The organism is Cupriavidus sp. 05L411, assembly GCF_056398045.1.
In genome coordinates this window covers 1-45,590 of sequence record NZ_JBFTOQ010000052.1, presented here as the reverse complement: position 1 = coordinate 45,590, position 45,590 = coordinate 1, and the positions used below count along the sequence as shown (strand labels likewise).

Annotated in this window: 46 protein-coding genes, 1 other RNA gene and 1 riboswitch; of the genes, 16 read left to right on the top strand and 31 right to left on the bottom strand. The window is 64.3% G+C overall.

The window, feature by feature from the left end:
• Positions 1–296: 296 nt before the first annotated feature.
• The 7 genes from cobC to AC1DQR_RS34985 are packed head-to-tail and all read right to left on the bottom strand — an operon-like array spanning position 297 to position 7,198.
• Positions 297–872: an alpha-ribazole phosphatase family protein gene (gene cobC / locus AC1DQR_RS35015; RefSeq protein WP_416049470.1), complete on the bottom strand. Its 576-nt coding sequence runs from the start codon at positions 870–872 to the stop codon at positions 297–299.
• Positions 857–1,621 (bottom strand): adenosylcobinamide-GDP ribazoletransferase, encoded by a 765-nt coding sequence (locus tag AC1DQR_RS35010; protein ID WP_416049471.1) that lies wholly within the window; start codon positions 1,619–1,621, stop codon positions 857–859. Before AC1DQR_RS35010 ends, cobC begins: the two co-directional genes overlap by 16 nt.
• Before the next feature lie 41 nt (positions 1,622–1,662).
• Positions 1,663–2,703 (bottom strand): nicotinate-nucleotide--dimethylbenzimidazole phosphoribosyltransferase, encoded by a 1,041-nt coding sequence (gene cobT / locus AC1DQR_RS35005; RefSeq protein ID WP_416049472.1) that lies wholly within the window; start codon positions 2,701–2,703, stop codon positions 1,663–1,665.
• A gap of 57 nt (positions 2,704–2,760) precedes the next feature.
• Positions 2,761–3,402 carry a cob(I)yrinic acid a,c-diamide adenosyltransferase gene (cobO, locus tag AC1DQR_RS35000; RefSeq protein ID WP_416049473.1) on the bottom strand — a complete coding sequence of 214 codons (642 nt, stop codon included), beginning with the start codon at positions 3,400–3,402 and terminating at the stop codon, positions 2,761–2,763.
• The gene (locus tag AC1DQR_RS34995) at positions 3,395–4,231 is read right to left on the bottom strand and encodes an ABC transporter ATP-binding protein (protein ID WP_416049474.1); all 837 of its coding nucleotides are present in this window, start codon (positions 4,229–4,231) and stop codon (positions 3,395–3,397) included. Before AC1DQR_RS34995 ends, cobO begins: the two co-directional genes overlap by 8 nt.
• 5 nt (positions 4,232–4,236) lie before the next feature.
• Positions 4,237–5,244 (bottom strand): FecCD family ABC transporter permease, encoded by a 1,008-nt coding sequence (locus AC1DQR_RS34990; RefSeq protein ID WP_477134702.1) that lies wholly within the window; start codon positions 5,242–5,244, stop codon positions 4,237–4,239.
• Between the two features lie 13 nt (positions 5,245–5,257).
• The gene (locus AC1DQR_RS34985) at positions 5,258–7,198 is read right to left on the bottom strand and encodes a TonB-dependent receptor plug domain-containing protein (protein ID WP_477134701.1); all 1,941 of its coding nucleotides are present in this window, start codon (positions 7,196–7,198) and stop codon (positions 5,258–5,260) included.
• Positions 7,199–7,296: 98 nt separating this feature from the next.
• A riboswitch (cobalamin riboswitch) is annotated at positions 7,297–7,541 on the bottom strand.
• 208 nt (positions 7,542–7,749) lie between these two features.
• On the opposite strand from AC1DQR_RS34985, the gene AC1DQR_RS34980 reads away from it, so the two are divergent.
• The 6 genes from AC1DQR_RS34980 to AC1DQR_RS34955 all read left to right on the top strand — a co-directional run bounded on the left by AC1DQR_RS34980 (position 7,750) and on the right by AC1DQR_RS34955 (position 11,326).
• Entirely contained in the window at positions 7,750–8,067 is a 318-nt protein-coding gene (locus tag AC1DQR_RS34980; RefSeq protein ID WP_174427972.1) for a hypothetical protein, read from the top strand.
• Positions 8,064–8,405, top strand: coding sequence for a cell division protein ZapA (locus tag AC1DQR_RS34975; protein WP_416049477.1), 342 nt, complete (start codon positions 8,064–8,066; stop codon positions 8,403–8,405). Before AC1DQR_RS34980 ends, AC1DQR_RS34975 begins: the two co-directional genes overlap by 4 nt.
• Positions 8,406–8,718: 313 nt before the next feature.
• Positions 8,719–8,929: non-coding RNA, 6S RNA (gene ssrS, locus AC1DQR_RS34970), on the top strand.
• Positions 8,930–9,112: 183 nt separating this feature from the next.
• Positions 9,113–9,607: an EVE domain-containing protein gene (locus AC1DQR_RS34965; RefSeq protein ID WP_174427959.1), complete on the top strand. Its 495-nt coding sequence runs from the start codon at positions 9,113–9,115 to the stop codon at positions 9,605–9,607.
• 84 nt (positions 9,608–9,691) lie between these two features.
• Positions 9,692–10,504, top strand: coding sequence for a sulfite exporter TauE/SafE family protein (locus AC1DQR_RS34960; RefSeq protein WP_416049478.1), 813 nt, complete (start codon positions 9,692–9,694; stop codon positions 10,502–10,504).
• Positions 10,505–10,624: 120 nt separating this feature from the next.
• Complete coding sequence (locus AC1DQR_RS34955) at positions 10,625–11,326, top strand: SIMPL domain-containing protein (RefSeq protein WP_477134700.1); 702 nt, start codon at positions 10,625–10,627, stop codon at positions 11,324–11,326.
• A gap of 123 nt (positions 11,327–11,449) precedes the next feature.
• Here AC1DQR_RS34955 and AC1DQR_RS34950 read toward each other — a convergent pair whose 3' ends face one another.
• The 8 genes from AC1DQR_RS34950 to AC1DQR_RS34915 form a co-directional block, all read right to left on the bottom strand.
• Positions 11,450–13,003 carry a malonate--CoA ligase gene (locus AC1DQR_RS34950; protein WP_416050373.1) on the bottom strand — a complete coding sequence of 518 codons (1,554 nt, stop codon included), beginning with the start codon at positions 13,001–13,003 and terminating at the stop codon, positions 11,450–11,452.
• Between the two features lie 110 nt (positions 13,004–13,113).
• Positions 13,114–13,896 (bottom strand): enoyl-CoA hydratase/isomerase family protein, encoded by a 783-nt coding sequence (locus AC1DQR_RS34945; protein WP_477134699.1) that lies wholly within the window; start codon positions 13,894–13,896, stop codon positions 13,114–13,116.
• Between the two features lie 52 nt (positions 13,897–13,948).
• Positions 13,949–14,935 (bottom strand): Bug family tripartite tricarboxylate transporter substrate binding protein, encoded by a 987-nt coding sequence (locus tag AC1DQR_RS34940; RefSeq protein WP_477134698.1) that lies wholly within the window; start codon positions 14,933–14,935, stop codon positions 13,949–13,951.
• 101 nt (positions 14,936–15,036) lie between these two features.
• A complete protein-coding gene (locus AC1DQR_RS34935; RefSeq protein ID WP_477134697.1) occupies positions 15,037–16,485 on the bottom strand; it encodes a malonyl-CoA decarboxylase domain-containing protein in 1,449 nt (482 codons plus the stop codon).
• A gap of 69 nt (positions 16,486–16,554) precedes the next feature.
• Positions 16,555–17,295 (bottom strand): GntR family transcriptional regulator, encoded by a 741-nt coding sequence (locus AC1DQR_RS34930; protein WP_416049483.1) that lies wholly within the window; start codon positions 17,293–17,295, stop codon positions 16,555–16,557.
• 273 nt (positions 17,296–17,568) lie between these two features.
• Positions 17,569–18,282, bottom strand: a complete 714-nt coding sequence (locus AC1DQR_RS34925; RefSeq protein WP_416049484.1) for an HAD family hydrolase — start codon at positions 18,280–18,282, stop codon at positions 17,569–17,571.
• An 11-nt stretch (positions 18,283–18,293) separates the two neighbouring features.
• Entirely contained in the window at positions 18,294–19,106 is an 813-nt protein-coding gene (gene lgt, locus AC1DQR_RS34920; RefSeq protein WP_309404696.1) for a prolipoprotein diacylglyceryl transferase, read from the bottom strand.
• Positions 19,107–19,178: 72 nt separating this feature from the next.
• Complete coding sequence (locus AC1DQR_RS34915; protein WP_477134696.1) at positions 19,179–20,201, bottom strand: LysR family transcriptional regulator; 1,023 nt, start codon at positions 20,199–20,201, stop codon at positions 19,179–19,181.
• Between the two features lie 164 nt (positions 20,202–20,365).
• Between AC1DQR_RS34915 and ilvD the strand changes: the two genes are divergently transcribed.
• Positions 20,366–22,039 carry a dihydroxy-acid dehydratase gene (gene ilvD / locus AC1DQR_RS34910; protein WP_043348892.1) on the top strand — a complete coding sequence of 558 codons (1,674 nt, stop codon included), beginning with the start codon at positions 20,366–20,368 and terminating at the stop codon, positions 22,037–22,039.
• A gap of 98 nt (positions 22,040–22,137) precedes the next feature.
• Here the strand turns inward: ilvD and AC1DQR_RS34905 are convergent, their stop codons facing one another.
• The 3 genes from AC1DQR_RS34905 to AC1DQR_RS34895 all read right to left on the bottom strand — a co-directional run bounded on the left by AC1DQR_RS34905 (position 22,138) and on the right by AC1DQR_RS34895 (position 24,848).
• On the bottom strand, positions 22,138–22,731 hold the full coding sequence (locus AC1DQR_RS34905; RefSeq protein WP_416049486.1) for a hypothetical protein: 594 nt from the start codon (positions 22,729–22,731) through the stop codon (positions 22,138–22,140).
• On the bottom strand, positions 22,728–23,180 hold the full coding sequence (locus AC1DQR_RS34900) for a DNA polymerase III subunit chi (RefSeq protein WP_477134695.1): 453 nt from the start codon (positions 23,178–23,180) through the stop codon (positions 22,728–22,730). The genes AC1DQR_RS34905 and AC1DQR_RS34900 overlap by 4 nt, the downstream gene beginning before the upstream one ends.
• Before the next feature lie 105 nt (positions 23,181–23,285).
• Positions 23,286–24,848 (bottom strand): leucyl aminopeptidase, encoded by a 1,563-nt coding sequence (locus AC1DQR_RS34895; RefSeq protein ID WP_477134694.1) that lies wholly within the window; start codon positions 24,846–24,848, stop codon positions 23,286–23,288.
• 139 nt (positions 24,849–24,987) lie between these two features.
• Here AC1DQR_RS34895 and lptF point away from each other — a divergent pair, with 139 nt between their 5' ends.
• From lptF to AC1DQR_RS34880, 3 genes are read left to right on the top strand one after another with little or no spacing between them, the layout of a single operon-like run.
• Positions 24,988–26,112 carry an LPS export ABC transporter permease LptF gene (gene lptF, locus AC1DQR_RS34890; RefSeq protein WP_150983982.1) on the top strand — a complete coding sequence of 375 codons (1,125 nt, stop codon included), beginning with the start codon at positions 24,988–24,990 and terminating at the stop codon, positions 26,110–26,112.
• Entirely contained in the window at positions 26,109–27,263 is a 1,155-nt protein-coding gene (lptG, locus tag AC1DQR_RS34885; RefSeq protein WP_477134693.1) for an LPS export ABC transporter permease LptG, read from the top strand. Before lptF ends, lptG begins: the two co-directional genes overlap by 4 nt.
• 33 nt (positions 27,264–27,296) lie before the next feature.
• Positions 27,297–27,701 carry a sirohydrochlorin chelatase gene (locus AC1DQR_RS34880; protein ID WP_416049490.1) on the top strand — a complete coding sequence of 135 codons (405 nt, stop codon included), beginning with the start codon at positions 27,297–27,299 and terminating at the stop codon, positions 27,699–27,701.
• A 314-nt stretch (positions 27,702–28,015) separates the two neighbouring features.
• On the opposite strand, the gene cobA is transcribed toward AC1DQR_RS34880, so the two are convergent.
• The 7 genes from cobA to AC1DQR_RS34845 all read right to left on the bottom strand — a co-directional run bounded on the left by cobA (position 28,016) and on the right by AC1DQR_RS34845 (position 35,119).
• The gene (cobA, locus tag AC1DQR_RS34875) at positions 28,016–28,786 is read right to left on the bottom strand and encodes a uroporphyrinogen-III C-methyltransferase (protein ID WP_477134692.1); all 771 of its coding nucleotides are present in this window, start codon (positions 28,784–28,786) and stop codon (positions 28,016–28,018) included.
• A gap of 47 nt (positions 28,787–28,833) precedes the next feature.
• Positions 28,834–30,138: a sulfate adenylyltransferase subunit 1 gene (locus AC1DQR_RS34870; RefSeq protein ID WP_174427935.1), complete on the bottom strand. Its 1,305-nt coding sequence runs from the start codon at positions 30,136–30,138 to the stop codon at positions 28,834–28,836.
• 140 nt (positions 30,139–30,278) lie between these two features.
• On the bottom strand, positions 30,279–31,241 hold the full coding sequence (gene cysD, locus AC1DQR_RS34865) for a sulfate adenylyltransferase subunit CysD (protein ID WP_416049492.1): 963 nt from the start codon (positions 31,239–31,241) through the stop codon (positions 30,279–30,281).
• A gap of 11 nt (positions 31,242–31,252) precedes the next feature.
• The gene (locus AC1DQR_RS34860; protein ID WP_416049493.1) at positions 31,253–32,041 is read right to left on the bottom strand and encodes a phosphoadenylyl-sulfate reductase; all 789 of its coding nucleotides are present in this window, start codon (positions 32,039–32,041) and stop codon (positions 31,253–31,255) included.
• Positions 32,038–32,619 carry a DUF934 domain-containing protein gene (locus AC1DQR_RS34855; RefSeq protein WP_416049494.1) on the bottom strand — a complete coding sequence of 194 codons (582 nt, stop codon included), beginning with the start codon at positions 32,617–32,619 and terminating at the stop codon, positions 32,038–32,040. The genes AC1DQR_RS34860 and AC1DQR_RS34855 overlap by 4 nt, the downstream gene beginning before the upstream one ends.
• 17 nt (positions 32,620–32,636) lie before the next feature.
• Positions 32,637–34,316: a nitrite/sulfite reductase gene (locus tag AC1DQR_RS34850; RefSeq protein ID WP_441633205.1), complete on the bottom strand. Its 1,680-nt coding sequence runs from the start codon at positions 34,314–34,316 to the stop codon at positions 32,637–32,639.
• Positions 34,317–34,345: 29 nt separating this feature from the next.
• Positions 34,346–35,119: a sulfite exporter TauE/SafE family protein gene (locus AC1DQR_RS34845; protein WP_416049496.1), complete on the bottom strand. Its 774-nt coding sequence runs from the start codon at positions 35,117–35,119 to the stop codon at positions 34,346–34,348.
• 156 nt (positions 35,120–35,275) lie between these two features.
• On the opposite strand from AC1DQR_RS34845, the gene AC1DQR_RS34840 reads away from it, so the two are divergent.
• The gene (locus AC1DQR_RS34840) at positions 35,276–36,217 is read left to right on the top strand and encodes a CysB family HTH-type transcriptional regulator (RefSeq protein ID WP_183036660.1); all 942 of its coding nucleotides are present in this window, start codon (positions 35,276–35,278) and stop codon (positions 36,215–36,217) included.
• A gap of 210 nt (positions 36,218–36,427) precedes the next feature.
• Positions 36,428–37,579 carry a 50S ribosomal protein L11 methyltransferase gene (locus AC1DQR_RS34835; protein WP_183036661.1) on the top strand — a complete coding sequence of 384 codons (1,152 nt, stop codon included), beginning with the start codon at positions 36,428–36,430 and terminating at the stop codon, positions 37,577–37,579.
• A gap of 189 nt (positions 37,580–37,768) precedes the next feature.
• Here AC1DQR_RS34835 and AC1DQR_RS34830 read toward each other — a convergent pair whose 3' ends face one another.
• From AC1DQR_RS34830 to AC1DQR_RS34820, 3 genes are read right to left on the bottom strand one after another with little or no spacing between them, the layout of a single operon-like run.
• On the bottom strand, positions 37,769–38,068 hold the full coding sequence (locus AC1DQR_RS34830) for a hypothetical protein (RefSeq protein ID WP_477134691.1): 300 nt from the start codon (positions 38,066–38,068) through the stop codon (positions 37,769–37,771).
• Positions 38,069–38,076: 8 nt separating this feature from the next.
• Positions 38,077–38,640: a hypothetical protein gene (locus AC1DQR_RS34825; RefSeq protein ID WP_477134690.1), complete on the bottom strand. Its 564-nt coding sequence runs from the start codon at positions 38,638–38,640 to the stop codon at positions 38,077–38,079.
• Positions 38,641–38,643: 3 nt separating this feature from the next.
• The gene (locus AC1DQR_RS34820) at positions 38,644–39,084 is read right to left on the bottom strand and encodes a PAAR domain-containing protein (protein WP_477134703.1); all 441 of its coding nucleotides are present in this window, start codon (positions 39,082–39,084) and stop codon (positions 38,644–38,646) included.
• Positions 39,085–39,877: 793 nt separating this feature from the next.
• On the opposite strand from AC1DQR_RS34820, the gene AC1DQR_RS34815 reads away from it, so the two are divergent.
• A complete protein-coding gene (locus AC1DQR_RS34815) occupies positions 39,878–40,393 on the top strand; it encodes a transposase (RefSeq protein ID WP_477134689.1) in 516 nt (171 codons plus the stop codon).
• 63 nt (positions 40,394–40,456) lie between these two features.
• On the opposite strand, the gene AC1DQR_RS34810 is transcribed toward AC1DQR_RS34815, so the two are convergent.
• On the bottom strand, positions 40,457–40,825 hold the full coding sequence (locus AC1DQR_RS34810) for a hypothetical protein (protein WP_477134688.1): 369 nt from the start codon (positions 40,823–40,825) through the stop codon (positions 40,457–40,459).
• A gap of 622 nt (positions 40,826–41,447) precedes the next feature.
• Between AC1DQR_RS34810 and AC1DQR_RS34805 the strand changes: the two genes are divergently transcribed.
• On the top strand, positions 41,448–41,846 hold the full coding sequence (locus AC1DQR_RS34805) for a hypothetical protein (RefSeq protein WP_477134687.1): 399 nt from the start codon (positions 41,448–41,450) through the stop codon (positions 41,844–41,846).
• Positions 41,847–41,957: 111 nt separating this feature from the next.
• Here the strand turns inward: AC1DQR_RS34805 and AC1DQR_RS34800 are convergent, their stop codons facing one another.
• Positions 41,958–42,326: a DUF1484 family protein gene (locus AC1DQR_RS34800; protein WP_477134686.1), complete on the bottom strand. Its 369-nt coding sequence runs from the start codon at positions 42,324–42,326 to the stop codon at positions 41,958–41,960.
• Between the two features lie 229 nt (positions 42,327–42,555).
• The gene (locus tag AC1DQR_RS34795; RefSeq protein WP_477134685.1) at positions 42,556–42,810 is read right to left on the bottom strand and encodes a hypothetical protein; all 255 of its coding nucleotides are present in this window, start codon (positions 42,808–42,810) and stop codon (positions 42,556–42,558) included.
• Between the two features lie 88 nt (positions 42,811–42,898).
• Here AC1DQR_RS34795 and AC1DQR_RS34790 point away from each other — a divergent pair, with 88 nt between their 5' ends.
• Positions 42,899–44,722, top strand: a complete 1,824-nt coding sequence (locus AC1DQR_RS34790) for an ATP-binding protein (RefSeq protein ID WP_477134684.1) — start codon at positions 42,899–42,901, stop codon at positions 44,720–44,722.
• 108 nt (positions 44,723–44,830) lie between these two features.
• Complete coding sequence (locus AC1DQR_RS34785; RefSeq protein ID WP_477134683.1) at positions 44,831–45,256, top strand: tetratricopeptide repeat protein; 426 nt, start codon at positions 44,831–44,833, stop codon at positions 45,254–45,256.
• The last annotated feature ends 334 nt before the right edge of the window (positions 45,257–45,590 follow it).

Genomic DNA, 45,590 nt, shown 5'->3' with positions numbered 1-45,590 from the left:
CGTGATCGACCACAAACAAAATTCGTTGGTCCATGGGTTTCAGCTCGCTCCAGGGCATGGGCATCTCCTTTCAGGGTCGCCCATGCAGCGTAGAAAACTGTTACCTATGTGCTTGAACTCAAGTGTTACCTATGTGAGTGAGTCGTACCATGGCGCGCCTTTCTTGCCTACTTTATTGGCAAGACAAAAAAGTAGGTCGCCGCCCCGCAGGGGTGGTGAAACCGCAGTTGCTTTTGACGTTAGGCAGTCGCAGTTAAGCAGTTGCAGTTGCAGTTGCAATTGCCACCCCCACCAACTCAACCCCGATTCCACCACCGCAACCGCGCCACACCGCCACCCAGCGTAAACCGGCAACTCGCCCCATAACCAAGATCCCACCCCAGCGTAGTAGCCAGCGGCACCCCGAGCCAGTGCGCTGCCAGCATACGCATCGGCCCCGCATGAGCAACAACCCACAGCCGGTCCGGAGCATCCACCGGCAAGGCATCAGCCCAAGCCGCCACACGCGCCATCGCCTGTGCGACGGTCTCGCCCCCATGCGGCCGCGCATGCAGCAGATCCGCAGCCCACGCATCCAGCTCGGCGCGCGGCACGGCATCCCATGCGAGGCCTTCCCAACGGCCAAAATCGAGTTCGCGCAACTGCGCATCGGCTTGCGGCACCAACCCGAAATCCCGCGCAAGTAAATCAGCCGTAGCGCGAGCCCGCGCCATTGTGCTGCAAACAATGCGCTGCGGCGCAAGGCCATCGAGTGCCAGCAGCATGCGGGCAGGCTCGGGCAAAACGGGCTGAGCCAGCGGCAGGTCAAGCGCGCCGTAGCAGATCCCCTGCGCAACCTCGGGCGCCGCGTGGCGGATCAGGACCAGGTCCATGCCGCCGCCACCAGATAGATCAACAACTCGGCCAGCTGCTGCGCCATGCCGAGGCAATCGCCGGTGTAACCGCCAATGCGGCGAACAAAGTAGCGCCCCAGCAAAAAGCGCAGCACCACCAAGGCAACGATCACCACAGCAGCAAACAGCGGCGACACCAGCAGCAGCGGCAATGCACCGCAAAGCAGCGTGAAACCCAGCCCGATGCCGGACAGCCGCTGCGCCACCGGCTTGGCCTTGCCCTCGGCACGCACGTAGTCCAGCGTGGCAAGATAGCTCACCGCCATGGCGCGGCTGGCCGCATGCGCGGCCACCAGCACCAGCAGCAACTCCGCCATGCCGCTGCGCGCGGCAATCGCCACCAGCAGTTGCCACTTGAGCAGCAACGCCACCACCAGCGCGATGGCGCCAAATGCGCCAATGCGCGAGTCGTGCATGATGCGCAGCACGTCCTCGCGCCGGTAGCCGCCGCCAAAAGCATCCACGCAGTCGGCCAGGCCGTCCTCGTGAAAAGCGCCGGTGGCCAGCAGCGTCACAGCCATGCCCAGCAGCAAGGCCACGCCCGGCGGCCACCACTGCAGCGCGCCCCAGCTAGCCAGCGCGCCCAGCACGCCAACCAGCAACCCCACCAGCGGAAAGTAACGCGCCGCCGCGTTCAGGTAGTGCGGCGCAAAGCCGACCCAGCGCGGCACCGGCACCCGCGTGAAGTAGCCGATGGCGGTCAGGAAGTAGCGAAGTTCGTCGAGCATGGGCGGGTGCGTTGGGCCAGGTAGCGAAAGCGTGCCGCAGTCTACGCCGACGCGGTGCTGACGCCGGCCGCGCCGAAGGTGGCCATCTCGCGCAGGAAGGCCGCGGCAGATGCGACCAGCGGATAGGCCAGCGCGGCGCCGGTGCCCTCGCCCAGGCGCAGGTCCAGCGCCAGCAGCGGCTCGGCACCGAAATAATCCAGCAGGCGCCGGTGGCCATGCTCGTGCGAGCAATGCGAGAACACGCAATATTCCAGCACCTCAGGCGCGAGGCGCTGCGCCACCAGCAGCGCGGCCGAGGCGATAAAGCCATCGACCAGGATCACCATGCGGCTGGCGGCCGCGGCCAGGAAGGCACCGGTCATCATGGCGATCTCGAAGCCGCCGAAGGCGGCCAGTACGTCGAGCGGCTCCACCGCATCCGCATGCAGTGCCAGTGCCTGCGCCAGCACAGCGCGCTTGCGCGCGAGGCCCGCGTCGTCCAGGCCGGTGCCGCGGCCGATGCAGTCCTCAATCGGTGTATCGGTAAGCCGGCTCACCAGGCAAGCAGCCGACGAGGTATTGGCAATGCCCATCTCGCCAAAGCCAATCACGTTGCTGCCCTGCTGCGCGTGGCGCAGCACGCGCGCCATGCCGGCGGTGAGCGCCGCCTGCACCTGTTCCGCGCTCATGGCGCGCTCAAGGGCAAAATTGCGCGTGCCCGCGGCAATGCGGCAGTTGACCAGCCCGGGCGCGGACGGCAGCGGCGCGCGCACCCCCGCGTCCACCACTTCCAGCGCCAGCCCGTGCAGGCGCGAGAACACATTGATGGCGGCGCCCCCGGCCAGGAAGTTGAGCACCATCTGCGCCGTGACCTCGGCCGGATAGGCGCTCACGCCGGCATCGGCCACGCCGTGGTCCCCTGCGAACACGATCACCGCGGGACGCTTGAGCTCCGGCGTGCCACTGCCGGTAATCAGGCCGATCTGCAAGGCCAGATCCTCGAGCCGGCCGAGCGCGCCGAGCGGCTTGGTCTTGGCATCGATGGCGGCTTGCAGGGTCGGGCGCAGGGAGGCGTCGAGCGGGGTGATGGCGGGTAACTGCATGGTATTTCTTGGTGTAGCTGAGAAGAGATTCGATTCGCTGGAACAAGAATAGACGTTTTACATCTCGACGCCACGTTGAGCCTTGATGCCTTGCTGAAAGGCATGCTTGACCGGCGTCATGTCCGTCACGGTATCCGCCGCCTCGATCAGCGCGGGCGGCGCGCCGCGGCCGGTGATGACCACGTGCTGCATCGGCGGGCGGGCACGCAGGTCGGCGATAACGGTGTCGACATCCAGGTAGTGCAGCTTGAGCGCGATATTGAGCTCGTCCAGCAGCACCAGCCCTATCGACGGGTCGCGCAGCAGTGAGCGCGCCACCTCCCACGCAGCCTGGGCCTTGGCCACGTCGCGCGCGCGATCCTGCGTTTCCCAGGTGTAGCCTTCGCCCATCACATGGAAGGCGCACTGCTCCGGAAAGCGCCGCAGGAACAATTCCTCGCCGCTGGGAATCGCACCCTTGATGAATTGCACCACGCCGGCCTGCATGCCGTGGCCAAGCGCGCGCACCACCATGCCAAAGCCGGAGCTGGACTTGCCCTTGCCGTTGCCGGTGGTGATGACGATCACGCCGCGCTCGTCCTGTGCCGCGGCGATCTTGGCATCCACGACATCCTTCTTGCGCAGCATGCGCGCCTTGTGGCGCTCGTCGCGGGCGGCATCTTCCGACGTGGAAGTCTCAAAAGCTTTGGGTTCAGTCATGTTGGGTTTCGTCTGGTGCGGGAGAGTGCGCCCCGTCGGCAATCAGCGCGGTATGGCGGCCGTCGCTGACACTGACAATGGGCGTGCGCAGCGCGTGCGAGCAATGCGCGGGGGTCAGGACCTGCGCAGCGGGGCCATGCAGGCACAGGCCGTCTTCGGCCAGCAGCAAAGCATGGGTCGCGTAGCGCCGCGCCAGGTTAAGGTCGTGCAGGATCACCACGATGGCGTGGCGGCCGGCGCGGGCCAGCCGCGCCAAGGTTTCCAGCACCATGATCTGGTGGCGCAGGTCGAGGTGGGCGGCGGGTTCGTCCAGCATCAGCAGCGGCGCCTGTTGCGCCAGCGTGGCGGCCAGCGAAACGCGCTGGCGCTCGCCGCCGGACAGGGTCAGCACGTCGCGCCCGGCCAGCGCATCGAGATCCATCTCGCGCATCACGGCCGCGACCACCGCGTCATCCTCGCGGCCGGCCCAGCCCCAGCCGGAGAGATGCGGGTGACGGCCCACCGCCACGGCGTCGCGCACCGACATCGAGAAGGTGTCGTGCACGGCCTGAGGCAGGTAGGCGCGGCGCAATGCCAGGGCCGCGGGCGGCGTCTCCAGCGGCGCGCGGCCATCGAGCAGCACCACGCCGCCGTCAGGCTTGCGCAGCCCGGCCAGCACCGACATCAGCGTGGACTTGCCCACGCCGTTCGGGCCCACGATGCACCACAGCTCGCCCGCCTGCATGGACAGGCTCAGGCCATCGAGCAGCGCACGCGCGCCGGCGCGCAACTGCAAGGACTGCAGCACCAGCGGCGGACAAGCGCAGACGGGTTCGTTCCAGGTCGGCATGGTAGTCAGCGCGGCCTGCGCAACAGTAGAAAGAGGAAGGTCGGCACGCCCAGCAGCGCTGTGATCACGCCCACCGGCAACTGCGCCGGCGCAATCACCGTGCGCGCCACCAGGTCGGCGGCCATCAGCAACGTGCCGCCGAGCAAGGCCGAGGCAGGCAACATCAGGCGCTGGTCGTTGCCCCAGGCAAGGCGCACCAGGTGCGGCACCACCAGCCCGACAAAGCCGATCGAGCCGGCCGAGGTAATGGCCACCGCGATTGCCAGCGAGGCCAGCACGAACACCGACAGGCGCACCGCGCCGACGCGCACGCCCAGCGCCTGCGCCACGGTCTCGCCCATCAGCATGGCATTGAGCGAGCGCGCCATCGGCATGGCCAGCAGCACGGCCAGCGCCAGCGCACCCAGCGCAAGGCCGTAGCTGGCGGTGCCGCCCAGGTCGCCGGTCAGCCAGAACAGCATGCCGCGCAAACGGGCCTCGGGCGCCACGCTCAGAATCAGGGTAATCAGCGCGCCCCAGCCTGCGGCCAGGATCACGCCGGTCAGCAGCAGGCGSGMGCCSGCCTCATGRTGSCCGCCCTGCACCYGCGGRTGCAGCAGGTCGCGCCGCGCCAGCGTGGCCACCAGCACCATCGAGAACAGCGCGCCGCCGGCCGCGCCGGCCTGCACCGTCCACAGTGGCCACATCATCAGCATGGCGGTGAGCGCACCGGTGGCCGCGCCGCCCGATACGCCAAGCACATAGGGCTCGGCCAGCGGATTGCGCAGCAGCACCTGCATCAGCGCGCCAGTCAGCGCCAGCAGGCCGCCGCACGCGAACGCCGCGGCCGCACGCGGCAGCCGCAGCTCACGCACGATGGCGCCGGCGGTATCGTCGGCGCCGACGGACAGCGCGTGCCAGACCTGCGCACCCGACAACGGCACGCTGCCCACCGCCAGCGACAGCAGGAACACCGCCACGCCGGCGGCGGCAAGCATCAGCCAGACGGCTAGCGCGCGGCGCATGTCAGGCATGCCATCCTCATTGTCATTTCTGACGCCAGCCCAGCGTGACAAAGCCGGCGCGTCCCTGCGTGTTGAAGGGATAGGCGAGCTGGTAGTTCTTGTCGAACAGGTTTTCCACACGGGCGGCCACGAACCATTGCTTGTCGATGTTATAGCGGGCATTGAGGTTGACGATACCGTATCCGCCCAACGTGCGCGAGCCACTATCCATGCGCGTCGAGGAGATGATCCACTCGCCGCCCAGGCGGAAGTCGCCAAACTGGCGGCCCACGTCGAAGGCAGCATGGCGGCGTGCACGGCGCAGCAACTGCGTATTGCTCTGCTCATCCACCGGATTCTGGAAGGTGATGCTCGCGCCCACGTCGGTGCCCATCAGCTTGGCGCGCCAGGAGGCTTCGATGCCTTGCACCTTGGCCTTGTTGACATTCTGCGCCAGGTACAGGCCGTTGGGCTGCAGCGCCGAGGTGATCAGGTTGTCGTAGCGGGTCTCGAACGCGGTCACGCGCAGCAGGCCGGCGGCATCGGTGTTGTACTGCGCGCCCAGCTCGACCGACTTGGCGCGCTCGGGCTTGATGCCCGGCTGGCCGTAGCCAGGATAGTAGAGCTCGTTGAACGTCGGCGCGCGAAAGGCATTGCTGGCGTTGGCGATCAGCTTGAACGCATTGGTCAGGTTATAGCCATAGCCGGCGAAGTAGCTGGCCTGGCTGCCGAAGTCCGAGTAATGGTCGTTGCGCACATTGATCTGCAACTGATGCTTGCCCAGGCGTCCGTCGTAGCCGCCAAACACCGAGGCCACATTGCGGTTGGGCGCGGCATAGGTGCTGGAATCGAACTCCTGCTGCAGGTATTCGGTGCCGAACAGCAAGGTGTGCGTGGGCGCCAGCGCGTATTCGTTCTGCCAGGTGTACTGGCGGTTGCGTGTATTGAAGCGGCTGTCGAACAGGCCGTTCTTGGTGTTCTCGCTGCGATCCTCGCTCTGGGCCACCTTGAAGTGCGTGCTCCAGTCCCGGGTAATCTTGCCGTTGACAAAGGCGGATACCGTGTAAAGCTCGCTGTTCATCCACCAGACATCGGTAGGCTTGCCCGTCGTGCTGTCATAGGAGAGCTTGCTCTTCGAATAGTAGGCGGTGACGCCTGCGTCCCAGTCGCTGGTGAAGCGATGCTTGACCTGGCCCGATACGCTCTTGTTGTCGTAGGGGTTGTCGTTGGGGTTGGCCTTGGGCTGCTGCTTGCTGTTGATGGCCGAGAAGCCGTCGGTCTTGATGGCCGAGCCGGTGATATTGAACGACGTGTCGCCGATCTGGCCGCCGTAGCCCACCGTGCCCTGGCGCGTATTGTTGCTGCCGTACTCGATCTGCGCGTTGGCCGCCGGGGCCTGGCCCGCGCCGCTCTTGGTGAAGATCTGCACCACGCCGCCGATCGCATCAGAGCCATACAGCGCGGAGACGTTGCCACGCACGATCTCGATATGGTCGATCTGGTCGGGCAGGATGTTCGACAACTGGGCCGTGCCGCTGCTGGCCGACGAGACGCGCACGCCGTCGATCAGGATCAGCGTCTGGTTGCCGTTGGCCCCGCGCATGAACAGGGTGGTATTGGAACCCAGGCCGCCATTGGCGGCAAACTCCACGCCGGCCTGCGTGCGCAGCAGCGAGCGCAGATCGATCGCCTGCGAGTTGACGATGTCCTGCTGGGTCACCACGGTAGTGTGCGGCAGCGCTTCGGTGATCGGCTGGGGAGTGCGGTTGGCACTGACCACCACCGGCGTGAGCTGCGCGTCGGCGGCCGRCTGCACGGCGGCGGGCTCGCTGGCCTGGGCCATGGCGGCGCCGGGCGCGCACACGGCGAGCAGGGCCAGCAAGGCGACAGGCGTGGCGCAGACTTGTCGGGAGACAGAAACGGGGGCGGTCTTGTGGCGCGCCGGCAATGCCGGACGGCTCGACCTGTAAGACGATGAACGCATGATGCGGATTGTGGGAGAGAGCTGCCTGGTCCGTTCCCCCGCGGACCGTCTGGCGACGAAGCGCGCCGCTGGCTTGCGCGGCAAGAAGCAGCGGAGGGCGGCGCACTCTCGTTCAGGCCGGTATCCGGGCTGACGACACCAGTCCGACCGCCTTCCCGAACCTTGCGGTTCAGTGGCTGAGTGGTCGGCCTTGCGATCTTGCGATCACGGTCGCTTACCGTTGCGGGGGCAGCACAGGTTGGCTCGGCCCTGCCCTGGCGGCGGTGGCTGGCTCCCTGTTTCCCGTTGAACTGCAACCCTGTAGTGAATAGGATTACGAGCACCTGGAACGTGCGCGAGTGTAGGCAGTTTCGAGGCAAGCGTCAATGCCGCGGCAAAACAGGGCAAAAGCGCCTGGAAACAGGCATAAAGCCGTCGCCACGGATGCCGTTAAACGACGATGCATGCAACTTCGGCACGCAGGCCCGGTCACACACGTCTGCGTTCGCCGTCCGCACGATAGCGCTTGGGCTAAAATCCCAAAACCCGAGACCCTAGATATGACAGGCTCTATGCTCACCGAACTCGAACAACTCGCCGCCAAGATCGGGCGTGTGCTGCACCATGCCGATACCCTGGCGGCGGAGAACCAGCGGCTGCGGGAGGAGATCGAACGCCTGCAGGCCGACGCCAGCCAGCTGCGCGGCGACCGTGAAGCCATGGCCGCCGACCGCGAGCTGCTCAATATCAAGATCGAGGAAGCGCAGCTGCGCATCCAGTCGATCCTGGACAAGCTGCCCACCGCCAGCGACGCCCGCCAGCTCGACCTGCTGGGCGAAGGCGATGCGGCCAGCCGCGCCGAACAGAAGGCACCCGGAGAAAACGCATGAGCAATAAGCAAGTCGAAGTGAACATTGCCGGCCAGTCCTACCGGTTCGCCATTGCCGCCGACAACGAGGCCGCGCTGCTGGAGGCCGTGGCACTGGTAGACGGCCAGATGACCCGGCTCAAGGGCGGGGTATCCGCCAAGGGCGTGGAACGCGTTGCAGTGATGGCCGCGATCAGCATCGCCTCGGACCTGCTCTCGCTCAAGCGCAAGCAGCAAGAAGATGGCGCGATTCCCGTTGATGCCGTGCGTGCGCGCATTCGCGAGCTGAACGAGCGCGCGGACGAAGCCCTGCGCCAGTACGCGCATGTGGGCACCAATTCGCCCGTGCCGCGCAACTGATGCCCTGCCCTGCGCCGGCGGTGTACCGCACGGCACAGGCAGGCGGCAATACGCTCGTGATACTGCCCGATGTGCCCCACATGCCGCGCGCGTCAGCAAAATGTAACGACACGCAAAGACGGGCTTGGTATGGAAAGCCTCGCGGTGTATAGTGGAGCCAAGCCGCACCAAGCCACATAGTTGCGGCACCTTAGGTCGGGTTATCGCGCCTGACCGCCGTTTTCATCCCATCCAAGTTAGAAACGGCAAACGTCTGACAGCCATGCCAAAGCAGTATGCGTTTGGCAGTGCAAAAAAAGTCAGACGTTTGACAGTTTCCCTGCCTGGTTCGTCAGGATCATATTCCTTGAACCGATAAGCATTTGTTGGTGCGGGATTATGCCGTGTGGGCGAGCGCGTCGCATGGTTCATAGTTGCAGTCTGGACTCCCTGAATCGGTGATGTACCCGAAATGCGGCTTCCGCAGCCACTCTGAACCTCACTTGGGTTCAGGATGCCGATCCAGCGGCCGAGGCGGGGACCCCTCTAAAGGCGGTGGTTATTCAACCACCGCCTTTTCCTTTTGTGGCGCAGGTTGACCTGCGCTGCCTCTGCAGTGCCCTCCCTCTGTTTTTGCGCCACGGCCCACATTCGCCAGACGGTTTTCTTTTGGCCCTGCTTGCTGCACCATATCGCTGTCGCCAACGTCACGCACGCCCTGCCCGCCCATGAGCCGATCCACGCAAGCCAATGCCGCCGCGCGCGCCCGCCAGTACTGGCTGATGAAGTCGGAGCCCGACGAGGCCAGCATCGATACGCTAGCCGAACGCGGCACCTTGCCATGGACCGGCGTGCGCAACTACCAGGCCCGCAACTTCATGCGCGACGGCATGCAAATCGGCGACGGCGTGCTGTTCTATCACTCCTCCTGCCCGCAGCCCGGCATTGCTGGCCTGGCCGAGGTCAGCTCGCAGCCCTACCCCGATCCCACCCAGTTCGACCCGAAGAGCGATTACTACGACGCCGCCGCCAAGCCGGATGCACCGCGCTGGATGCTGGTTGACGTGCGCTTTGTCGGCAAGGGCCCGCTGATCTCGCTGGCCGACCTGCGCGCGCATGACGAACTGGCCGACATGGTCGTGCTACGCCGCGGCAACCGGTTGTCGATCACGCCGGTGACCCCGGCCGAATGGCGTTTCATCACCACGCGGCTGATGCGCTAGCCCGGCACCGGCGGTCACTGCAGCGGCATGACACAATGGCTGCCGACGACATAACTACAACGCCAACAAGGTCGATTCCGCGTCATGAGCTTTTCCCTGATTCCCGGGCTGCTGCTGCTCGGCGCCTTTACCGGCTTCTGCGCCGGCTTGCTTGGCGTAGGCGGCGGCATGATGATGGTGCCCTTTCTCACGCTGCTGTTCACCGCCCTGGCCTTCCCGCATGAGGCCATCGTCCATATGGCCATCGCCACCTCCATGGCGACCATCCTGTTCACCTCGCTGTCCTCGGTGCGCGCCCACCACAAGCGTGGCATGGTGCGATGGAAGCTGGTGCTGGCCCTGGCGCCCGGCATCCTGATTGGCGGCATGATCGGCGGCGGCAAGGTCTTTGCGGCGCTCAAGACCAGCTGGTTGTCGCTGCTGTTCGCTGTCTTCGTGGGCTTTTCGGCGTGGCAGATGCTGCGCAACCGCAAGCCCGCCCCGCACCGGCAACTGCCGGGCACGCCGGGCATGCTGGGCGCGGGCGGCATGATCGGCTTCCTGTCCAGCCTGGTGGGCGCGGGCGGCGGCTTTGTCTCGGTGCCGTTCATGACCTGGTGCAACGTGCCCATTCACAATGCCGTGGCCACCTCGGCCGCACTCGGGTTTCCCATCGCGGTGGCGAGCGTGATCGGCTATGTGTGGAGCGGGCTGGGCCAGACCGGGCTGCCGGCCGGCTCGCTCGGCTACATTTACCTGCCAGCGCTGGCGGTGATCGCGGTTGCCAGCGTGCTGACCGCGCCGCTGGGCGCGCGCACCGCGCACCGCATGGATGTCGCACAGTTGAAGAAAGTCTTCGCCTGCCTGCTGTTCAGCCTGTCGGCCTACATGATGTGGAAGGCCTGGCACGCATTCTGAGGCCGCAGGTGCCGGCGACGCATGCCGCGGATACAAGTAGATACAAGGTCGCACGCGACGTAGCGGAACGATCACCTGGGCGGCGCGTCTGATACCCATCGTCTGACAAGGGAGAATCCAATGAAACATCTGCTTGCCGCCACGCTGCTCGGTACTACCGCCATGGTTGCCTCCGCCCAGGGCGGCGGCCCGACCCACGAGCCGGCCCCTGCCGGCGTGCTGTCGCTGTCCGCCCAGGCCGCCACCGAAGTACCGACCGACGTGGTGCACCTGACGCTCGCCGCCGAGCAGGAAGGCGCGGAACCGGGCGCAATCTCCTCGGCGCTGTCGGCCAGGACGGCGGATGTGATCGCGCAGGCCAAGCGTACCAATGGCGTGCAGGCGCAATCGGGCGGCTTCACTATCTATCCGTCCAACGACAAGAACGGGCGCATCAGCACCTGGCGCGGCCGCGCCGAGGTGATTCTGGAATCGCGCGATTTCACCGCCGTGTCCAAGCTCGCGGGGCAGCTCGCCAGCCAGATGCAGGTGCAGAACATCAGTTTCTCGCTTTCGCGCGAAGCCCGCCAGGCGGCCGAGGCCAAGCTGACCGAGCAGGCCGTGGCCTCGTTCCGCGACAAGGCCCAGGCCACCACCAAGCTGTTCGGCTACGGCAGCTACACCATCCGTGAAGTGCAGGTGGGCGAGGTTGGCGCGGTGCAGCCGATGCCGCGCATGTACGCGGCCAAGGCCATGATGGCTGATTCCGCGCCGGTGCCGGTCGAGGGCGGCAAGGCCCAGGTCACCGTGACGGTGAACGGCTCGGTGCAGATGCTGAAATAAGCGCCCTCCAAAGCCACAGGCCAAGGGTCAAGGCAGAAGGCAGAAGGCACGGAACAAGGCCCCTGCCGCGCAAGCGGCAGGGGCCTTGTCTTTGATGCATGAGCCATCAAGGAGCGGCGGTGCTTACAGCGCCCCGAACTGCTGGCGCAGCACGTTCTTCTGCACCTTGCCCATGGTGTTGCGCGGCAACTCCTCCACCACGTGCACGCGCTTAGGCACCTTGAAATTGGCAATACGACCCTTGAGCCCGCCGATCAGGCTCAGCGCATCCAGCGAGGCACCTGGCTTGCCAACCACCACCGCCACCACCGCCTCGCCGAAGTCGGCATGCGGCACGCCAATCACGGCGCTTTCCGCCACGCCCGGCATCTCGTCGATAAAGCTCTCGATCTCCTTGGGGTAGACGTTGTAGCCACCGGAGATGATCAGGTCCTTGCTGCGGCCGACGATGGTCAGGTAGTCCTCAGGCACCTTGCGCTCGCCAGCCTGGCTGACGATGGCACCGCCAAAGCGGCCCACGTCGCCGGTCTTGAACCAGCCGTCGGCGGTGAACTCTTCCTGCGTCTTCTCCGGCATGCGCCAGTAGCCCTTGAACACATTCGGGCCACGCACTTCCACATTGCCGATCTCGCCCGCCGCGCAAGGCTTGCCGTCGCCATCCACCACGCGCACCGAAACACCCGGCAGCGCCTTGCCAACGGTGCCGCCGATACGCTCGCCGTCTTGCGCGTCGTACGGGTTGGAGACCAGCATCACCGTCTCGCTCATGCCGTAGCGCTCCAGGATGGTGTGGCCCGTGCGCTCGCGGAAGGCATCGAAGGTTTCCATCAGCAGCGGCGCGGAGCCAGACACGAACAGGCGCATGCGGCGGCAGGTATCGTCGTCAAAGCGCGGCTCCTGCACCATGCGCACGTAATACGTGGGCACGCCCATCATCACGGTGCAACGCGGCAGGAATTTGAGGATCTGCGCCATGTCGAGCTTGGGCGCCCAGATCATCTTGGCACCGGCCAAGAGCGCGCCGTGCGACGCGACGAACAGGCCATGCACGTGGAAGATCGGCAGCATGTGCAGCAGCACGTCGTCGCTGCGCCAGCCCCAATACGCATGCAGCGTCTTGGCGTTGGAGGCCAGGTTGCCGTGCGTGAGCATGGCGCCCTTGCTGCGGCCCGTGGTGCCCGAGGTGTAGAGAATGGCGGCGAGCTCGTCGGCGCCGCGCGCCACCGTGGCGAAGCGGTCCGGTTGCGCAGCGGCGCGGGACAACAGCGAGCCTGAGCGGTCGTCGTCCAGCGTGAAGACGTGCTTGGTGCCGTGGCGGAACGCCACCTTGGACACCCAGCCGAAGTTAGCGCTGCTGCACACCACCACCGCCGGCTCCGCGTTGCCGACAAAGTAATCGATCTCGGCTTCCTGGTAGGCGGTATTGAGCGGCAGGTAGATGTAGCCCGCACGCAGCGTGGCAAGGTACAGGAACAGCGCCTCCGGCGATTTTTCCACCTGCACCGCCACGCGCGCGCCCTCGGGCAGCTTGAGCGCAGCCAGCAGGTTGGCCATCTTGGCAGTGGCGCGGTCCAGGTCGTCCCAGCTGTAGTAGAGGCCGTCGTGGGTTTCAATGCAGCAGGCACTGCGGTCCGCCGGGAAGCGGGATTCGAATAGGGCGAACAGGTTGGCGTTCATATTGCGGAAGATGAAAAACGGAATCGGCAATAGCATGGGCAATCCGCATGGGCAATCCGATCAATAGCCGGCAATGATACCTAAAGCGATTGCCCGTGCTTTTGCCTGTGCTATTGACCGCTAAAACGCGGCGGCCGGCGTGCCAGGAATGCCGCCACGCCTTCGGCATGGTCGGCGCTATCGCCATAGCGGAAATGGGCGTCGAGCTCCGCCGCGGTGAGCGGCGCGGGCGCCGGCGCCAGGCGGCGGATGCTCTGCTTGTTGATGCGGGCGGCCAACGGCGCACCGGCCACGATGCGCTTGACGGCCGCGGCGACTTCCTCGCCGAGTGCCGCTGCCGGCACCACACGCGTCAGCAGCCCCTTCTCGCGCGCCTCGGCGGCGTCGAACACCCTGCCCTCCAGCAGGATCTCCAGCGTCACCGCGCGGCCCGCCAGGGCCAGCAGCCCGGTCAGCTCCCCGGGCGCCATGGGAAAGCCGAGGCGGTTGATCGGCACGCCGAAGCGGCTGTCGTCGGCGGCGATGCGCAGGTCGCAATGGCAGGCGATCTCCAGCCCGCCACCCACGCAAACCCCTTCGATCATGGCAAGCGTCGGATGCAGGCAGCCCGCGATGGCGGCCAGCGCCGGCGCAATCACCGCCTCGTGGTAACGGCGCAGCGCGGCGGCATCGCCCCGTTCCTCGGGGAACTCGGCAATGTCGGCGCCGGCGGCAAAGTTGCCATCGGCGCCGCGCACCACCACGCAGCGCAGCGAGGGATCGGCGGACAGGTCCGCAAAGCCCTGCGCCAGCGCGCGCCACATCGCCACGGAGATGGCATTGAGCTTGCCAGCGTGGGACAGCGTGACCGTGGCCACGTCGCCCTCACGCGCGAACGCTACCGTGCCGCTCATGCCTGCGCTCCACGCGCACGGGAAACATCGGAAACCATGCGGCTATCCTCCATCAGTCGATCTTGGCGCCGGACTGCTGCACCACCGTAGCCCAGCGCTTGATCTCGGCGCGCTGGAACTGCGCGAACTGCTCTTGCGTAAGGGCCGGCGTATCGGAGCCATTGGCAAGCCAGATCTGCTTCATCTCGGGCGTGTTCAGTGCCTTCTCCACTTCGGTGTAAAGCCGGTCGACGATGTCCTTGGGCGTGCCCTTGGGCACCCACATCGCGTACCAGGTGGAAACTTCGTAGTTAGGCACCCCGGCCTCGGCGGCCGTGGGCACATTCGGGAACGCGGCCGAGCGCTTGGTCGATGCCACCGCCAGCGCTTTGATGCGGCCGGCGCGGATGTGCTGGGCCGAAGAACCGAGACCGTCGAAATCCATATCCACCTGGCCCGCGATCAGGTCGGACAGCGCAGGGCCCGCACCCTTGTAGGGAATATGCGTGATGAAGGTCTTGGTCTGCAGCTTGAACAACTCACCCGCCAGATGGTGGGACGAGCCGTTGCCGGCCGAAGCGTAGTTCAGCTGGCCAGGGTTCTTCTTGGCATAGGCGATCAGCTCGCCCAGCGTGTTGGCGGCGACCTTGGTCGGGTTCACCACGATCACCTGCGGCGGCTGCGCGATCACCGTGATGGGGATGAAATCCTTCTCGATGTCGTAGTCGAGCTTCTTGTAGAACGACGGTGCGATGGCGTGGTGCGCCCCGCCGATGAAAACCGTATAGCCGTCCGGCGCGCCCTTGGCCGCGATGCTCGCGCCCACGGTGCCGCCGGCGCCGCCGCGGTTATCGATCACGAACTGCTTGCCGAGCTGCTTGGAAAGCTGCGCGGTCAGCGGGCGGGCGAAGGCATCGGTACCGCCGCCGGCCGGGAACGGCACGATCACGGTGATCGGCTTGGACGGCCAGGTGTCAGCCTGCGCCACGGGCGCTACCGCGCCCAAACCCGCGCCCAGCGCGCAAGCCAGCCCTGCCAGTTGAAACTGACGACGATTCATGACTCTGTCTCCTCTCTCTTCTGCTGTGGAAAGTCAAAACGAAGAACTGCTGGAATGGCCCGCGAACGCGGCCCGCGGCCTTATCTGTTACCTGACCAGGGTTACAACAGCTTGCTCACCGCGCGGCTCATGCGCGGGGATCCGTTGCCAAGGCGCACCAGATTGTCATCTAGCGCCTCGGGCACGTAAAGATAATTCACCATCATCCCGCACGACTGCGCGCGGCCCTTGCGCGACAGGTCGGCGGCCCAATTCAGGCGCTCCACGCAGGCGCCATTGCCCAGGTGAAAGCGCGCCACCGGATCGGCCGGCAGCGCCTGCTGGCGCTCGCGCACCAGGTAATGCGCGGCCAGCGCCAGCGCGATGTCGCGCACCATCGCGTCCTCGGAATCGGCAGGCAGCGCGGCCAGCCAGCCAGCGCCGTCGGCGGGTGGGGTGCCGTGGCGCTCGCTCCAGCGCGCCAGGCGCTTGTCACCCAGCACCTTGGCCACCGCGTCGCCATCACGCTTGCGCAGCCAGTCGGCAAACCCGGGAATGGGCGAGAGCGTGGCGAACTGCTTGAGCTTGGGAAACTCGCGCTGCAACTCCTCGATCACGCGCTTGAGCAGGAAGTTGCCAAAGCTCACGCCGCGCAGGCCTGCCTGCGTATTGGAGATGGAATAGAAGATCGCCCACTTCACGCGGCGCAGATCCTCCAGCGGCGCGGCTTCGTCCAGCAGCGCGTGGACGTTGGCGGCCATCTCGGGCACGAAGGCCACCTCGACAAAGATCAGCGGCTCGCGTGGCATGCGCGGGTGAAAGAACGCATAGCAGCGGCGATCGGAATCGAGCCGGTTGCGCAGGTCCGCCCAGGACGCGATCTCGTGCACCGCCTCGTAGCGGATCAGCTTTTCCAGCAACGATGCGGGCGAGTCCCACGTGATGGGCTGCAGTTCCAGCAGGCCCACGTCGAACCAGTTGGAGAACAGCGCCTCCAGATCGTCGTCAAGCGGGCGCAGGCCCGGCACGCGCTTGTGCCAGCGCAGCATGTCAGCACGCAGGCCGATCAGGAAATGCAGGCCGCAGACGCTTGCGCCCTCCTGCCCGTGTAGCGCGGCCAGCCGCTTGAAGAAGCGGATGCGCGCATTGGACGTGGCCTGCGGCGGGCCGGACACGGATTTGTCCGCCTTGCCGTCCTTGGCCTCATCATCCGCTTGCGCGCTGCCGCTGGCGGCGACTTCGGCCAGCACGCCGAGCATGGCCTGGCGTGCGTCATCGTCCGCGGCTTCGTACTCGGCCCGCCAGGTTTGCGCGGCGGCGTTGGCCGCGCTGTCGGTCAGGCGCGCATCGAAGCACTGGCGCAGCTGCTCGCGCTGCCGGCGCAGCACGCGAGCCGGCAGCGCCACGGCCTTGGCATGTGCCTTGGCATCGGCAACCGCATCCGGCTTGGCGTTGCCATCGCCCTTGCGGCCCCACCACCGGCCAAAGCGGGACAACAGGGTTGGCGCCGACGGCTCAAAGCCGCTCAGGGGCGCGCTGACTTTCTGTTCGCTATTGCTGAGGGAATCCATGGGCGTACCTGCTTTTGGCTGTCTGTGAGTGCGGTCCGTAGGGGCTATCCGTAACGGCTGTCCAAGCTGCTATCGATCAACGGATGATTTGCCGGCCAGGTGCAGGCGGCCGGGCGGTGCTTCGGGGATGGGGTCGCCACCGCTATCGTCAACCACGGCAACCTCGGCGGCGTCCAGTGCCCTGAGCGCGCCGCGCTGGCGCAGCAAGTGCGTCTTCATCAGGGTCTCGGCGCCCTCTGGGTCATGCGCCTTGAGCGCGGAGAACACCGACAGATGCTCGGCGCAGGATTCGCGGATGCGGCCCGGCAGCTTCAGGCTCTTGTGGCGCGACAGGCGCAGCACCTTGCGCAGGTCGCTGATCAGGCCGGACAGCCAGCGGTTGCCGGCGAGCCGCTGGATGGCTTCGTGGATCTGGTAGTTGGTTTCGTAGTAGGCGTCGATATTGCCGGCCTGCGCATACTGGGTCAGGTCGGCATGCAGGCTTTCGAGCGCGTCGAGGTCCTCGGCGGTGGCGTTGCGCGCCGCCTCATAGGCGCAGCGTCCTTCCAGCAGCGCCATCAGCGGGAAGATCTCGTCGAGGTCCTGCTCGGACAAGGCGTTGACGAAGCAGCCGCGGCGCGGCTCCAGCCGCACCAGGCCTTCGGCGGCCAGCACCTTGAGCGCCTCGCGCATCGGCGTGCGCGAGATCCCCATGGACTCGGCCACCGTGGCCTCATCGATCCAGGCGCCGGGCATCAGCGCGTGCTCGTCGATCATGGCGCGCAGGCGCTCCGCGACTTCGAGGTACAGGGCCTGCTGGATGATGCGCATGGTGCCTCCGGACGGAAGAATGCAATGGCATCGGGGTGGCTTGCGGCACGGTGAAATGTGTCTTGCCAGGCCCAATAATTCATAATTATGAATAACGGCGGCCAGATGACAAGACAAATCGATGTTGCGCAGCCGCATGCGCAGCATCTTCCAGCGCTCGCGCAACGCTTGCGCGCCAATCAACAGGAGGGTCAGTCTCACCATGGTCGCCAGCGCCAGGGGGCGGCGCGGACGAATGCAAGGCAGCGAACGCCATGGGGCGCCGCGTGCGGACTAGCCCGCCAAACCCCCTGCCGCGTGGACACCGAACCAGTGCGGCACGTGCGCAATGGCCTCATGCAGCGTGTCCAGTACCCGGAAACTGAATCCGGTCACGACCGGCGAAGGTGGCTTGATATCGGGCACCACCACCACCTGCGCCCCCGAGCGGTTCGCGGCCGTTGCGCCGTTCTCGCTGTCCTCGAAGGCCAGGCACGCCCGCGGCGCCACGCCGAGGCGCTCGGCGGCGAGCTGGTACAGCGCCGGGTCCGGCTTGCCGCGACGCACCTCATCACCACCCGAGACGGAAGAAAAGAAATCCAGCACGCCCACGCGCCCGAGCCGGTCCTTGATCTCCTCGACACGGGATGACGATGCCACCGCGCAGGGAATGCCCGCGCCGCGCAGCGCCGAGAGCAATTCCCTGGCGCCGGGCTTCAGCGGAAACCGGGGCCCGGTGGCCGGCGCATGCAATTGCGCGCCCGCCATCGCCTGCACCTGGCGGAAGGCATGCTCGTCGCCAAGCAGGGAAACCAGGAAGGCATCGGACTCCGGCTTGGCCTTGCCGATGACCTGCACGTAGTCGCTGGCCGCCAGCGTGATGCCGATCTCGCGCGCGGCGCCAATCCATGCCTGCATGATGGCGCGCTCGGAGTCGATCAGCAGGCCATCCATATCGAAGATGGCTGCGGTGAACGGGGTCAACTGCGGGGTCAACTGCGGGGTCATCCGCGCCAGCTTCAACGGATCGGGGCCTGCGCCGCCTGTCCGTGACGGTTCGCCCAGACCACCAAGGCAATGCCGGCCAGGATCATCGGCAGGCTCAGCCACTGGCCCATGGAGAAGTTCAGCGCCAGCAGGCCCAGGAAGTTATCCGGCTCGCGCGCGAACTCGGCGAGGAAACGGAATCCGCCGTAGCCGATCAGGAACACGCCCGAGACCGCGCCCATGGGGCGCGGCTTCCTGGCGAACAGCCACAGGATGATGAACAGCGCCACGCCTTCGCCGGCAAATTGATAAAGCTGCGAAGGATGGCGGGGAATGTTGTCGCCGGCCTGCGGGAAGATCATGCCCCACGGCAGGTCCGTGGGACGGCCCCACAGCTCGCCGTTGATGAAGTTGCCGATGCGCCCGGCCGCCAGCCCGCAAGGGATCATCGGTGCGATGAAATCGGTGACCTCCATCCAGTGCCGCCCGCGCAGCTTGGCGAACAGCCACATTGCCACGATCACGCCCAGAAAACCGCCGTGGAAGGCCATGCCGCCCTCCCACACCTTGAAGATCTCCAGCGGATGGCTCAGGTAGTAATCGGCCTTGTAGAAGAACACGTAGCCCAGCCGCCCGCCCAGGATCACGCCCAGCACGCCGAAGAACAGCATGTCGTCCAGGTCCTTGACCGTCCAGCCCTGGGCCGCGATATGCGGCTGGCGGATGCGCAGGCGCCCGAACCATAGGAACATGATGAACCCGGCGAGGTACATCAGCCCGTACCAGCGGATGGCGAGCGGGCCGAGATGAATCGCAACCGGGTCGAATTGGGGATGAATCAGCATGTGTGCCGTGGTTAGGGTTGTAGGTAGAGAGATCGCGCACGGGCAAACTGGCGTCCGGCGCGATATCAGGGTTCAGGCTGCGCCCGTCAGGTGCGTTGCCGCGGCGGCAGTGCCAAGCTCCGCGCCCGGCTCCGTGCCCGGTGTTATGCCAGCGTTTTGCGTCAGCGTCATGGCAGCGGCCAGCGCGCCGGCGATCTCGATAAACGATCTCAGCACGGGGCTCACGCCGTCGGCACCAGCCTCACGCCACACCAGCCCGGTCTCGATATCGGGCCCGGCGTCGCGCAACGGCAGGTAGGACACACCGGTACGGCGAAGGTTGCAAAGCGAGGCCGGCACCAGGGCCACCCCCATGCCGGCGGACACCAGGCTGACGATCGTCTGCATCTGGATGGCCTCCTGGGCGATCACCGGCGTGAGGCCTTCGCGCGCATAACAGCCCGTAATGATGTCATAAAACGCCGGCGCGCTTCGCCGGGGAAAGATGATAAGCGGCTCGTGCGCCGCTTCTTTCAGGGAAACGCCGGGCTCCGTTCCATCGGCCACCCCCGCCGAGCCATCCGGGCGCCAGCCCTGCGGCACGGCCAGCACCAGCGGCTCGCGCACCAGCGGCAGGTAGGCCACGCCATGCGGCATGGCCGGCAGTTGCGGGCGGATCACCAGCCCGGCGTCGATGCCGCCGTCCATCAGGGCCTCCAGCTGGATATCGCTGGTGGCCTCGCGCAGTTGCAGCTGCACGTTGGGGTGCCGCGCCCGGAAGCGCCGCAGCAGGTCGGGCAGGATGCCGTAGTCGGCCGTGCTGACAAAGGCCAGCGACAGCGTGCCAGCCTCCCCGCGCGCCAGCCGCTGGGCCAGGCCCGGCAGCGCGGCCGCATCGGCCAGCACGCGGCGCACCTCGGGCAGCCATTGCTGGCCGGCAGGGGTGAGCGCCACCGAGCGCCGCGTGCGGGCGAACAGCTGCACGCCAATCTCCTCCTCCAGCGCCTGGATCTGCTGGGACAGCGGTGGCTGCGTCATGGTGAGCCGCCGCGCGGCGCGGCCGAAATGTAGCTCCTCCGCCACGGTAACGAAGTAGCGCAACTGGCGCAGGTCCAAAGGCGCTCCTGATATGTTTTTCGACTCAATAAAGGTTGAATAATATATTTGACACGATAAAAGGCAAGCGGCATGCTCTCGTCCACAACATGGCAAGAGCCTGCCCGGTCCTCGGAACCCTGAGGCGCCCCGCGCAGGCCGGCACACTTCCCCCGGAGATTCCCATGGCATACAACAAACGCTCGCAGCACATCACGCAAGGCGTGGCGCGCTCCCCCAACCGCTCGATGTACTACGCGCTGGGCTACAAGAAGGAAGACTTCGACAAGCCGATGGTGGGCATCGCCAACGGCCACTCCACCATCACGCCGTGCAACTCCGGCCTGCAACGCCTGGCCGACGCCGCCGTGGCGGCCATCAAGGCCTCCGACGCCAACCCGCAGATCTTCGGCACCCCGACCATCTCGGACGGCATGTCGATGGGCACCGAAGGGATGAAGTACTCGCTGATCTCCCGCGAAGTCATCGCCGACTGTATCGAGACCGCGACCCAGGGCCAGTGGATGGACGGCGTGGTCGTGATCGGCGGCTGCGACAAGAACATGCCGGGCGGCATGATCGCGCTGGCGCGCACCAACGTGCCGGGCATCTATGTGTACGGCGGCACCATCAAGCCGGGCAACTGGAAGGGCAAGGACCTGACCATCGTGTCGTCGTTCGAGGCCGTGGGCGAATTCACCGCCGGCCGCCTGAGCCAGGAAGACTTCGAGGGCGTCGAGAAGAATGCCTGCCCGTCGTCGGGCTCGTGCGGTGGCATGTACACCGCCAACACCATGAGCTCCTCGTTCGAGGCGCTGGGCATGTCGCTGCTGTACTCGTCGACCATGGCCAACCCGGACCAGGAAAAGGTCGACAGCGCCGCCGAATCGGCACGCGTGCTGGTCGAGGCCATCAAGAAGGACATCAAGCCGCGCGACATCATCACGCGCAAGTCCATCGAGAACGCCGTTGCGCTGATCATGGCCACCGGCGGCTCCACCAACGCCGTGCTGCACTACCTGGCGATCGCCCACTCGGCCGAAGTGGAATGGAGCATCGACGACTTCGAGCGCATCCGCCGCAAGGTGCCGGTGATCTGCAACCTGAAGCCGTCGGGCCAGTACGTGGCAACCGACCTGCACCGCGCGGGCGGCATTCCCCAGGTCATGAAGATCCTGCTCAAGGCAGGCCTGATGCACGGCGACTGCCTGACCATCACCGGCCGCACCCTGGCCGAGGAACTGGAAAACGTGCCGGACACCCCGCGCGCCGACCAGGACGTGATCATGCCGATCGAAAAGGCGCTCTACAAGGAAGGCCACCTGGCCATCCTGAAGGGCAACCTGGCACAGGAAGGCGCCGTCGCCAAGATCACCGGCCTGAAGAACCCGGTCATCACCGGCCCGGCCCGCGTGTTCGAGGACGAGCAAAGCGCCATGGACGCCATCCTGGCCGACAAGATCAACGCCGGCGACATCCTGGTGCTGCGCTACCTGGGCCCCAAGGGCGGCCCCGGCATGCCTGAAATGCTGGCCCCCACCTCGGCCATCATCGGCAAGGGCCTGGGCGAATCGGTCGGCTTCATTACCGACGGCCGCTTCTCGGGCGGCACCTGGGGCATGGTGGTCGGCCACGTCGCGCCGGAAGCGCACGTGGGCGGCAACATCGCGCTGGTGCAGGAAGGCGACTCGGTCACCATCGACGCGCACAAGCTGCTACTGGAACTCAACGTGAGCGAAGAAGAGCTGGCCAAGCGCCGCGCCGCCTGGAAGCAGCCGGCACCGCGCTACACCCGTGGCGTGCTGGCCAAGTTCGCCAAGCTGGCTTCGACCGCCAGCAAGGGCGCTGTGACGGACTGAGGCTGCGGCTTCATCGCCAGAAGGACAAAAGCCCGCGAGCAATCGCGGGCTTTTTTTATGGTGCAGCGCAGACGCAAACACCCGCGCGATTGGATCCTTCACATTCCGCCCGGATCCCGCTCGATTTCTTCCAGCGTGGCGTCCAGCCATTCCACCAGCCGGGCCTCCATCGCCTGCGTCAGTTCCGCCGCCAGTTGCGCGGTCAGCGGGGCCAGGCGCGATTGCAGCGTGGCTTCGGTATGGGCCTCCACTACCTGCGGCCATTCGGTGCGAAACCGCATCATCACGCGGGTCAGCAGCTCGCTGCGCACGGCGCGCAGCTCGTCCGGGCTGGGCGGCGGGCTGGCGTGGTGCGTGGCGTGCGAGACCGAGTAGGCGCCATCCTGGGTCGACGGGGTTGGCTGGTGCAGCGCCGGGATCTCGGGCGCGGGAATGCCGTCGCCGGTCTCACGGGGCATGACGACATGGGTGACCGGGCCAGGCCAGGTCATGTCATGCACGGGCTGGGCATGGCCTGGGCCGCCAGCGCCGGAATCCGACCACGCGACCGCTTGCGTGGCCGCGGTCGGCGTCGCATCCGGCGCCGTTTGCCTGGCACCGTCGGTGGGCAGGTCGATCACCTCCGTCAGCAGTGGAATGCTGTCGTTGGGCCCGATGCGCGGGATCACCCGCGAGGTGGTGCGTTCGGTCATGCGGCATCCCCCTTACCCTGTGTTGCCTGGCCGGCCTGGGCGATATCGTGGTGCGCCAGCGGATAGCCGCGCTCGCGGTACAGGCGAAAGCGCTCGCGCCCGGCGGCACGGTCGTCGGCGTCGCTGCCGACCACCTCGATCATGCGCTCGAAGCTGGCGAACTGCGCCGGCGGCTCGGCGCTAAGATTGATCAGCAGCTGATGGTGCGGAGCCTGGTCCAGCGCGGCCGCCAACACGATCGGCGTCACCCCGGCGTTCGGGCTGTCCACGCCGCAATGCGGCAGGAAATCCAGCGCGGAGAACGTCCACAAGCGCGCATCGAGCTGCGCCAGCTGCTCCGGCGCGCCATGCACCACCAGTTTCTGGCCGGCGCCGTACGCCTTGCGGATCAGCCGGCAAGCGTAGCCGAGCTTGTCGGGCACGTTGCTGTGGAAATCGATACGCGTCATGGTTGAAAGCAATCCTGTGAGAATGAAGCTAAACAGGGACGGACCCGCGCAGATGCCGGCGCCGGCCCGTCCCTGCTGTCAAGCATCAAGCTTAACCATCCAGCTTCAGCCAGCGCGGTCCATCAGGAACTGCGCCAGCAGGGGCACCGGGCGGCCGGTGGCGCCCTTGGCGGCGCCGCTCTTCCAGGCCGTGCCGGCGATGTCCAGGTGGGCCCAGTCGTACTTCTCGGTATAGCGCGCCAGGAAGCAGGCGGCGGTCACGCTGCCGGCCGGGCGGCCACCGATATTGGCCATATCCGCAAAGTTGGACTTCAGCTGGTCCTGGTAGTCATCGTCCAGCGGCATGCGCCAGGCGGTGTCCATGGCCTTGCGGCCGGCTTGCAGCAGTTGGTCCGCGAGGCCATCGTTGCGCGCGTACAGGCCGCTGTTGACGTGGCCCAGCGCGATGATGCAGGCGCCGGTCAGGGTTGCCACATCCACCACGGCGGCCGGCTTGAAGCGCTCCACATAGGTCAGCGCGTCGCACAGGACCAGGCGGCCTTCGGCGTCGGTGTTGAGGATCTCGATGGTCTGGCCGGACATGCTGGTGACCACGTCGCCGGGCTTGGTGGCGTTGCCGGATGGCATGTTCTCGCAGGTGGGAACCACCGCGATCACGTTCAGCTTGAGGCCCATCTCGGCCACCGCCTGCAGCGTGCCCAGCACCGAGGCGGCGCCGCACATGTCGTACTTCATCTCATCCATGCCCTCGCCGGGCTTGAGCGAGATGCCGCCGGTATCGAAGGTGATGCCCTTGCCCACCAGCACCACCGGCGCCTGCTTGGCCGAGGCGCCGTCGTAGCGCAGCACGATGAACTGGGGCGGCTCCACCGCGCCCTTGGTGACCGCCAGGAAGGCGCCCATCTTCAGGGCCTCGAGCTGCTTGCGGCCCAGCACTTCCACCTTGAGCTTGTGGCGCTTGGCGATGCTGCGCGCGGTATTGGCCAGGTAGGTCGGCGTGCAGATGTTGGACGGCAGGTTGCCCAGGTCCTTGGTCAGCTCCATGCCGTTGGCGATGGCCGCGCCGCGGACCACGGCCTGGGCGGCCGGCTTGGCGTCAGCAGCGTCCACGGTAAGCACCACCTTGCGCAGGCCGGTGAGCTTGTCGGCGCCGTTGCCGTTGCCCTTGGTACTGGCGTTGGCGCGCTTGAGGCCCGGATGGCGCTCCAGCAGGCGGTAGCCCGCCTCGCGGATCAGGGTGACGGTGGTGATCAGGCGCCAGGCCAGGTCGCGGGCGTTGCCAGCTTGCTGCGGGGCCTGCTGCTGGGCCAGGCACCACAGCACATTGGCGGCGCGCGTGCCGGACAAGGCACGCAGCGCGGTGCGCACCGCCTCGGCGAACGCCTTGTCGCCGAACTCGGCTTCCTTGCCAAAGCCCACCAGCAGCACGCGGGCAGCACCCACGCCGGCCACTTCGTGCAGCATCAGCTGGGTACCGCGCTTGCCTTCGAAATCGCCCAGCTTGACGAGCCGGGAGACCAAACCCTTGGTTGCCACGTCGAGCGCCTTGGCCACACCGGCCAGGCTCTGTCCTTCAAACAGGCCCACCACCAGACAATCGGTCTTGGTTGCCAGGAAACCATTTTGGCCCGCTTTGCTCCAATCCAAGGCTTTTGTGCTAAATTCCATCGCGCTTCCTTCCAGGGGCTTGTCCACCACGAAAGCTCCTATTATCCGCGATTTGCCGCCGCCGGTCCGCTATGCTTGCTAGCAAGCCCCCCGGCACCGACATCGCCCGCGCCGGCCGGCAGCCCGGAACCGACTCCGCATGATCTTTCAACAAGCCTTGCGTCGCGAGCTCGCATACACCGCCGGCGCGGTGTTTCTGGTCATGCTGACCTTCATGCTGACCTCGCTCGTGATCCGTATTCTCGGCATGGCCGCCAATGGCCAGGCCAGCCCCAATGACGTCCTGATGCTGATCGGCCTGGCCACCATCGGCTACCTGTCGATCCTGCTGTCCGCCACCCTGTTCATCTCCACCCTGATCGTGCTCACGCGCTGGTACAAGGACTCGGAGATGGTGGTGTGGTTCTCGGCCGGCATCTCGCTGCGCGACCTGGTCAAGCCGGTGCTGCAATTTGCCGCGCCCTTCATCATCATGTCGCTGCTGCTGGGCATGTTCGCCTGGCCGTGGGCCAACCAGCAAAGCGCGCTGTTCCGCGACCGCTTCGAGCAGCGCGGCGTGCTGTCCATGATTGCCGCCGGCCGCTTCATCGAGCCGGCCAAGGGCAATTACGTCCTGTTCATCGAAGGCATCGACGCCGACATGAAGCACGCGCGCAACGTCTTCGTGGCCAACGCCGAGGCCGACAAGATCGGCGTGGCGCTGGCCCACCAGGGCCAGTTCCAAACCATGCCCAACGGCGACCGCATGGTGGTGATGGAAAACGGCCGCCGCTATGCCGGCACGCCGGGCAAGATCGACTACCGCATCGTCGAATTCGACCAGTACGCGGTCAAGGTGGACAACAAACCACCTGAATCGGACGCCAACCTGCCGACCAAGAGCCGCGACACCATCGACCTGCTGCGCAACCGCACCAACGAGAACCTGGGCGAGTTGCTGTGGCGCCTGTCGCTGCCGCTGCTGGCCTTCAACTTTGTGCTGATCGCCATCCCGCTTGCCTACGTCAACCCGCGCCTGGGCCGCTACACGCCCCTGGTCTTCGCGGTGCTGATCTACCTCACCTACAGTAACGTGATCAATCTCTCGCAGGCCTGGGTGCGCTCCGGCTCCATCCCGTTCGCGTTGGCCTGGTGGCCGTTCCACCTGATCGCCCTGCTGGGCGCGGTGATGCTGTTCCGCTACCGCCAGAACCGCAGCCTGGGTGGCTGGCGTGCGGTCTTCGGCCTGCCCCGCAAGGGTGGCGCCCGGGAGAACCAGGCATGAAGGTATTGCGCGTCTACGAGCGTTATTTCGCGCGGCTGATCTACGGCGTCTTTGCCTTCATCCTGTTTGCGGTGCTGGCGCTGTTCGTGTTCTTCGACATGCTCAGCGAGCTGGAGAGCGTGGCCGGCCGCTACACCTCGCTGGTGGCGTTCTTCCACGTCATCCTGCAGGCGCCCACCCGCATCTATGAGGTGCTGCCGATCGCCGTGCTGATCAGCGCCATCTATGTGTTCTCGCAACTGGCCAGCCAGTCCGAGTACACCATTTTCCGGGTGGCCGGCCTGAATACGCGCCAGGCGCTGTTCTCGCTGTTCAAGCTGGCGATTCCGCTGGCCATCGCCACGTTTATCTTCGGCGAGTTCATCGGCCCCAAGGCCGAGCAGTACGCGCAGAAGGTCAAGCTCGAAGCACTGGGCGCCACGGTGTCGGCGGGCTTTCGCTCCGGCGTGTGGGTCAAGGACCGCGACCGCGATGCCTCCAAGGGCCATGAGGTCACGCGCTTCGTCAACGTGGCCGGCCTGCGGCCCGACCAGAGCATCACCGGCGTCACCATTTACGAGTTCGACGACCAATACCGCCTGAGCGTGATCCGCGTGGCCAAGGAAGGCCGCTACGAGGGAGGCCAGTCCTGGCAGCTCACCGGCGTGACCGAGACCCACTTCCTGGAGCTGCCCAAGGGCGAGCCCGGCAAGGCGGACGCCCTGGCACCGGCCTTCCGCGGCGAGCAGCAAAGCGTGCCCACCATGGCCATGCGCTCCGAGCTGACGCCGCAGATCCTGTCGGTGCTGCTGGTGGAGCCGGAGCGGATGTCCACGGTGGACCTGTTCCGCTATATCCGCCACCTGCGCGACAACAAGCAGGACACCCAGCGCTACGAGATCGCCTTCTGGAAGAAAGTGATCTACCCGCTGACCCTGTTCGTGATGGTGGCGCTGGCCCTGCCCTTTGCCTACCTGCACGCGCGAGCCGGCGCGGTGGGTGTGAAGGTGTTCGGCGGCATCATGCTGGGGCTGTCCTTCCACTTGTCCAACACCCTGTTCTCGCACGTTGGGCTGCTGCATACCTGGCCGCCCATCGTCTCGGCGCTGATCCCCGGCACGCTGTACCTGCTGGTGGCGCTTGGCGCGTTGCGCTGGGTGGACCGGCATTAAGCAGCCAGCCAGCGCAAGCATTAAGGCTCGAAGATGAATACCACGCCCCTTCCCCGCCAGGCCATGGTGCTGTTCGGCCATGGCGCGCGCGATGCGCGCTGGCGCGAGCCGTTTGACCGGCTGCACGCCAGGCTGACAGCCATGCTGCCGGATTGCGCGGTGCGCCTGGCCTTCCTGGAACTGATGACGCCTTCGCTGCCGGATACGCTGGCGGCGCTGGCCGCCGGGGGCGTTACCGACATCAATGTGGTGCCGGTGTTCTTTGGCCAGGGCGGGCATCTGCGGCGGGACCTGCCGGCCTTGCTGGATGATTGCCGGGGCAAGCTTCCGGGGGTGACGATCCGCTGCGCGGCGGCTGTCGGCGAGGATGACAGCGTGCTGGATGCGATTGCGGCTTATTGCGCGGCGACGCTCAGCAGCGCGGAACAGCGCACCTGAGACATCGAACGAAGCCGAAGAACGGGCCAAAGCCGCGCGCCATGACGCCGGCTTTCACTCCCTCGCCCCTCAGGGGGAGAGGGCCGGGGAGAGGGGTGGCTTAGCTAGGAGCCACTTGAAACGAAGCCCGCGGTGTTTTCCAGCACGACGGCGTAACGAGCGCCCGCCCTCTCCCCCGGCCCCTCTCCCGCAAGCGGGAGAGGGGAGCAAACCAGCGCAGCCCGAAAGCTCACAAGCGCACAAGCACACAAGCACAAAGAAAAAGCCGGGCAACGCAACGTTGCCCGGCTTTTTCATTTGGCGCACCCAGCACTTCAGGCCGCGCGAGTCCGCGCGTATGCAACGTCGCCATCCACATCCTGCGGCACCACCTCGCTAGCCCGCGAGGCCAGCGCTTCGCCGATCATCAGCAGGCTGGGATGCACCGGATTGATCCAGGCCGCCGCCTCGCCCGCCGCCATCTGCCGCAGCGTGAACTGGCGGCTGCGCTGGTGCGCCGAGGTAGCGGCCTCGACCACCCAGGCGGGCGTGGACGCCGGCTTGCCGTGCGCGATCAACTGCGCGRCGATGGATGCCGCCTGGTCGCGACCCATGTAATACACCACCGTATCGGCCTTGACATCCGCCTCCACGTCGATCGTGTCGGCCGCCTTGGATTGCGTCGCAAACGCCACGCTGCGCGACACGCCGCGCTTGGTGAGCGGCTTGCGGATCGCGGAAGCGGCCGCCAGCGCGGCGGTGATGCCCGGCACGACCTCGTACTCGATGCCGGCTTCTTCCAGCGCCTGCAGCTCCTCGTCGGCGCGGCCGAACAGCATCGGATCCCCGCCCTTCAAGCGCACCACGCGCTCGAACTTGCTGGCCTGGTCCACGATCTGGCGGTTGATGAACAACTGCGCGGTGGAGCGTTGGCCGCAGCGCTTGCCCACCTCGATCAGCTGCGCCTGCGGACACCATGCCAGCATCTCGGGCGAAACCAGCGCATCGTGCAGCACCACCTGGGCTTCGCCCAAAAGCCGTGCACCGCGCACCGTAATGAGGTCCGCGGCGCCGGGACCCGCGCCGATCAGATAGACCTTGCCCATGCCATGCTCCTTCGCGCTCACTGGATCGATTTGTCTATGCACTCGCCTTAAGCGAACGCACGGATCATGCCAGCGGCCACGGTGTGGTTGGTGGCTTCGTCGATCAGCACGAACGCGCCGGTTGCCGGGTTGTCGCCATAGTTGTCGCAGACGATGGGCTTTTGCAGCGAGATCTGCACCGAGCCGATATCGTTCAGGCCGATCTCGTGGCGGTCGGTCTCGTGCAGCAGCGTATGCACGTCCAGCACGCGATCCACCGACGACACGCGCGCGAACACGCTAGCCGTGGTGTGCTTGAGCACATATTTGCGGGCCGGATTGAGCGATTCATCGTCGAACCAGCACAGGTCGGCGGTCAGCTTCTTGGCCGAAACGCTGTCCGCGGCGGCAGCCACGAACATATCACCGCGTGACACATCCACGTCTTCCGACAAACGCACCGTCACCGTCTCGCCCACACTGGCCGATTCGGCCACGCCGTTGGGCGTCAGCACTTCCGCCACCAGCGCATCGCGGTTGGCCGGCAGCACGCGCAGCTTCTGGCCCACGCGCACGGTGCCTGCCTCGACCCGGCCGGCATAGCCGCGGAAGTCGTCAGCCTGGGCGCCGTCCTGGCGGATCACCAGCTGCACCGGGAAACGCAGCGCGGCGTCGCCTTCGGGTGCGGGTTCTTCCACCGGCAGGGCTTCCAGCAGCGGCAGCAGCGGCTCGCCCTGGTACCACGGCATGGCCTGGCTGGCGTTGACGATATTGTCGCCACGCAGCGCCGACACCGGCACGTAGCGCACATCCTTCAAACCCAGCTGGCTGGCCAGCTCGGTGTAGGCGGCGCGGATCTGGTTGAAGCGCTCCTCGCTGAACTCCACCAGGTCCATCTTGTTGATAGCCACGATCACGTGTTGCAGTTCCAGCAGCTTCAGGATGGCCGAATGGCGCTTGGTCTGCGCCAGCAGCTCGGCGCGGCCGTCGGTCACGGTCACGCGGGTGGCGTCGACCAGCACGATGGCGGCGTGCGCTGTGGACGCGCCCGTCACCATGTTGCGGGTGTACTGCTCATGCCCCGGCGTGTCCGCGATGATGAACTTGCGGCGTGCGGTGGAGAAATAGCGGTAAGCCACGTCGATGGTGATGCCCTGCTCGCGCTCGGCTTCCAGGCCATCGGTCAGCAGCGAGAAATCGATCTGCTCGCCGGCGGTACGCTTGTTCTTGGCGTTGGTCAGCGCGGTCAGCTGATCGGACAGCACAGCCTTGCTGTCGTACAGCAGGCGGCCAATCAGGGTGCTCTTGCCATCGTCGACCGAACCCGCGGTGATAAAACGCAGCAGGCCTTGGTGTGTTGCTTGGGTGCTCATTTCAAATCCTATCTTCGTCCCTCTCGCAGCGCTCGCTCCGGCGCATAGGCGGGAGGCAGCGCTAGGCGCGTGAGGGCGACGTGTACATTGGTACACGAGCACTCTCGCAACGACGCGATGTGCCCGCCTATGCGTCCGGGTTAGAAGTAGCCTTCTTTTTTGCGGCGTTCCATCGACGCTTCGCTGGTCTGGTCGTCCATCCGCGTCGCACCGCGCTCGGTGATCTCCGTCACCGCCGTCTCGGCGATGATCTCGATCGGCGAGGCCGCAACGCTGGCCACCGGGCAGGTGCAGCTGATGTCGCCCACGGTGCGGAAGCGCACCGAGATCACTTCGCTGACGTCGCCGTCTTGCTTCGGCGTGATCGGCGTGACCGGTACCAGCAGGCCGTTCTTCTTCACCACTTCGCGCTGGTGCGCGTAGTAGATCGGGGGCAGCTCAAGCTCTTCGCGGGCGATGTATTGCCACACGTCCAGCTCGGTCCAGTTGGAGATCGGGAACACGCGCATCTGCTCGCCGGCCGCCATGCGGGCGTTGTACAGGCTCCACAGTTCCGGGCGCTGGGCCTTCGGGTCCCATTGGCCGAACTCGTCGCGGAAGGAGAAGATGCGTTCCTTGGCACGCGCCTTTTCTTCGTCGCGGCGGGCGCCGCCCATCAGGGCGTCGTACTTGTTGGCTTCGATGGTTTCCAGCAGCGTCACGGCTTGCGCGGCATTGCGCGAGTCGGTTTCCTTGCGCAGGCGCACGGTGCCGCGCTTGATGGAATCTTCCACACGGCCCACCACCAGGCGCGCGCCAAGCTCGGCCACGCGCTGGTCACGGAAGCGGATCACTTCCGGGTAGTTGTGGCCGGTGTCGATATGCACCAGCGGGAACGGCAGTTCGGTCTTGCGGTCGCCCAGGCGGAAGGCCTTGAGCGCCAGGTGCAGCATGACGATGGAGTCCTTGCCGCCCGAGAACAGCAGCGCCGGGTTGCGGCACTCCGCCACCACCTCGCGGATGATGTAGATGGATTCCGCCTCGAGCTTGTCGAGGTGATCGTTTTGCACTTGCAGCAGGTGCGCCACTTCCGGCGCGCCGGTCAGTTCGTTCATGATGCCCATTTCGTCTGGCCTCAATGCTTGATGTTCTGTTCGTGAAGCCCGCACTCTTTCGAGTCCTTGCTCTCCCACCACCACCGGCCGGCGCGTACATCCTCGCCAGCGCGCACGGCACGCGTACAAGGCTCGCAGCCGATGCTGGGGTAACCCTTGGCATGCAGCGCGTTGACCGGCACGTTGTGGCGCTTCAGGTAAGCCCACACCTCGGCCTCGCTCCAGTCGGCGAGCGGGTTGAACTTGGGAATGCCGCGTGCCTCGTCCATTTCCTCGAACGGCAGCTCCGAGCGCGTCACCGCCTGCTCGCGGCGCTGGCCGGTCAGCCAGGCGTCCGCGTGGGACAGCGCGCGGTTCAGCGGCTCCACCTTGCGGATGCCGCAGCAGTTCTTGCGCAGGTCCACGCTGTCGTAGAACGCGTTCAGGCCATGGTTCTTCAGGTAGTTCTCCACCGCCTCGGGGTCCGGCGTGAAGCGCTCGATGTCGTAGCCGTAGTGCGCCTTGACCTCATCGAGCACCGCCAGCGTCTCGGCATGCAGGCGCCCGGTTTGCAGCGTGAACACGCGGATGCCGGCGCGCACGGCCTCGGTGCCACGCAGGATGGCATCGGTCACCACCATGTCTTCGGCCGCCAGGCTGGACGCAAAGCGGGCACGGAAAAAGCGGCCGGCGATCTGCGCCAGGCGCAGGCCCAGCTCACGCTCCTTGGCCTCCAGATCCGCCACGCTGCCGGTGTACGCCGGCGCGGTCCACAGCGCCGGGGGGCGCAGTGACGAGACCGGAGCCTCGACGATTGCAATCTCGCTCATGCCGTTTCCTTGCCCAGCGCTTCGGCGCGGTTGCGGCGGAACAGCGGCAGCGGCTCATCCACCGATGCCTGGTAGGCCACGGTGAACTCGGTGAAGCCCTTGATGGCATCGTCGATGTTCTTGTCCGCGCGCACCGCGAAGGCGTCAAAGCCGCAGCGCTTCATGAAGTTCAGCTGGTCGCGCAGCACGTCGCCAATGGCGCGCAGCTGGCCGGTCCAGTTGTAGCGGGTGCGCAGCAGGTAGGCCGTGGAAAAACCACGGCCATCGCGGAACACGGGGAAATCCACCGCCACCACGGCCACGCTGGCAAACGCAGCCTGCGCGTCGGCCGGCTCGTCTTCCGGCGCCAGCCAGATGCCGGTGATGTCGGCAGCGCGGCCAGCCAGCACGCCGTCCTTGTGCGCCAGCCATGCGGTCAGCGGGAACAGCACAGCGTCCTTGCCTTGCGCGGCGGCGACGATCTGCTCTTCCGTCAGGGCCGCGCCCTCGGCACCGCGCAGCACCGTCCATGCGTCGTCGATGATGACCGGAACCGGGTTGGCGCCTTCGCCGCGTTGCAGTTGAATAATCTTTGCCATGTCGTTATCTCCGGTGCTCAGGCTTCGGCGCGTTCGCGTTGTTTGTCGGCGTAGACGCGTTCCTTGAACGGGGCGATGCCGATACGGCCCAGCACGTCGATGAAGCGTTCGTCGTCATGGCGGTTGGCCACATAGGTGTCGATGATGTGCGACACCACGTCCGGCATTTCCTCAGCCTTGAACGACGGGCCAATCACCTTGCCGATGGCGCTCTTGTTGCCTTGCGCGCCACCCAGCGTGACCTGGTACCACTCCTCGCCGTCCTTATCCACGCCCAGCACGCCGATGTTGCCAACGTGGTGGTGGCCGCAAGCGTTGATGCAACCCGAGATATTGAGCGAGATCTCGCCCAGGTCGTGCACGTAGTCCAGGTTGTCGAAACGCTCCTGGATAGCCAGCGCGATGGGGATCGACTTGGCATTGGCCAGCGAGCAGAAATCGCCGCCCGGGCAGGCGATGATGTCGGTCAGCAGGCCGATGTTGGCGGTAGCCAGGCCGCCCTTCTTGGCCTCTTGCCACAGCGCGTACAGGTCGCGCTTCTTCACGTCCGGCAGCACCAGGTTCTGCTCGTGCGCCACGCGCAGCTCGCCGTAGCCGTAGCGGTCGGCCAGGTCAGCCACCAGGTCGATCTGCGCATCGGTGGCATCTCCCGGGGGCGATGCCGGGCCGGGCTTGGTCGACAGCGTGATCGCCGCGTAGCCCGGCACCTTGTGCGCATGCACGCTGCGGCTCACCCAGCGGGCAAAAGCCTTGTCTTCCAGCAGGTGCTTTTCATACGAAGCGTCGGTGTCCGGCAGCTTGTCGTAGGCCGGGGGTGCGAAGTACTGCGCCACGCGGTCGAACTCGGCCTGCGTGATGGTGGCGGGACCATCCTTGCTGTGCTGCCATTCTTCCTCGACTTCCTGCGCGAACTTCTCCGCGCCGATGGCCTTCACCAGGATCTTGATACGCGCCTTGTACTTGTTGTCGCGGCGTCCATAGCGGTTGTACACGCGAATGGCCGATTCCACGTACGACAGCAGATGCTGCCAAGGCAGGTCTTCCTTGATCACCGAACCCAGGATCGGGGTGCGGCCCAGGCCGCCGCCGGCCAGGATGCGCAGGCGCGTTTCGCCCTCGGCGTTGCGGTAAGCGTAGATGCCGATATCGTGCATCTGCACCACGGCACGGTCATCGGCCGAAGCGGAGATGGCGATCTTGAACTTACGCGGCAGGAACGCAAATTCCGGCTGGAACGTGCTCCACTGGCGCAGCAGCTCAGCCAGCACGCGCGGGTCCACGGACTCATCGGGCGTGACGCCAGCGAAGTGATCGGTGGTGATGTTGCGCACGCAGTTGCCGGAGGTCTGGATGCCGTGCATCTCGACGCTGGCGAGTTCGGCCAGCACGTCGGGCACGCGCTCCAGCTCCATCCAGTTGTACTGGATGTTCTGGCGGGTGGAGAAGTGGCCATAGCCGCGGTCATACTCGCGCGCGATATGGCCCAGCATGCGCATCTGCTTGCTCGACAGCAAACCGTACGGAATCGCCACGCGCAGCATGTAGGCATGGCGCTGCATGTACAGGCCGTTTTGCAGGCGCAGCGGCAGGAACTCTTCCTCGGTCAGTTCGTCGGACAGGCGGCGGCGCACCTGGTCACGGAACTGGGCTACGCGTTCGTTGACGATGCGCTGGTCGTATTGGTCGTACTGATACATGGTGTGGGTCCGTTCAGTATTCGTTAAATTCAGGAGACGAGCTTGATGGCCACCAGCGTCAGCGTGGTAGCCAGCGCGGCACGCACCAGCCGCTCGGGCAACGCCCGCGACAGTTGCGCGCCCAGCCAGATGCCGGGGATCGAGCCCACCAGCAAGGCCAGCAAAAGGGTCCAGTTCACCGTGCCCAGCCACACATGGCCCAGGCCGGCAAGCGCCGTCAGCGGGACGGCGTAGGCGATATCGGTGCCCGCCACTTCGGCAGGCTTCATGCGGGGATAGAGCAGCAGGATCAAGGTGGCGCCCACCGCACCGGCGCCGATCGAGGACACCGTCACCAGCACGCCGATCACGGCGCCCACCACGATGGTGGCAATGGTCTGGGCACGGCCTTCAAGCTGGAATTTGGGGTTGCGGGACAGCCACGCCAGCATCTGCTTGCGGAACAGCAGCGACAAGACCGTCAGGATCACCGACACGCCGATGGTCATGCGGATGGCGTGCAGCCACTGCGCGTTAAGCTCGCCGGCGCTCTTGAGCACCAGGATGGCCACCACCGCGGCCGGCAGGCTGCCAATGCACAGGCGGCGCACCACCTGCCACTGCACGTGGCCGTGGGCGCGGTGCGCCAGCGTGCCGAAACCCTTGGTGATGGCGGCAAAAGCCAGGTCCGTGCCAACCGCCGTGGCCGGCGAAAAGCCGAACAGCAGCGTCAGCAGCGGCGTCATGAGCGAACCCCCGCCTACCCCGGTCAGACCGACGAGGACGCCTACTAGCAGACCGGAAACGGTATAGGCAAGAGACATTGGGGTTCACCGGGCCGGTAAGCGCCCGTTGCTGCCTAAAAGTGAGGCAAGCACACGGAGGTTCCGACCGTTCATTAACAAAGTTCGAGAATCGTAATAAACTGCCCTCATATCTCAAACTAATAAGAAGTTGTTTGTTTATACGAACACAGTTATATGAACCTGCATCAGTTCCGCTTTGTGCGCGAAGCCGTACGTCAGAACTACAACCTGACCGAAGCCGCTAAAGCGCTCTACACGTCACAACCCGGTGTCTCCAAGGCCATCATCGAGCTGGAAGAAGAGCTCGGCGTGGACATCTTTACCCGCCACGGCAAGCGCATCCGCAGCCTGACGGAGCCCGGCCGCCGCATCCTGGAGTCGGTAGAAAAGATCCTGCAAGAAGTGGAAAGCCTGAAACGCGTAGGCAAGGACTACGCCGCCCAGGACCAGGGCAACTTCACCATCGCCACCACTCACACGCAGGCGCGCTACGCCCTGCCCCGGGTGATCGCGGAGTTTACCAAGCGCTACCCCAAGGTGCGCCTGTCCATACAACAGGGCAATCCCGCCCAGATCGCCGACATGGTGCTGCACGACCACGCCGACATCGGCATCGCCACCGAAGGCATCTCGGCCGACAAAAACCTGATCTCCCTGCCCGGCTACCAATGGCAGCACGTGGTCGTCATGCCCCCCGACCACCCCCTGCTAGAAAAGAAGCACCTGGCGCTGGAAGACCTGATGGGTTACCCACTCATCACTTATGATCCCAACTTCGCCGGCCGCCCCAAGATCGATAAAGCCTTCGAGCTGCGCCACCTCAAGCCCGACATCATCCTGGAAGCCATCGACGCCGACGTCATCAAGACCTATGTGGAAATCGGCCTGGGCGTGGGCATCGTCGCCGGCGTCGCCTTTGACGCCGAGCGCGACCGCAACCTGCGCGGCATCCCCGCCGGGCACCTGTTCGGCACCAATGTGACGCACCTGGCTGTAAAGCAAGGCGCCTACCTGCGCAGCTTTGTGTATACCTTTATTGAGCTGTTCTCCCCAACGCTCAACCGCAAGCTGGTAGAACAAGCCATGTCGGGCGACCACGAAGCCTACGAACTCTGACGCACTACCCCTACCCAATCCTGCGCGGCTGACCATATAGAGACAGAGAGACAGCCATCAGCCGCGCCATGCCAGCCCCGCCACGGCGCCCCGGATGCAACCGGCGCGCGGCAGGGACGGATCACCTTGAATGGCCAACCCCGGTTGACCAGACTTATCAGCACAACGCAGCACAACCCATTGGCCGCCCCAGGCAGCCAGAAAGACCCTATGACAGAGCAAGCCACCATCCACTGGACCGAAAACGGCGAAGAACGCAGCGCAAACTGGCAATCCGAAGCCGGCACGCCCCCGCCCAAGCGCGTCGTCATCGCTGACGACACCACCACCGGCGACACCGCCTACCGCCTCGCCTGCGAAGGCACCGCCATGCTCTGGCGCGGCGACTTCCAAAACGCCCGCCAGCTGCTCCAGGCCCTGGCCCGCCGCGCCGACAAGCCCAAGAAAGCCGCCAAGGCATCCAAGGTGCCCAAGGCCAAGCCCACCCCCACCGAAGCCTTCCACCTGCACCGCCAGGCCCAGTCCCAGCGCGCCCGCACGCTCTCCATGCTGCTGCTGCCCTTTGACGCCGACCACCTCGTACCCCTGCGCCGCTCCCCCGACGTGCGCGAAGCCTGCCTCGAAGCCTACGGCGAGGTCGACGCCCCCTACGTGGCATCCATGCGCGAACTACTCGGCCTGATCGGCGCCCACGAGTGGCGTAAAAAAGGCGTGGAAATCCCCGCCCTGGCCGAACGCATCCACCCCTACTACGGCGTGTTCTCCCCCGTGCGCGGCGAATACATCGACCTGGTGGCCAAAGCCCAGCTACCCGCCGGCGCCCTCAACCTCGCCTTCGACATCGGCACCGGCACCGGCGTGCTGGCCGCCCTGCTAGCCCAGCGCGGCGTCAAGCGCGTGATCGCCACCGACATGGACCCGCGCGCACTCGCCTGCGCCAGTGACAACATCCACCGACTGAAGGCCGCTGCCCAGGTCGAAGTGGTGGAAGCCGACCTCTTCCCCGAAGGCCGCGCCCCGCTGGTGGTGTGCAACCCGCCGTGGGTGCCGGCACGCCCCAACTCGCCGATTGAACGCGCGGTGTATGACCCGGACTGCCAGATGCTGAAGGGCTTCATCGCCGGGCTGGCCGATCACCTGGAGCCCAAGGGCGAAGGCTGGCTGCTGCTGTCGGACCTGGCTGAACACCTGGGCCTGCGCACGCGGGACCAGTTGCTGGGCTGGATCGATGCGGCCGGGCTGAAGGTGCTGGGGCGGCTGGAGGTAAAGCCCAACCACCCGAAGGCTGCGGACATGACCGACCCGCTGCATGCTGCGCGTGCGGCTGAGGTGACTTCGTTGTGGCGCTTGGGTATCAAGTAAGCTGCGGCCGATAAACCGGGCGACGCTCGTCGCCTGGGTTCAAAGACACCAGAGCCGTTTCACCCTCCGCTCTGTTGTCTCCCCTCTCCCGCCTGCGGGAGGGGCGGGGGAGAGGGCGCGAGCCAGCAAGCGCGACACCCATCCAACCTGCGAAGGCCCCTCCCCGGCCCCTCCACACGGCGCGCGCACTCAAAACGCGATAGGCGGATCAAAGGCATCGATCTCCGTCACCCAGCCCTCCCTCTCCCCACATCGGACGCGTGAAGCCGGTATCGCCTTCGCAGCCTGCTGGACAAGCACGCACCTTTCCCCCGGCAGAAGGTATCCGATGGATGGACGCTCCGGAAGCATCATGTCTTCCATTCCGCCATACAAAGGCATGCGCTGAGACACGGTATGGACCGTTAGTCCCAGTCTGTATCCGCCGAACGTGAAAAGCAGAAGGCCGGCTGCGGCAAGAATAGATAAGAGGCCCAGGATACGTTTCATACCGACTCCTACCAGTCGGCAGAGGCGCCACCCTGATGCCCTTCCTTATAGAACCGCTTCTTAACGAATCGATTCGATTTACTGAGAACCGCCAGCAAATCGGCTGGCGAAACCGGAGTCGGCAATCCACGAGGATCGTGAGCCAGGATACCAACCAGTTCCAGCACGTCTGCGACGTTCGTACTGCAAGAATTGGAAAATAGACTGTATTTCGCATCTTCCAAAACCCGTCGCTCCAACTCATCTCGGATAATCAGCTTCTCTCGTTCGGATACCCATAGCAGGACTCCTACGGCATCACGAATCTTTGCGTTGCCTCGCAGATACGCCATCATGGAACCTTTGAAGTACTTGCTATGCGCACGACTGTAAGCCACGCCGTCGATTTCGATCGCGGCATGACCAAACTGCGATCCGATTCGATGCAACATGCTATCAAAGATCACAACTTCAACAAACTCGCGGTCAACGTGAATCGGCTTTACTGCATTGGCGGCCGAAGGCGTCGTCGTGCGGCTTGCTACTGGAATGAGTGTCTTGCCGCTGGAGGGAGAAACCAGTCTATCTGCCATTCCTCAGCCCTCCACATAGATCTTTACTGCTTCGGCTTGCGCGGCGGTTGACAAGAGATGCGTGCGGCCGCTGGAATCTGTTCGTCCGAACTCGATTGCGCCTCCTTCTCGAACAATTGCGTACTCGGTGTTCTGTAGGGGTTCGCCGGAGCTTCTATCGAGCAACAGATACAAATCATCGCGCTCTCCATTCGAAAACGAAGGCACCATCGCGCCATCTTTCCCGGCACAAACCGATGCCGCATCGCATTGCTCTACATCGGCGAATCCCCCCACCGAAGAAATGAGGATCGCACCACAGGCAGTTCTCATGCCGTGCAGCGCAACAGGAGTTCCAGCGTCGCCAATTGCGAATGAAATATCCCCCTCGATAATCGGAAACGCTCCGCCACATCTCGGACATTCGACAAGATGTCCAAGACCAGCGACCGGAACACCGTCGATTTTGAAATCAAGAAACCCCTAGATCACCGTGCCGTTATGATTGGTCCTGTCGCCTACGCGAATAATTCCACTGTACATTTTAATCCACTCCTTATCCAGTAATGATTGGCGCCCACAGATCGCATCACCCATATAATGGCAATAGCACAACGAAAAATTCCTAGGAAATCTCTGCAAAATAGTTGAGAAATTTCCCAATCTTGATGGATGGCGTTCGCTCCTCAATCCACCCAATTTAAGCGCCCCCCCAAAAAGCCGCGATTGATCGGCGCAAGGTATTGACAGGCAAGGAGATTTGAGAGGCCGCCGCCCTGCTTGCGCAAGCAGGGCGGCGGCCAATAGAGGATCGTTTCTCGATCTTCGCTTGGCTCTCATGCTCCTGCCCAATGTGTTCGCTGCGCTTTCCCAATACCTGCATACCAAGGTCTTTCAAGACCATGCCCGCCATCCTGAATGTCCCGCCGCTTTCACCCGTCATCGCAAGCTCACCCTGCCCCACCGCTTGGCAACTTGCGCATGGGCATGCAAGCCGAACTCGAAACGTGCACGAGAACGAAGAACGCCAGATCCTGTTCGAGTATCTGGACCGCCTGCAATCCGACGACTTGCTCTTGCTCGACCTCGGCTACCCCGCTCGCTAGCTGGTGGCCGTGCTCAACGAACGAAAAATCCCTTTCTGCATGCGCGCCGACGGCAGCGGTTTTACCGCCGTGCGACACTTCGTCCGCTCCAGCCGCGACGAGGCCATCGTCACGCTCCCGACTCCAGCCCACAATGACGCGCACTACTATGAGTGTGCGGCTACCAGCAGACCATCCGGCTGATCCGGCAGATTTCGCCAGCCGGTAAGGTGCGCGTGCTGAACACCAATCTGCTCGACATGCACCGCTATCCGGCTGCCACCTTCCGCGATCTCTATCACCGGCGCTGGCGCCTGGAGGAGGCGTTTAAACGTCTCAAACACCGCATGGCACTCGAACACCTGTCCGGCCTCTCACAGTTGGTCGCTAGGCACGACTTCGATGCCAAAATCCTGATCGACAACCTCCACACCCTCTGCTGCCCTGGCGCCACACAGGAACATGACGTCGAGGCGAACGATCGGATCAACCGTTCCTACGCCATCACCGCCCCCAAGCCTGTCCTGTCAGCGGCGCTGCTCGGCTTGCGCTGGGCCAAGGCTGCTCTGAACGGGACCTTGCACTTGGTTGCACACGTACCCATCGCGTGCGACCGGATCGCCCTAAGCCACGTCCGCCTCGCCACAAACCTCATCGACATGCCGCCTACAAGGCTTGTTGAGGCTTAACTTGGGTGGATTGAGGATGGGCCCCGCATCAAGGGCGCCAACCTCCGCGCACCAGGTGCAGATCTACGGCAATTTCGCCCTTACGCGATCCAGCCAGGTCGGCGGTAGGTCCACGACGCCATTATTTTCGGTCGCCCCCAAATCGTATTGCACGAAAATTGGCTTCCAAATCAGATTCCTATGCGGTTCAGGTTCAATATATGTGCGCTCGGCCAGTAACTCCCCAGTGCGCGCCTCATACAGGCGAAATAGCGCGCCGTACTCGCGTGGCAGAAAGCAGGTTTCACCTATGTACTGGCCTGTAGGGGAACGTTCTCGCTCGCATTGATACCGGGCTGATCGGTTCATTGCGTTGCAGCCATAAATCAGCGAGCTGACCAGAGCTACGAGAATGACCAGCAACTTAGCCAGAAATTTAACGAGGCGCATCATAGCTCAAACTCCACTATGATCGGATTTAGAAGATGCAAGACCATCCGGTCTGAATACAGGATCGGGTCGCCCAAGGATTTCAGGCATGCCCGGACCCGCCACGCGGACAGTACCATTGGAAGCCGATGGCAAACGAATACCCATGCGAAAACGCTCCGCCGCAGGTGAAGTTGCAAGATCCGCAAGGCCATGAGGCTTGAACCTGATGTACCTTGCGCCAGTGCTGGCGCATAGATCCGCAAGTGATTTTCACAAGTACCAGGAAGGTATCCTGCAGCGAGAAGCGCTATGCCGCAATCGGACAAGTACGAAATTCGATGAGAAATTTGGCGTTGAAGGCGGCTATGAAACGATCAGAAAAGCGGCTACCGTTCAGTTAATTCAGCACACTGCGGGTGCTCAGGCGCGAGCCGCGCATGCTGCACCATTGAGGATGTGGAAGCGTTCTAGCTTCCTACGGAACACCCTGCCACCCTCCTCCGCGACCGCGCCATCGCCGCCCACACCGCCACAACCGAAGGCGCCTGTGCACCCGCCGACATCGCGCATCGAAAGACGCTTCCGGCGTTTCGCGAATGGCTGAACGCGCCCGTCAAGATTCGCTTGTTGTGGAGTTCGATCTATGAAAACAGGCACCAAAATCAAGGCCGAACCTCGCAAAGCCGAACCTCGGCTACGTTCGGCGATCAGGCTGGCGGCGCTCGCCGCCGCTGCTGTATGTCTTGTTCTCTATGGCTTGGATGTTAGAGACAGATCCACTGCGCACGAATGCAAGCGGGAGAATTCTGGCGACTACATCGGTGAAACCTGCTATCTAGCGCGAGAGTACGGCACTTTGTTTCGCCTTTATGCTGCGCGTAGCGATGAATTACTCGCAGAACGCACGTACCTTGACCCCGACGCTCCGCGCCTACTTTGGTTTCACGATCATGTGCTGTATGACATCGGCGCGCGCGATGGCAAGGGCTATGTGACATTGCCCCCGACGCGTTGGGACTGGCTACGGGCTAGACTCCCGTAGCGAACGAAGGCGCCTGCTTCCGTTCGTGGAATGACAGCCGTGAACCGACTGTTTGGGAGGGGGCACAGGAGCGACACGCGCCGAACCTATGCAGCCCCTCCTCCCCCTACCTCAAAGCAACCCCTGCACCCGATTCAAAGCCGCATCCAACTGCTGCTTCAACGGCGTCAGCAAGCAATGCAGGCCGTGACTGTCTTCCACCTCGTCACTGTCGTAATCCAGCAATCTCAGAACGGAGCCAAGGCCTGCGCTAACGCGTAGCAAGTCGGCACAGCTTTCCTGCGCGATGCCTTGGGCGTCGTTGCGCAGGGCATCTAGTTGATAGGCTAGTTCCTGGACGCTTAGCTTTGTGGGGGTGTCTGCTGGGAAGGTGATGCGCATCAGGTCGGCGAGCAGGTCGGATTGCCGGGAGAGGGTGAGCGTGCGCTCGGGGTACTGCGAGGGGCTGGACTGATCGATGTGAGCGGAGGAGTTGGACATTGCGGTTCCATAGAAAAATTAGCCGCGTGCGGCGGCTGGTCGCCTATGCTTTCGCAGGTTTCCACTCCTGGTCACCTTTGTTTGAGGTGAGTAAGGATTGTCGGGGAGGTTTGGGGAGGATGTCAATCCGGAGTGGACTTGCGCCGTGGGCGGCTTCTGCTATCCGGTAATGTGATCGCGCGATGGCGTTTGTAGCAGTCGCTCGCCAGCCCCGTGCTGATGCCTGTTCTTAATCGAAGGGAAGCAACGAGTCAACGTCCGGATTCGACTTGGCGACCGTTCCCGTCGCGATTATCGAATGATCTTTGTTCGCTGCAACGCTGTCATCGCTCCCAGTTTGGTGGGAGGAGTCTTGCTCGATGATTGGACAGACCGATCTTGTGGCCACCAGCAATTTCGGAAGATCAGATGCGTTGACCGATTGAACCCACAGCAGATCGCCGGCAATGTACGCCAACTGTCGAGTACTCAGCGGTTTGCGCATGATTTCTATCAGCCCCCCTAAATCCGGGTTGACTCGTTTGCTTCCAAATGCCAGTGTCTTGGCTAAATCTGTTTCCTAGAGAGCACGAATGCGATTGCAATCCATTTCGATCCGAAATTTTCGCTGCTACCGTGACGAAATCACGGTGGCCCTGTCCGATCTGACGACTTTCGTTGGAAAAAACGACATCGGGAAGTCTACCGTCCTTGAAGCACTCGAAATTTTCTTCAACAACGAGACAGTAAAGATCGATGGCAACGATGCCAACGTCTACACCGGCGACAAGACAGTCGCCATCACTTGCGAGTTTTCCGAGCTACCCGCTACCTTGACCCTCGATGCCGGCGCGGAGACGACACTGGCTGCAGAATATCTGCTCACTGCCAATGGAACGCTGAAGATCCGCAAGGCCTTTGACTGCAGCAAGAAAGCGGTCTCCGCCGAAGTCTCAATCCTAGCGACCCACCCGACCGCTTCGGGCGTCGCAGATCTGCTCGATCTGAAGGAACGCGACCTACAACGGCGCGTGGAAGATCAAAAACTATCTGTTGCACGCAAGGGCAATCCCGGTATGCGCCAAGCGCTCTGGGCAGCGGCCGGTGACCTAAAATTAGCTGAGGTCGAGATCCACGTCACGAAACCGAAGGAGGACAGCAAGCGCATCTGGGACCAGATCGAACCGCATCTGCCTCTCTTCGCGCTCTTTCAGAGCGATCGCAGCAGCCGGGATTCCGATGGCGAGGTGCAGAATCCAATGAAAGCGGCTGTCGCCGCTGCAATTGCGGAAGTGCAGGATGACATCGAACGCATTCAGTTGAAGGTTCGTGAAAAAGCGGAACAAATCGCCAGAACCACACACGAAGCACTGAAGACCATCGATCCGAATCTCGCCAGCGAATTGACACCTCAATTTGCACCACCGACGGCATCCAAATGGACCGGTCTCTTCTCTGTAAGTCTCGATACTGACGACGGCATTGCGCTGAATAAGCGTGGCAGCGGGGTTCGCCGCCTCATTCTGGTTAGCTTCTTCAAAGCCGAGGCAGAACGCAGACTGCGCAGCGGCACCACCCGCAACATCATTTATGCAATCGAGGAGCCTGAGACGGCCCAGCACCCCAACAATCAGCGCATTCTCATCGAGTCGTTCAAGGCCCTAGCAAGTGAACCGGGGTGCCAGATCATTCTTACCACCCATAGCCCCGGTTTTGCTTCCGAACTGCCCACGGAAAGTATCCGTTTCGTGACGCGCGGCGACGGCTTGAATCCGCAGATCCAGGCGGGTGCGGACGTCTTTGGCAATGTAGCAGAGACGCTCGGTGTCGTCCCAGACAGCCGCGTGAAGGTACTGCTCTGTGTCGAGGGCCCGACAGATATCGTTGCGCTGAAATGCCTAAGCCGCGCGCTGCATGCAGCCGACCGAAACCTGCCGAATCTCGAGACCGATCCGCGTGTGGCATTCGTACTCCTAGGCGGCTCAACCCTAAAGCACTGGGTCGCGGCACACTACCTGCGCCGGCTCAACCGTCCTGAAGTTCATATCTACGACAGCGACGTCGCCAGCTATGCCGAGTCAATCAATGCCGTTAACCAACGCAAAGATGGCTCCTGGGGAGTGCTGACCGCCGAGCACGAGATCGAGTGCTACCTCCATCCCGACGCGATCCGAGAGGCCTTCGGGGTCGATGTAGCCGTTGCAGATCAGCCCGATGCTGCCGGCAAAGCAGTGCCCAAGTTGTTTGCGGAAGTATTCTCCGCCCAGCAAAAGTTCGACGGGGTGATGAAGGACTCGCAAGCGAAGATTCGCTTGGCCGACAAGGCGTTCCCGCTGATGACAGCGGAGCGACTGGCGGCCCGCGATCCGGCTGGGGAAGTGCTCGGCTGGTTACGCAGACTTGGCGCCATGCTTTGACACATCCCAATGACGACATCCAGACCGGCAGTCGCTTTCCGGCCATCAGCGGTCATCGGCTTTAGATTGTGTGACAATTTTTCCCATTGCCTTTGAAGAGAGAGACCTGTGCTCGAACTATCTGTCGACATTTACGCTGAGATAACGCAACGCTGCAGGAAAGGAGATGAGCTTGCCGAGACTGGAAAATTTGTCGAGGCTAAAGACGAGTATATTGCCGCACTCAAACTGCTACCTTCCGACCCCAGAGAGTGGGAGGCGGCCACCTGGATATATGTGGCAATTGGGGACGTTCACTTGCAGATGCACAACTTCGACAAGGCATTCAAATGCTTTTTCAATGCCGTTCAATGTCCGCAAGGCCTAGGTAACCCCTACATCCACCTTCGGCTCGGACAGATGTATTACGAAGAGGAACAGTTTGATAAGGCGGCAGACGAACTGGCACGCGCGTATATGGGCGCTGGCATGGATATCTTCATGGAAGATGACCCGAAGTATCTTGCTTTTCTAGAGACTCGCATCGAGCTCTGAAAGAACGCACAACGCGCCAGGATTGCCGGGAAGCTCCTAGACAAGGTATTACGCAGAGCCGCGCACAACCGGACGGAAAGAGCTTCCAAATTGCCTCCATTGATAGCTCGCAGGTACGGTTTTTGTTCGTCCGTTAAGTCGACAAGAGCCGTCCAGCCCCCAACTGGCGAAGGTCGCCTGCCGGCCGTGGATTCAACGGGTCGATGCAACACTAGACGCTGCGTGAGCAGTGGAGGTGTTGCAAATGAAACAGAGGCGCAGGATCTACTACACCGAGACTCAAAAGGCACTAATGTGGGAGCGGTGGCGCAAAGGTGACACGCTTGCGCAGATT

What these genes read in the sequence shown, in the direction of transcription:
- cobC (WP_416049470.1), bottom strand. Translation starts at nt 872, where the DNA reads ATGGACCTGGTCCTGATCCGCCACGCGGCGCCCGAGGTTGCGCAGGGG.
- cobT (WP_416049472.1), bottom strand. Translation starts at nt 2,703, where the DNA reads ATGCAGTTACCCGCCATCACCCCGCTCGACGCCTCCCTGCGCCCGACC.
- AC1DQR_RS34830 (WP_477134691.1), bottom strand. Translation starts at nt 38,068, where the DNA reads ATGAAACGTATCCTGGGCCTCTTATCTATTCTTGCCGCAGCCGGCCTT.
- AC1DQR_RS34825 (WP_477134690.1), bottom strand. Translation starts at nt 38,640, where the DNA reads ATGGCAGATAGACTGGTTTCTCCCTCCAGCGGCAAGACACTCATTCCA.
- AC1DQR_RS34790 (WP_477134684.1), top strand. Translation starts at nt 42,899, where the DNA reads ATGCGATTGCAATCCATTTCGATCCGAAATTTTCGCTGCTACCGTGAC.
- AC1DQR_RS34805 (WP_477134687.1), top strand. Translation starts at nt 41,448, where the DNA reads ATGAAAACAGGCACCAAAATCAAGGCCGAACCTCGCAAAGCCGAACCT.
- AC1DQR_RS34795 (WP_477134685.1), bottom strand. Translation starts at nt 42,810, where the DNA reads ATGCGCAAACCGCTGAGTACTCGACAGTTGGCGTACATTGCCGGCGAT.
- AC1DQR_RS35010 (WP_416049471.1), bottom strand. Translation starts at nt 1,621, where the DNA reads ATGCTCGACGAACTTCGCTACTTCCTGACCGCCATCGGCTACTTCACG.
- AC1DQR_RS34935 (WP_477134697.1), bottom strand. Translation starts at nt 16,485, where the DNA reads ATGGATTCCCTCAGCAATAGCGAACAGAAAGTCAGCGCGCCCCTGAGC.
- AC1DQR_RS34860 (WP_416049493.1), bottom strand. Translation starts at nt 32,041, where the DNA reads ATGAGCGAGATTGCAATCGTCGAGGCTCCGGTCTCGTCACTGCGCCCC.
- AC1DQR_RS34950 (WP_416050373.1), bottom strand. Translation starts at nt 13,003, where the DNA reads ATGAACGCCAACCTGTTCGCCCTATTCGAATCCCGCTTCCCGGCGGAC.
- AC1DQR_RS34895 (WP_477134694.1), bottom strand. Translation starts at nt 24,848, where the DNA reads ATGGAATTTAGCACAAAAGCCTTGGATTGGAGCAAAGCGGGCCAAAAT.
- AC1DQR_RS34840 (WP_183036660.1), top strand. Translation starts at nt 35,276, where the DNA reads ATGAACCTGCATCAGTTCCGCTTTGTGCGCGAAGCCGTACGTCAGAAC.
- AC1DQR_RS34980 (WP_174427972.1), top strand. Translation starts at nt 7,750, where the DNA reads ATGCTCACCGAACTCGAACAACTCGCCGCCAAGATCGGGCGTGTGCTG.
- lptG (WP_477134693.1), top strand. Translation starts at nt 26,109, where the DNA reads ATGAAGGTATTGCGCGTCTACGAGCGTTATTTCGCGCGGCTGATCTAC.
- AC1DQR_RS34930 (WP_416049483.1), bottom strand. Translation starts at nt 17,295, where the DNA reads ATGCGCATCATCCAGCAGGCCCTGTACCTCGAAGTCGCGGAGCGCCTG.
- AC1DQR_RS34870 (WP_174427935.1), bottom strand. Translation starts at nt 30,138, where the DNA reads ATGAGCACCCAAGCAACACACCAAGGCCTGCTGCGTTTTATCACCGCG.
- AC1DQR_RS34835 (WP_183036661.1), top strand. Translation starts at nt 36,428, where the DNA reads ATGACAGAGCAAGCCACCATCCACTGGACCGAAAACGGCGAAGAACGC.
- lptF (WP_150983982.1), top strand. Translation starts at nt 24,988, where the DNA reads ATGATCTTTCAACAAGCCTTGCGTCGCGAGCTCGCATACACCGCCGGC.
- AC1DQR_RS34855 (WP_416049494.1), bottom strand. Translation starts at nt 32,619, where the DNA reads ATGGCAAAGATTATTCAACTGCAACGCGGCGAAGGCGCCAACCCGGTT.
- cysD (WP_416049492.1), bottom strand. Translation starts at nt 31,241, where the DNA reads ATGGGCATCATGAACGAACTGACCGGCGCGCCGGAAGTGGCGCACCTG.
- AC1DQR_RS34960 (WP_416049478.1), top strand. Translation starts at nt 9,692, where the DNA reads ATGAGCTTTTCCCTGATTCCCGGGCTGCTGCTGCTCGGCGCCTTTACC.
- AC1DQR_RS34810 (WP_477134688.1), bottom strand. Translation starts at nt 40,825, where the DNA reads ATGATGCGCCTCGTTAAATTTCTGGCTAAGTTGCTGGTCATTCTCGTA.
- cobO (WP_416049473.1), bottom strand. Translation starts at nt 3,402, where the DNA reads ATGACTGAACCCAAAGCTTTTGAGACTTCCACGTCGGAAGATGCCGCC.
- AC1DQR_RS34965 (WP_174427959.1), top strand. Translation starts at nt 9,113, where the DNA reads ATGAGCCGATCCACGCAAGCCAATGCCGCCGCGCGCGCCCGCCAGTAC.
- ilvD (WP_043348892.1), top strand. Translation starts at nt 20,366, where the DNA reads ATGGCATACAACAAACGCTCGCAGCACATCACGCAAGGCGTGGCGCGC.
- AC1DQR_RS34880 (WP_416049490.1), top strand. Translation starts at nt 27,297, where the DNA reads ATGAATACCACGCCCCTTCCCCGCCAGGCCATGGTGCTGTTCGGCCAT.
- AC1DQR_RS34995 (WP_416049474.1), bottom strand. Translation starts at nt 4,231, where the DNA reads ATGCCGACCTGGAACGAACCCGTCTGCGCTTGTCCGCCGCTGGTGCTG.
- AC1DQR_RS34940 (WP_477134698.1), bottom strand. Translation starts at nt 14,935, where the DNA reads ATGAATCGTCGTCAGTTTCAACTGGCAGGGCTGGCTTGCGCGCTGGGC.
- lgt (WP_309404696.1), bottom strand. Translation starts at nt 19,106, where the DNA reads ATGCTGATTCATCCCCAATTCGACCCGGTTGCGATTCATCTCGGCCCG.
- AC1DQR_RS34900 (WP_477134695.1), bottom strand. Translation starts at nt 23,180, where the DNA reads ATGACGCGTATCGATTTCCACAGCAACGTGCCCGACAAGCTCGGCTAC.
- AC1DQR_RS34975 (WP_416049477.1), top strand. Translation starts at nt 8,064, where the DNA reads ATGAGCAATAAGCAAGTCGAAGTGAACATTGCCGGCCAGTCCTACCGG.
- AC1DQR_RS34845 (WP_416049496.1), bottom strand. Translation starts at nt 35,119, where the DNA reads ATGTCTCTTGCCTATACCGTTTCCGGTCTGCTAGTAGGCGTCCTCGTC.
- AC1DQR_RS34905 (WP_416049486.1), bottom strand. Translation starts at nt 22,731, where the DNA reads ATGACCGAACGCACCACCTCGCGGGTGATCCCGCGCATCGGGCCCAAC.
- AC1DQR_RS34945 (WP_477134699.1), bottom strand. Translation starts at nt 13,896, where the DNA reads ATGAGCGGCACGGTAGCGTTCGCGCGTGAGGGCGACGTGGCCACGGTC.
- AC1DQR_RS34850 (WP_441633205.1), bottom strand. Translation starts at nt 34,316, where the DNA reads ATGTATCAGTACGACCAATACGACCAGCGCATCGTCAACGAACGCGTA.
- AC1DQR_RS34955 (WP_477134700.1), top strand. Translation starts at nt 10,625, where the DNA reads ATGAAACATCTGCTTGCCGCCACGCTGCTCGGTACTACCGCCATGGTT.
- AC1DQR_RS34925 (WP_416049484.1), bottom strand. Translation starts at nt 18,282, where the DNA reads ATGACCCCGCAGTTGACCCCGCAGTTGACCCCGTTCACCGCAGCCATC.
- AC1DQR_RS34800 (WP_477134686.1), bottom strand. Translation starts at nt 42,326, where the DNA reads ATGTCCAACTCCTCCGCTCACATCGATCAGTCCAGCCCCTCGCAGTAC.